Origin of the sequence: Tunturiibacter gelidiferens (assembly GCF_051013345.1) — a bacterium.
Lineage (GTDB): Bacteria > Acidobacteriota > Terriglobia > Terriglobales > Acidobacteriaceae > Edaphobacter > Edaphobacter gelidiferens_A.
This window is the reverse complement of the sequence record NZ_CP132939.1, coordinates 460,001-517,671: the sequence shown is the minus strand read 5'-3', so window position 1 is coordinate 517,671 and position 57,671 is coordinate 460,001. Positions and strand designations below refer to the sequence as shown.

Here is a 57,671-nt window from a genome sequence, read left to right as displayed (position 1 = left end):
GCTCGCACGATCTTCCAGTTGTCGATCACGAGTTTGTCGTCAACATACACGCGGTTGCCTGAACCCTCTCCGGAATCCTCCAACGCTAAGATGTATTTGGTGGATCTCGCGGCGTTATAAAAGCCAGTGATCCGATGCGATACCTCAGAGGGAGGAGAGTTGAAGAGCATCTCCATCACCGCGTCTACATTTTCGATAACGGCCTTGATAGTGAGTCCTTCCAGGACAGCGTGGCGTGTGACTGTCTTTGAAACCGGAGCTCCGGAGAGGTCAAGGTTATTGAAGCTCTCAAGCGTCATCCCGGCCTTACCGTTCTTGGCTTCAGTCGTAAACTCCGTAGCGGACGCCAGATGCGACAACGCCGGAACCCCCGGTCATACAGTACGGTCGTCGCTGCGCCCACCTCGTTGGAGATACCCTCCAGCGCACTCACCATATGGAACGGAACTACGCCAGCACTTCCCCCGCCCACCGGGACGCCCGGATAGGCGTCTGGCCCGACGATCAGAATCGTCTTGATTGCCGACTTATCCAATGGCAACAGATTGCCCGCGTTCTTCAGCAGCACCGCTCCCTCGCGAGCTGCATCGAGGGCCACCTCCTTGTTCTTCGTATCAACGAAAGAGATCGACGCGTCGTGCTGATCGCGATTCAGCCATCCGTAGGAAGCGGCTGTCTCGAGAATGCGCCGCACCTTCTCGTCGATCGTCGCCTCGGACACCTTCCCTGCCCGAATAGCGGGCCCTAGGTTTGCGTTGTTCATGAACTTCCCGCCCGGTTCCTCTATATCGAGCCCACCGTTGGCCGCGCCGATCGCATCGTAGGTCGCATCCCAGTCCGACATCAGCACACCCTTGAAGCCCCACTCCTTGCGCAGGATGTCGATATTGAAGTAACCGTTCTGGGTTGCATGTTGCCCGTTGATCAAATTGTAAGAGTCCATCACCGAGCTCACATGCCCCTGCTTTACTGCTACCTCGAAGGCAGGCATATAGATCTCGCGAAGTGTTCGCTCGTCGATCTCGGAGTCTGAGTCGTGCCGCAAAAATTCACTATTGTTGCCCAAATAATGCTTGACCGTGGCGCTGACACCCTGCTCTTGCATACCGGTGATGTAGCCCACCGCGATCTGCCCTGCAAGGAAAGGATCCTCGCCGAAGTATTCGAAGTTACGTCCATTTCGTGGCGACCGGTAGATATTGACCCCGGGCCCGAGCATGAAGTGGACTCCGCGTGCCCGGGCGTCGCGACCTATTCCGGCGCCCACCCGTGCCGCCAGTTCAGGATTCCATGAAGCTGCCATGTTAATCCCGGCTCCGTAGGTCGTCGAGGGAAACCCCGAGTTTGACCTCGTGCCGTAGGGACCATCCGACATATCGAGCGCAGGAATCCCAAGCGACGAAACGGCCCGCACACCAAAGCCTGTTCCTCCGATGTAGTCCAGCTTTTGCTGAAGCGTCATCTGCTTCACCAACGTGTCCACCTTCTGCTGTTCGGCAGCGTCCAGTGAATGTGGGGCTTGGGCAAACGCTGGCTTGGACGAGACTACAAAAGCCGCACTCACGGCCAATATGGTGAGGAGCGAAGATTTGAAGGGGAGGAAAAGCTTTGAATGCATGAAAGTGTGTCCCTCGTAGTGGACAAATTGTAAACGCACCGTCTCGCTCCTGTCGGCGATAACCATCTTTTCTCCCAACTAACCCGGCAACGGTGATTGTTTCCCAATTCTTGTAAACTTTCAGGGAATATCCACCTAGTCAAGAGAGCGGGGGCTGACGGTCACTCATTTCCTTGAAGCGGTTCAAAATGGAGCCTGGAGTGCTGGCAAAGAGGCGTTTCGGCGTCGGCGAAGATGATGAGTTTCTTTAAGAACATGAGAGGAAGATGATGAAAACTAAATTTGCATTGTGCACGATGATACTGTGTTCGGCTTCTGCGGTTGCCGTCGCACAAACCGTCTCAGTCAACTACAACCAGAAACAGAGTTTTTCGCAGTTTCATACATATGCGTGGGGTTCGGAGAACGCCAACAAAGTTCAGAATTCAATATTGGCGCAAGTGGCGGTACAAGACATCGACGCAGCCTTACAAGGCAAGGGTCTTCAAAAAGTGGAAGAGTCTCAGAAACCTGACCTCCTCGTCACTGCCAACGGCGGCATGAAGGAACAGACCAGTTATACCGCCATGGGTATGCGCGGATGGGGCGGCGGAATGGGCACCATCACACCGCAGCAAAATGTCATAGGAACGTTGATCGTAGATCTGTACGACGCGAAAGGCAAAAGTTTGGTCTGGCGGGGAATCGCGCAAAACACCCTGAACAACAATGGCAACAAGAACCAGCAGTTGATTCAGAAGGCCGTGACGAAGATGTTCAAACAGTGGCCAAAGAGCTAGTCAGCTCACGGAAAAGATAGCTTTAGGGTTGTGCCTATAGCATTTTTGGTAGTTCCCATTCTACGAAAACAAGCTGAGAATCAGCCATAGTCAAGTGTCTAGGCGGCAACTGTCTGGATGTGTGCGGCATGGCTCGGAGCCGTTTTGCCTCGCAGAGCGGGGCGTAGGTGCGCAGCCTTGTCGCTCCACAAAGACCGATCATTGGGATAGGTCACGAGGAGCTTGCCATGCACAAGTCGAACCAACATACCTTCAGGCACGCGCGGTCGGCTGTAATAGCCACAATAGTTTCCTTCTGTTCCGTCCCTCACATCTTCGCTCAGAAACCTGAGATGCAAGAGAAGCTGACCGAGATCAAACACTCTTCCGCTGCGAACAAACAAGCACTAGCGCGTTATAGCTGGATGGAAGAGCAGACGATCAGCCTGAAAGGTGAGGTTAAGAAGATGCAACAGTTTCAGGTGCGGATAGGTCCTGACGGCCAGCAGCAAAAGATCGAGCTGAATCCGCAGGCCGCGCCTCAGCCCAGCGGGGGACGGTTCAAGCAACGTGTCGTCGCGAAGAAGACTGAAGAGTTTCAGGTGTATGGGCAACAAATCGCCGCTCTCGGAAAGCAATACTCGCAGCTTGATCTGCAGGCGCTCGATCAGGCCTATCAACGAGGTGACATCTCGATGGAGTCCAAAGGCGCTAACGTCACGATAAGCCTGATCGTCAAAAATTACCTCAAACCCGGTGACTCCGTGACGGTGGTCTTCGACCAACAGCAGAAGGCGATTCGGGCGCTACAGGTCGCCAGTTATCTTGCTGCTCCGAGCGACGCCGTGAGCATTGCCGTTCAGTTTGCCAGATTGCCCGACGGCACCAACCACGTTTCGACAAATCAGATTAACGGAGTTAGCAAGCGGTTGGAAGTAACGATTCAGAACTCTTCTTATCAGCCCGTAGGTTGAACACGGCACAACGTAACACGCTCTGTGCTTCAGAAAGGTAGCCATGCATACCCTGGCCAAGCGATCATTGCTCCTGCTCAGCGCTCTGGCGGCTAGTATCGGCTGCTATTCTCAAGAGCTTCCTGGGCAAGATAAGACGATGCGTCCCAAGCTCGGCTTGGTCCTCGAAGGGGTGGTGCTCTAGGGCTAGCTCACATTGGCGTTATCACCTGGATGGAGGAGCACCGCATTCCCGTCAGTTATGTCGCAGGAACAAGCATGGGAGGCTTAGTGGGGGGAATTTATGCAACCGGACGCTCCCCAGCCGAGGTAAGAGAACTCATCAACGGCATCGATTGGGATCAAGTGCTAAGCGGAACCACCCCGTTTAGTGATCTGGCTTTCCGTCGCAAACAAGATGCTCACGAGGTGCCAGGTTCCCTTGAGTTTGGTTTGCGTAAGGGCTTGCAGTTTCCTGCAGGCTTCAACTCCGGTCAGGAGGTCGACCTGATTCTCGACCGGGTGGCTCTTCCTTATTCTCAACTCACAAGCTTTAATGACCTGCCAATTCCGTTCGCCTGCGTTGCAACGGACTTGGTCTCAGGTAAACCGCATGTCTTTCGCGACGGCCCGCTGTCGTTAGCGATGCGGGCAACGATGTCGCTGCCGGGAATCTTTTCCCCCGTTCGATCTGGAGATCATCTTTATGCCGACGGCGGGCTGCTCAACAATATCCCGATAAACGTCGCCAAAGAGATGGGTGCCGATGTCATCCTCGGGATCCACTTGGAGACAGAACCTCTTAGTCCGACAGCAACGCTGCCAAGCTATGGGGTTCTGGGTCAGTCCATCTCTGTAATGATTGCGGCCAATGAACTTCGTTCGATGGAGCAAGCTGACATACTCGTAACCGTTCCACTCCAGAAATACACCGCTCTCGAATACAACAAAGCCGATGCCATCATCAAAGCGGGATACGACGCGGCTGCGGCCAAGGCTTCGGTCTTAGCTGCATTTTCAGTAAGCCAGGCGGAGTGGGAACAATATATAGCGAATCGAAACGCCCGGCGCAAAAGTGTCCCGATCCCGACCTTTATTCAGGTCACTGGCACATCTTCTCCCGACATGGAGAAAGGTATGGAGAAGCAATTGTCCGGACTGGTGGGGACGCCGATCGACTCCAAAAAACTGGACCAGGACATGATGTCGATCGTGGGGAGGGGCGCTTCACAACCTCCACTTATTCGATGGTCGAGAAGGATGGTCAACACGGACTGCTGATCCAAACCGAGGAGAAGGCATACGGGCCGCCCATTGTCCGGCCTCTCATCCTGATCGACGGCTCAGACTACAACAACGTGCTGTTCAGCATGGGAGCCAGAATTACGTTTTTGGACTTTGGGGGCTATCGGTCCGAGCTGCGCAACGATGTCATTGTAGGTTCTCAGTATTTGGTGCAAAGTGAGTACTACCATCCTTATGCCCCGGCCAGCAATTGGTTCATAGCGCCCAGAGTGGGAGCGAACAGTCAGCAACTGAATGTCTACTCCGGCAATACATTGCAGGCAAGCTACCGTCTACGGGAGGTTCTCGGCGGTATCGATACCGGCTACTCCTTTGGGCGGACGGGTGAATTCCGACTGGGATATGAAGGGGGCTATCAGAAGATCCGTCCGGAGATCGGCCAGGTTACAACGTTACCTACGACCTCCGGAGCGACTGGAGACCTCAGGATTCAGTACCAGCTAACAACGTTGGATCAACCTGTTATTCCACGCTCGGGTGTCAGTCTTTGGGCCTATACAAAAGGGTATACGGTCAATCCTGCGGCGCCGGGACCCTTTCCCGTCACCGAGATCCAGGCCCAGGACTTCTTCCGGTTGAGTGCACCTTCCTCAATATTTGTCGGATTGTATGGCGGCAGCAGTTACGGCTATAAGACGGGGGTTCCGGCGTTCTCTCTGGGTGGGTCGCAGCGTCTCGTGGCCTGGAGCACCAATGAACTGCTCACGAACCAGTATTTCCTTGGGCAGCTAGGCTACATTCGCGAGTTGATCAAATTGCCACCTCTGTTAGGCAGCACAGTCGACTTCCTCGGAGTATTGGAACTAGGAAAGACTTACAAGCTTCCCAATGGACAAAGTCCACCGAACCTGCCCATGGATGTTGCGGGCGGAATCATCGTGAACACAATATTTGGGCCGGTCCTGGTCGCCGGTTCGGTTGGCGACTACGGTCACGCACGGTTCTACTTCCGAATAGGACGAATTTTCTGAGAGGTTCGGCAGCGGCGATGTGACTTATAGAAGACCGGCCGCACGCAACTTTGATGATGAATGGGAGGAATCAGGTGAGCATAAATGGTTAGTCTCTTGGAAGATCCTGGCGACAGTTGATAACTCCAACGCGCATAGTTGCCATTCTCTGCTGCGCACCGCGACGAAACTTACACCCGCAAGTCACCAGAAAGGAAGTTCAATTATGAAGACGAAATATCTGGCACTCCTCGGCATCTTAGCCGCCTCGCTAGTTCCGTTTAGCCAGGCACAAGTCCCCGTTTTCAAAGTCACGCCGCAACAGAGCACAGTCAAGTTCTATGTGAAGTCTTCGGTTGCTCTGGCAGGCGACTTCAAGAAATGGAATGCGGCTCTTACTTTTACATCGACCGATGTGACGTCCGGCTCCTTGGATATCGAGATTCAAGCCGCTTCCGTCGATAGCGGAAGTGGAATGAAGGACGACAAGCTCAAAAGCAAAGACTTCTTCGACGTCAATCAAAATCCTTTGATCACATTTAAATCAACCAAGATTGTTCAGACCGGTCCAACGACGTTCGACGTACCCGGAACCTTCACCATACGCGGTGTCTCCAAACCCGAAACCTTAAGCCTAACCGTCAGCGGCGTCGGGACAGGCTCCGGTAGTATCAAGGGAACGATGGCCTTCGACCGCAAGCAATATGGCATGAATAGCGGAATTCCATTCATCAAAATCGCTGATCGCGTCGAGGTCAATGTCGACATCTTCGCAAAGCGTGTTAGCGGCCCACCCGTTGCCTTGAAGAAGTTCTAGGTGCCCCTCATGCTGATCACATTAAGAGAAGGCGCGACGCTTTTCTCGGACGGAGAACAAAATGACTAACGCTTTCTTCAAACAGCTTCTGGCACTGACACTCTCTCTTCTGCTTATCTTCCCGGCGATACCGGGTGAGGCTGCAGGCCAGCAGCCGGCGCCGGCGGGATATTCGGGACAGGGCGCGCCTCTCTCTGCAGACGAGTTGCAACAGTTAGTTGCGCCCATCGCACTGTATCCGGACGCGCTGGTCGCCCAGATCATGGGGGCTGCCACATTTCCGGACCAGATCGCTGCCGCTGGCGGATGGCTTCAGCAAAATAAAAACCTCGTTGGCTCAGCTCTGGCAAAAGCGGTCGATGCGCAGCCCTGGGATCCCAGCGTGAAGGCACTCACCCAGTTCCCCTCGGTGCTCGACAATCTTGCGAAGAATCTCAGCTGGACCTCGTCGTTAGGAGAGGCCTACCATACACAGCCGACCGACGTCATGTCTGCAGTTCAAGTTCTACGCGCCAAAGCAAAGGCGGCCGGAAATTTGAAATCGGGGTCACAGATTACCGTGGTGCAACAATCGCCTCAAGTGATCGTGATTCAACCCACCAACCCGCAAGTGGTGTACGTGCCGACATATAACCCGACTGTGGTTTATGGCACGCCCTATGTGACGCCGGGATACAGTACCGCAGCGGTGGTGACTACCGCGGTGCTTGCATTTGGAATTGGGATAGCAGTCGGCGCAGCTATAAACAATAACAGTTGGGGCTACAGCTATTGGAACTGTAACTGGCACGGTGGCACGGTTGTTTATCACAGCAGTGGCTACTACGGAAACAGCGCATGGCATGGCGGCTACTACGGCTCCGGCGCGACGGCTTACGGACCAAACGGAGTCGCGAGAGCAGGCACTGCGTACAATCCTTCGACTGGCACCTATGCTCGAGGCGCCTCAACCACGACTGCTTACGGCACCCAGAAGGTCGGCCAGGCATACAACCCAAACACGGGAGCATACGCCGCAACCCATCAAGCGTCGAACGCTTACGGAAGCTACGGCAGCTCAGTCGTTTCCAAGAACGGCAATACCGCATACACGCAGCACCAAACCACGGCGACCGGTTCCGTGGGATCTGTACAGACTTCCGCCGGCGGCAGAGGTGTCGCCGCATCTGGCGCTTACGGCAACAATGTGGCTGCCGGACAAGCGGCAAATGGCAATAAGTACGCGGCGGCGAACGGGAACGTCTATAAAAACACGGGAAGCGGCTGGAATCAGACACAAGGCACCAGCCATAACACTTCGAGCTACTCAGGGGCCAACTCCGCTGCCTCTCGCGGCTACGGAGGACAGGAAAGGAGCGGCGGATCGTCCGCTTTTGGAGGAGGCGGTAGCGGATGGGAATCCCGACAGCAAAGCGCTCGCGGTTCAGCCAGCCGCGGCGGGGGTGGCGGATGGGGAGGTCGAAGGTGACATCAACAACGCGGCACGAAACGAACCCAATCCTGGAGGATGAAATGTCGCTCACACGCCACAGACTCCTGTTTACACTACAGCTTCTGCTTCTCGCCGTCCTCCTTCCCTTGGTCGCGTGCAAAGAAGCTGAGAAGCCTTCAACGAGTGTGTCTTCATTGAATGTCTTTGCTTCGCCGGACGACGCTGGCAACGCACTGCTGACTGCGGCGAAGTCCGGAGATCCAAACGTACTGATGACAATCTTCGGCCCGGACTCCAAAGAGTTGATCAACTCTGGAGACGCAGTGCAGGATAAACACACGGTCGACCAGTTCGTAGACGGATACGGGCAGATGCACCGCTGGCGCAGTATGCCAGACGGTTCGGAAATCCTGCTGGTGGGAGCCGACAACTTTCCATTCCCCATTCCGCTGAAGAAGAATACCGACGGGAAGTGGTTCTTCGATACCGCGGCAGGCAAGGAAGAGGTGCTGAACCGCCGCATCGGCAGGAATGAACTGGCAATCATTGATGTCTGTGAAGCGGCAGCGGATGCGCAAGCAGAGTACTTCGCTCATCCTCACGACGGAGAAAAGGCGAAGGAGTACGCGGCGAAGTTCATCAGTGATCCGAACAAGCAAAACGGCCTGTACTGGAAATCTGCAGATGGACAGCCCGCGAGCCCACTTGGACCCCTCGCGGCGGCCGCAGCCTCGGACGGGTATAGCGCGAATCCGCAGGGGCACACGGCGTTTCACGGATACTACTTCCGCATGCTGAAGGGCCAAACCGCAAATGCGCCAGGCGGAGCCAAGGAGTATGCGGTCGATGGGAAGATGACTGGTGGATTCGCATTCGTAGCCTACCCTGCGACTTATGGCAACTCCGGAGTGATGACTTTCATCATCAACCAGGATGGCGTTCTCCTTCAAAAGGATCTGGGAAAGACGACAACGGAGGCAGCGAGCGCTATGAGCGAGTTTGATCCCGACTCCAGTTGGACCATCGTAGAGCAATGAACGAAATCATTAGTTTTCTGTATAAGCGTTCTAGGTGAATCTCTAGGAATACCCGATCGGTCCATGCGAAATGCTAGAAAGGAGTTTCACGAGAAGAAGATGATCGACGCTTCTGCCATTCGAGATGGACGCCAGCGAATCAGATCGACTCCCTGAGGGCAACATCTTTTCCACGAACTCGCCATCCCGTCATCGCGAGTACATTGCCTAGATGGCCGCGCTCAGCGTCGCTGAGTAGCAAACTGGGAGCTGAATCGTTCGATGAATCGCTCGGGGGCTGATGAAAAGTCTCGAACCATTCGCCAAAATCATATTAGAGACGATGAAAGCGAAATTTTGGGCGCAGGGTTACTCTGCAAAGGTGTGTTGCGCAGGCAGGCCTTCCTGATGCCTCAACAGTTACTGCAGCCCAGCGATTAGATTGCGGGGCTGCACCAATATATAAAACAGGCCCCTCAAGATTCAGTAAACTTGCGGCGTATATTCATTGACACCTAGGGCGACCTCGAAGTTGATGCAAGCGTTGGAAGTTCGAATCTCGCATCATCGAATCCGGCGAGCATGGAGTGCAGAGGTGATTAAGCGAAAGTTTTTCAACACGCTGAACTTGAGTCTGGCTTTCTCGCTCTCGCTGCTTCTGACAGCATGTAACAAGTCAGCCCCATCGCAGGCTCACGCAAGTACAGCGGTTGAACAACCAGCGCCCGTACTGCTTCCGCAGTTCCATCCGTCGGTCGTCAACGGAACACCCGCTCCTCATCTCGCGCCCGTGGGCATGGCCTGGATTCCGGGAGGTGAGTTTTCGATGGGTGCGGCGGATGCGCCTGATAGGGATGAGGTAGGCATGCAGGCCACACGCGATTCACGGCCAATCCATCAGGTCTATGTGGACGGCTTCTACATCGACAAGACTGACGTCACGAACGCCGAGTTCGCAAAGTTCGTTCATGCCACCGGTTACGTGACTGTGGCAGAGCGCACGCCTCGCGCAGAGGACTTTCCCGGAGCTCCTCCGGAAAATTTAGTCGCGGGGTCTGTGGTCTTCTCCCCACCCGATCATCCCGTGCCGTTGAACGATCACTTCCAGTGGTGGAGTTTCGTACATGGAGCTGACTGGCGGCACCCGACTGGTCCGAAGAGCAATATTAAAGATAAGGACAACTATCCTGTAGTTCAGGTGGCCTACGAGGATGCGGAAGCCTATGCAAAATGGGCCGGACAGCGACTACCCACCGAGGCGGAATGGGAGTTTGCCGCTCGCGGTGGACTCGCGGGTAAGCCCTTTGTCTGGGGCGATGAGTTTCGTCCCAAAGGAAAGTGGATGGCAAACACCTACCAGGGACATTTTCCCATCTCGGACACCGGAGAGGATGGCCATGTCGGCCTCGCCCCCGTTGCCGCCTTTGCTCCGAACGGATATGGCCTCTATGACATGGCGGGGAACGTCTGGCAGTGGACCAGTGACTGGTATAGCCCGGATTACTATCGCCAGTTGGCTGCATCCGGTAAGGTCACGCGCAATCCGCAAGGCCCTGATCGCTCTTTCGATCCAGCTGAACCCGGCGAACCCAAGAAGGTCCATCGAGGAGGTTCGTTTCTTTGCACAGATCAATATTGCTCGCGCTATATGGTCGGGACACGAGGCAAAGGCGAAGTTAGTACCGGGACAAACCATCTCGGATTTCGTTGTGTCAAAAATGGTGTATAGCTGTCGATAGCGATGACGAGGACGCACTTTCAAAATCAAAAAATGCCGGTGCAGATCCCTATTCGATGACGAAGTATTCGTGACTTCTAGGGGCCATCAAGATCAAGTGTATAAAGATTACCCGTACGAATTCTTGATCGCACGATCGGCACGCTCTCCAGTGTCAAGCCGCAGAAGAAATAATCTTCCGTATCTCCTCCGTGGAAGTTCGATAGATTGGCAATCTGCTCGAGTCGACCATTCGGAATCGACGCACGGTAGATCGGCTGCATCTCGGCCGATGATGCATGAAAGAAGATCGCTTTACTATCTGACGACCAAACTGGGTCCGCGACTGTAGTCTCGGCGATCGTCCGCCAGGTCTGCAGCACGGTATCAAAGAGCGAAAGCTTACGTTGATCCAGCGAGACTGCGGCAATATAACGTCCGTCTGGCGACCATCGAGGACTGAACCATCCCTCGGATCCAGGAACCGTCGACAACGTGTGAGTACGCAGATCGAATATCTGAATCGCCCGTGGGCCATCCTCTTTTCCCATAATATCGGTGACGCGCCCAAAGGCGATCTGTTGCCCATCCGCAGACCAGGATGGGTCCGCCGCATTACGGTTCTCTCGAAGTAGTCTTTCGGGAGACCCACCATCCGCAGGCACCAAATAGATCTGCCATGCTTTACCGGACTCCTTCGCCATGAGCGCGAGTCTTTTCCCATCGGGCGACCAATGCGCGAGAAAGACCTGCAAAGAGTCTGGCGTTATCTGAATCAACTCCGATCCATCTGCCTTCGCCCTCCATAGCCTCCCGGATGCATCGGTCCAGATGACCCACTGCCGATCGCGCGAATACTCAACCCTGTTTGCTTCCGCGAGGAATCCCGGCATTGCTATAAATTCGTGCCGGCTGGCGTCGTAACGCTGAAGAAGGGACTCGGTCTCGAGCCCCAGAAAGAAGATCCGATGCCCGATCCGCGAGGTCACAGGCCCAACAAAACTCATCGGCCCATTCGTCACTCGTTTCGGTTCGCCAATACTCTTTCCATCAAGTCGCCAAAGATCGCTGCTTCCACCACGATCCGATTGAAAGACAAAGTACTTCCCATCGCCGGTCCATATTCCGCAGCATTCCGACGAAGGCCTGGTCCAATTGCCAAGAATTGGACGAACCGACTTACCATCGCTCGACGCCTCCCAAAGACCCAACGTGTGTTTTATTGGATCGAGGAGCGTGAATCTCAGAAGTTTCCCGTCAGGGGACCAGCGCAACCAGAATGCGCGTTCAGGCAGTTTAGCGAACAGGGAAGAGGTGCCATCTTGCGGCCTGCTGATCAACAACTGGTTTCCTGTGGCGTAGAGTATGCTCTTGCCGTCAGGCATCCATGTGGCATCGTGAGCCAAGACATTCGCGACCCGCAGCGCACTGCCTCCACCAACCGGCACCGTCCATAAGGACTGCTCCGACTCCGGCGACAGATGATTTCTGAGCAGTAGCATGGAGCCATCGGGAGACAGATCTCCGAGCGTAGCGGAAGAAATCTCGCTTGGCAGCGGAAGGTTCTCAACCGCCCCGGTGCGCACATCAACCTGCGCCAGGACGGACCTGCCTCCTGAAATCACCGGTATATAGATGCGTAGCCCATCCGTCGCCGAGGCCGGAAGACTCTCCATGGCCTGCACTCCGGGCGCAATCCGTCCGGTCCGCGTCAGGCGCTCGATACGCGGCAGAGGTCCCGAGCTTCGAGAGCCATAATTAAACCCAGCCAAACCCGCCAGGACTCCCGCCGGGAGAAATACTGCAATCCATAGCCCAAATCCAAACGCCCTGCGACGCCGGCGCATTAGATCAAGTTCGTTGGGAAGGGACGAGATTTCAATTTGAGAAGAAGTCCCGGTCTGCCCTTCCAACACTACTTGGGCCGAGCCCGACTCCGAACTGAACTCACGGTTCATCGACTCAGTCGCTTTGATCGTCGAAGCCAGAACCCGGACAGGCGCGATGAACCGGTAACCCCGCTTTGCCAGCGTTTCCACAAATCGCGGGTTGTCTGCTGTATCTCCTAACGCGTCCCGGATCTTGTTAATCGCAGTGCCAAGAGAGTGATCAAAGTCGACCACTATGTTCTTGCCCCACACCCGAATCTGCAACTCTTCCCGGGTGACAACTTCGCCAGCCCTCTCTAGCAGTGCGGCCAGAACCTTGAAAGGCTGGCTTTGAAGCTTGATCTTTCGACCCGCCTTCCATAACTCGCCGGTCTGAAGATCAGCCTCATAAACTCCGAATCCGAACCTGGAGGCGATTTCAGGGTGAGACAGCATAACCAAATACCTTGTAGTGAAACTTTATCACGCTGAAATCGACCTCGTCGGCTCGCCTTACCTGTTGATAGCACCGCGGGAAGTCTCAAAAGATGAACACCTTAACAGGTGATCAAAGTTTTATCGAAAATGGATGAGCAGGCGATGGCGAGGAACACAAATAAATTGCGATTGTTTTCCCGCAACCCTGAATAGCCATGCGATTCACCATTCAGGGTTGCACCTTTGGAGGCTTCACCATGCACACTGATCTCAACCGACATCGGCAGACACTCGCCGGCAAACTATTGCCCCTACTCCTCTGCATGCTCTTCATCCCAGTCCTAAGCCTGCGAGCTCAGACAGACACCGGTCGAGTCACTGGTATTGTCACTGACCCCTCCGGTGCCGTTATCCCGGGGACCACGCTCAAACTCATTAATACTGATACAGGCATCACTCTCGCCGTCACCGCCGGGAACGACGGAAATTTCACCTTCTCCGCCGTCCCTCGCGGCAACTACCGCGTCGAAGCTAGCCACGCCGGATTCCAGAGCGTCAATCAGTCCTTCGCTCTTCAGGTCTCCCAGGTCCAGACCATCGAGTTCAAACTGACGGTCGGCTCCTCTAACGAAACAGTTGAGGTAACCGATGCCGCTCCAGTCGTCGATGTCTCCACCTCGTCCACCGGGGCTGTCATTGAGGGCAAGCAGGTCACCGATCTTCCCCTCAACGGCCGCAACTTTACCAGTCTCGCCAATCTGATCCCAGGCGTAACCCGCGGAGCCTTCAACTCCGACGCCAGCGGGCGCAACGGCAACGTCGAAACCTTCCGCTATTCAGACTCCGGTGGTGGCGCCCTCGCGGTCAATGGACTCCGTCAGCAGTCCAACAACTTCATCCTCGACGGAGTCGACAACAACGAATCTCTCGTAAATTCCATCGTCTTCTTCACTCCGCCCGAAGCCATCCAGGAGTTCCGCGTCACCACATCCGTCGCCCCAGCAGAATTTGGCCGCGCCGGCGGTGCCATCCTCCAGAACTCCGTCAAATCCGGAACCAACAGTATCCACGGCTCGGCCTTCGGCTACTTCCGCGATCAGATCTTCGATGCCAACCCCTCTACTTCAATCCAGGCAATCCAGCGCCAGCCTTTCAGCGCAAACAGTTCGGCGTCGCCGCTGGTGGTCCCCTCTGGAAGGACAAGATCTTCATCTTCGGCGACTACCAGGCGCTTCGTCAGAAACAGCCAAAGGATACCGGCTTCTACACCGTACCCACTCCACTGATGCGTCAAGGTAATTTCTCCGAGCTGCTCGGTCAAAACGTCACCAGCAATCCCGGGACCTTCTCCCCGGCAACCGGTTGCCCCGCGCCAGCCAAAAACGCGACGCTTGTAGTCGGAGCCATCTACGATCCAACAACGTGCCAGCCCTTCGCCGGAAATATCATCCCGCAAAATCGCATCAACTCCGCTGGTCTCAAATACCTGAACGCCTTCGACGCGCCAACGCGGGGCGGCATCCTGAATAACTACTTCGCAGTGCGTAAAGCGATTCAAAACTTCAACGACTTCGACGTGCGTCTCGACTATCACATCTCTCAGAAGGATTCCGTCTTCGTCCGTTACAGCTACGGCCAGGACAACTTGAACGTCAACAGCCTCTTTACCAACCTTCCTGCGGGCTTTGCCTCCGGCGCCAACGTAAACCACCCACGCGGCGGAGCGGCCGGATATACCCGCATCTTTACCTCAAATCTCGTCAACGAATTCCGCTTCGGCTACATCCGTCCGGAGTTCGCGTACATCAACCCGGACCAGGGCACACCCATCTCCGCCAATCTCGGCATCGTCAATGCAAACCGTAACCCGCTTCTGGGAGGCGGCGCTCTTATCGGCGGCAGCAACACGCAGATCGAGTACACCGGCGACGGCGGTCCTTACTCCGTCCCCGAGAAGACCTTCCAATTTCTCGACAGCGTCACCTACACCCGCGGCAAACACACTATGAAAGCCGGCGCCAATATCCTGCGCCGCGAGGTTGACTTCTTCCAGGAAATGACTCCAAGGGCTACTTCGTCCTGGGCGGCGTGAACTTCCCCGGAACCGGACGCTTCACCGGATACGAAACCTCCGAGATCCTCGCTGGCTTCTCCGACTATGAGATCGGTGCAGCCAGCACCTTCTTCAAAACCTTCAACTACGAGACCGGCTACTTCGTTCAGGACGACTGGAAGGCGACTCGCAGGCTTACTCTCAACCTCGGCATTCGCTACGATCTCTACACCTACCCTTACGAGCAGAACAACAACCAGGCGAACTATGACTTTGCCACTGCATCCCTTCAGGTTGCAGGCGTCAACGGAAACTCACGCTCGCTTATTAATACAGACAAGAACAACTTCGCACCGCGCATCGGCTTTGCCTACGATCTCTACGGCAACGGCAAGACCTCTCTCCGAGGCGGCTACGGAATCTTCTACTACCTCGACCGTGGCGGCGTCGGCAACCAGCTCTCCAATCAGCCCGGTTTCAACGGAGTCAATCAGTACACCGCGACCAACGGCTATCGCATCACCTTCACAGGTCAAAGTCCAACCACTCCGAACGACGCATCCACCGCAACCGCAGCTCTTCCCATCCCTGCCTTCGGACCAGGCGCAATCAACTCCATCAACCTGTCGAACGCCACCGTCATTGCAGTGCCAAAGAACAATCAGAACGGTTCGGTGACGCAATACAACCTGCAAGTCCAGCAGCAACTCGATCACGCGACCTCGCTCAACATTGCGTACGTCGGCAACAAATCCGATCACCTCATGACTTGGTACAACGCTAATTCGCCTGTCCTCGACGGCACCTCGAAGGGCCTCTTCCCCAACCGAGGCACCATCACCGAGGGTCTGGCCGGCGGTTCCTCGAAGTATGACGGCTTACAGATCTACCTTGACCGCCACGTTGGCTCCAGCTTCCTCGCAACGGTCGCCTACACCTGGTCTCACTCCCGCGACAACTCAAACGGCGCCTTCAGTTCAGGCGCTGGCGCAAGTTCCAGCGGACGCATCTTCATCACCCAGCAGGGAGTCGATCTGCCTGCCAACTACGGCAACTCCGACCAGGATCAGCGTAACGTCTTCGTCGCCAGCGCCGTCTACTCGCTACCCGTCGGCCGAGGCAAGACGTTCGGCTCAAACCTGAGTCACGCGCTCGACGAGGTCGCTGGCGGATGGCAACTCAACACCATCGTCACCCTCGACACCGGCACTCCGATTGACTTCAGCACCAACGGCGTCCCGGGCACCGTCATCGACAACCGGCCGGACCTCATTAGCTTTAGCAAGGTGTCGCGACAGGTCGTAGGCAGTACCACCAACTCCAACAACCGTACCTTTTTCACTGGTGTCTTTGGACTCCCGCCGGTTAACTCTTCCAGCGTCTTCACCCGGCCTGGAAACCTGCAGCGAAATGCCTTCTCAGGTCCCGCATACAAGACCTTAGATCTCGGTCTCTTCAAGGGCTTCCGCATCACCGAACGGGTCAACGCCGAGTTCCGCGCTCAGGCCTACAACCTCTTCAATACGCCGCAGTTCAATAACCCCGACACCAACATCAACGATGGTGCCCCCGTAGGCAATTCCACCACTCTCTTCACCACCGGCGCAAACTCCACCGGCGCAAATAACGGCTTTGGCAGCATCAACAGCATTCGCCTCAACACCGAACGCCAGCTTGAGCTCGCCGCTCACATCAACTTCTAACCCGTAGCAACTTCGGGCGGCATCATCGAGCCAGTCTCATGGTGCCGCTGCTCTTCACGGCAGACACAGCCGCCATCACTCTTGCCTCTTGAGATCTCGACCATGCGACGAATTCTTATAGCTCTTCTACTCACAGTGTCGGCGTTCGCCCAATCTCCTCGCATCGAGAAGATCGATCCCCCAACTGGTGGGCCACCATGCCTGCGCCCATGCTTCTCGTCAAAGGCGAAAACCTCACCGCCGCGCAGTTCACCCTGAGCGACCCAGCGCTGCACATCAACAAAGTCGTCATCTCAGCCAACGGCCACTACGCGCAACTCTGGCTCTCTGCCTCACCTGCGCACTCTCAAACAATCCAGATCAACGTCCGCACACCAAACGGTCAAACCTCGAGCGGTTATTCCTTCTCACCTCGCCACAACTCCTCCGACAGCGTTGCCGGTTTCTCCTCCAAAGATGTCATGTACCTCATCATGATCGACCGCTTTGCCGACGGAGATCCCACCAACGACGGCCCCGACCACGCCGCCGAACTCGCCAAACCCCGCGGCTGGCATGGCGGAGATCTTCGCGGCGTCACCCAGCATCTCGACTACCTTCAGCAGCTCGGCATCACTACAGTCTGGATCACTCCCGTCTACCAGAATCACGATAGCCAGAGCTATCACGGCTACGGCGCCACGGACATGTACGCCGTCGACGATCACTTCGGCACCCTCGACGATCTCAAAGATCTCGCCTCCGCTCTCCATGCACGCCACATGAAGCTCGTCTTCGACACCGTTCCCAACCACATCGGCCCCAACCACCCCTGGGTTCGCGACAGCCCCGACACTACCTGGTTCCACGGCACTCTCGAGCATCACACCATCGCCCAGGGCGACTTCGCACCCCTCACCAACCCCCACGCTCCCTGGCGCGACCAGCACAACGTCACCGAAGGCTGGTTCGCCAACACGCTTCCTGACCTCAATCAGGAGGACCCCGCTGTAGCCCGCTACCTCATCCAGAACTCCATCTGGTGGATCGAGCAGGCCGGCCTCGACGGTCTCCGTATCGACACCTTTCCCTACGTCGCTCGTCCCTTCTGGCAAAGCTTCCACGCCCAGCTTCATGCGCTCTATCCGCACCTCACTACCGTCGGCGAAGTCTTCAACAGCGATCCCACAATCACCTCCACCTTCGCCGGCGGCGTCACCCGCGCCGGCATCGATACCGGTCTCGACACACCCTTCGACTTCCCCTCCTACTCCGCTCTACGCGACGTCTTTCTTAAAGACGCACCCATGACGAAGCTGGCCGACGTCCTTCGTCTCGACAATCTTTATCCTCACCCCGAGCGCCTCGTCCCTTTCGTGGGCAATCACGATACCGCTCGCTTCCTCAGCGACCCCGCGACAACGCCGCACACTCTCGAGCTCGCCTTCGCCATCCTCACCACCATGCGCGGCATGCCCGAGATTTACTCCGGCGACGAGATCGCCATGCGCGGCGGCGAAGATCCCGATAACCGCCGCGACTTCCCCGGCGGCTTCACCCCGACTCAGAACGATGCGTTCACCACAGCCTCCCGCACTCCCGAGCAGCAACAATCCTTCACCACACTTCAGACTCTACTCGCCCTCCGCCACTCTCATCCCGCCCTACAGACAGGAGACGAACAACTCCTCCACGCCGACCAGAACGTTCTCGTCTACGTCCGCACCCTTCACACCCCCACTCAGCCCGACCAGCGCATTCTCGTCGCCGTAAACAAAGCCGCCCAGCCCTCCGACACCATCGTCAACATAGACGACACCGCACTCGAAGGCGCTCAACACGCCAACATCCTCTACGGATCCTCCGAAGCAACACTGACCCCAACCACCCTCACCCTTCACCTCCCTCCACAAACAGCCGCCATCTTCGACCTCAAATAGAAACCCCTCCATTGAGGGAGCCTCACACTCAGCGGGTGCCCCATCCTTCGCGTTTTTTGTGAAGGGTGGGATGTAAACTGCCAGCACCCCATGCCCACTCGGCACAAGACGCCGCAGCAAACCAAACCAACTTCATCTCCCGACCTTCAGTTGTTATAAGCATCAACCTTCCCTCAGGCTCCAACCTCACAACACACCGTTCAGCAAACTCTCGAACAAATTCGCCGACAGAGGCCTCCATACCCCTGCCAACTCTTCCCCTCCGAGGCAGGGTCTATAATCTCCGCTACCACAAACTTTGGAGGTCTCTCGTGAAAAAGCTTGTAGCTCTCACCACCCTCGCACTCGCCTTTACCACCGCAGGCGCATACGCCGAGTCCTTCAAGGGCTTTGTCTCCGACACCATGTGCGCCAACAAAGGCACCAGGAACAGCGCCGAATGCGCCGCCAAGTGCATCAAGGGAGGCTCCGCCCCCGTCCTCGTCGTCGGCGACAAGGTCTACAAGATCACCAACCCCGACACCCTCGTCCCCCATGCCGGACACGACGTCACAGTCGAAGGCACCGCCAAGGAGACTCCCTCACCGTCGAATCCGTCAAGATGTAACCACGCGGCCATCGGGCTGCTGATCCCAATTCATGAGGATCAAACTCTGAATCAGATCAAGTAACCCGACACGGTTACGAACAACGTACCCGTCAACCCACTCGGGCTGTATCCCGTGACGACTATAGACGTTCCCGGGTCAGCGTAAAAACGCACCGCCTGCAGAGCATCATAAAAATCGTAGCCATTAGAGCTCTGAACATAGGCAAAGGTCAGCGGAACAAACAAACTAACGTTATACCCCCACAGGTATAGTTCACGAAAGCCTCGAGCTGACTCCCCGGCGGAGTCACATCCAACTGCAGACTCAAGGTCTCTACCACCAGGTGTCTCCCGGCTGGCACCGCGATAGACGGCGACCCGGTCGCTCCGAAAGGACTGGCCGGCAGCCCCGGCACGGATGTAACCGCATTAGTCACATCAACCTTCTTCATCAACGCCTCCACAGACAGGAACTGTGCTCGGAGCCCGGTCGCATCACCATACCAAAACGCGTCTACCCTCTCCAACACGGGAAGCCCCAAAGATAAACCCCAGATCCCTGTCACATCGTTCGTCCCTCAAAAAGTGACTGTCAAAACACCACATCCACCACGCAAACCACCACAACTTCACCACCAAAACACCACGTCAAAACACCCAATTTCCGTAAAACCCCCAGCGAAAACGCACAAACCCCTCCATCAAAAAAGTATCCCAGTCTTGCCGCTCCACCAGCCAACAGCATGGTCTCCCGGCTCGACACTGGTTCAATAATCCCCGCAACCAGACTGTAAACTGTCTGAGGACAATACAAATGACAGCAACTCCAATGATCGGTAAACCGGTGGCGGACGCCATCGTAACAAAGGTAGTAGCGGATGTTGCGTATCTGAAAGAAAACTACGACGTTGTCCCGCAATTGAGGGTCATCCAGGTCGGAACAGATGCTTCCTCCGAAGTCTATTTGCAAAACAAAATAAAGAGCTTCTCCAAGATTGGCATCGATGTACGGCCCCACACCTTTGAGTCATCCGTCACTGTGGCGGAGGTAGAAGACCTGGTGAGTGTTTTAGGCGAGGACAAGTCGGTTCATGGAATCATGATTGGCTTACCGCTTCCAACTCACATCGAAAGCGCCACCGGTGCCGCAAGAGGCAAATTCGATATCTTCGACCGCATACATCAATTTAAAGACGTCGATGGTGTGTCTCGCCATTCGACAGCAGAGCTCTATCGAGGGCAGCTTGAGCGCCTGACGTTCCTACCTTCTACAGCCCTCGCTGTGAGTCGAATACTAACGTTCTACGGGGTCGAAACGATCGGCAAGCGGGTCGTCGTCGTGGGCAGGAATGACATCACCGGTAAGCCGATCCACCACATGTTGGGAGGACGCATGGGAAACGCAACGGTCTCATGGTGCCACCGTTTCACTCCAAAGGAGACGCATGACGACCTGACGAGAGCGGCAGATATCGTCATTACCTGTGTCGGCAGCTCTCGATATCAATTGAAAGCAGATGTTCTTCGCAATGGTTCCACAGTGATCGATGTAGGCACCCGAGTCGACAAGAACGGCAATCTGATCGGAGATGTCGATTTCGACGACGTCAAACATGTGGCAGCTTTTTTAACGCCTGTGCCCAGAGGAGTCGGACCCGTTACCGTCGCATGTCTGATGGAAAACGTAGTTAGGGCTACCAGGTTTTGCGTTGGAGAAGATGTGCGCGGATACCGACTCTAGGCCAATCCTATGTGCGTCACAATATAATGGCGACTCATGCGTTCCATTCTGGTTGCTCTCGTCGTGCTTTTCGTATCTTCCTTGCTCTGCGCCCAGGAGCTGGCTACTCGACATTGGGGTGGGACGCTACAGAATCAAAACGGTGCCTCGATGAAGGACGCAACTATCCGCCTCGTCGCTAAAGAAGGCGAATTCAAGTCCAATACCTTGGCAGACGGCAGTTTTCAGTTTCCCAATTTATCCCCAAACGACTATAAGCTCGATGTAACCGTTGACGGAGTCGTTCATCACTCTGTGGAGTCACTCAGCCTCAAAGCGGATTCGCCCCGAGCTGTCTTAACCCTCGCCGCTGATGGCACCGTCGCGGTTGCATTTCGTTCGGAGCAAGCTGCAAAGACTGGTGGAGAGAAGCTATCTAGTCAAACCGTCAGTGCAATTCCATTGAACAAACGCGACTTCAGCCAGTTACTGCTCCTCGCGGCTGGCACCATGACTGACGCCAATGGCCAGACGAACTTCACCCAGCAGTTCGCCATCAACGGACAACGTGGCGTCGAGGCAGTCTTCGCCATGGACGGCGCAGACACCAGCGACCCGGAGATGGGTGGCGCAACCTTCAGTAACTTCAACGTGGATGCCGTCCAGGAGATCCAATCTACCTCAGGCTGGATGCCCGCCGAGATCGGCCGAGGAGCCGCTGGCTTCACCAACATCACGACACGTTCCGGAAGCAGTGGCTTTCACGGTTCAATCTTCGAGTTCCTCCGCAACTCTGCGCTCGATGCCCGCAACTACTTCGATCATCCCTCGATCGCCGAACCCGGTCGAATTCCACCGTTCCGACGCAATGAATTTGGCTTCACAAATGGCGGCCCGGTCATCCTGCCTCACCTCTACGATGGGAGCGGAAAGACGTTTTACTTCGGGCAATATCAAGGCTTCCGCCAGGTACTCGGAACAACACAAGTCCTTCCGGTACCGACTGCTTCGGAGCGCATGGGCGTCGACACCACGGCCTTTCCAGGCGATACGCTCGTTATCACGCCAACCCCTGCGATTGCGAAGATCCTCTCTCGCTATCCATTGCCGAATAATCCTACGGGCTCTTACGGTGCCAACACCTACGCGGCGTCTTCAAAAGTAGTCACAAACGCAAACCAGTTCTCGGCCCGCATTGACCAGGTACTCTCTCCCAGCAAACACCTCACTGCAAGATTCAACTTCAACAATCTCTTCGGCCCCACCACCAACCCCGACCAGACCGCCATCGATCCCAGCTTCGGTGTTGTCTACGTCGATCACCAGCGCAACGGAGTCATTACCTACAACCAGACAGTCTCCCCGCGCTTCTCCTTCGAGAGCTCCCTTAGCGCAACTCGAACGACACCCCAATTTCCCACGCCAAACCATGTCGATCCTGCGGTCAAGTTCAACGACGGCCTCTTCGAAGCTTTCAACTCGGCTGCCGGCTCAATTATGTCCGCCTATGGAAATCTCTTCGAAGCAAGGCAGAACTTCGTCATCACCATTGGTCGCCACCTCATCAAGGCCGGTGGAGAATTCCGCGCCAATCGCGATACCACCTACTTCGGCATCAGCCCCAACGGCGAGTACGACTTCGGCGGAGGAACAGCCTACTCCCCGGTAAACATCACCTCGCAGAGCGGCGCCCATAACATTCGTATCGGCGACCCACTGCCAGATACCCTCAGCGCGTTGCTCGCGGGAAGCGCTTTTGTCTACACGACAGCGGTCGCACCACCCTACGTCTCCGGCGGAGCTCACATCGGTCCTGCAGCAATCTCGCGCAACGGCGGAGCGATCTATGCCCAGGACACCTTCAAGATCTCCGACCGGATTGTCCTCGATTACGGAGTTCGCTACGAGATCTACTCGCCCATCACCGAGCGTGCCCACCGCACTTCGGGCTTTCTCATGAACGGGGCGCAGCAGCAATATGTTGTCAACCCGCAGCCCGGATATCGGTTCGACTGGGGCGGTATTGCACCACGGGTTCAAGTTGACTGGAAGGTCACAAACACTCTTCACCTCCACGCCGGTGGCGGCATCACAACAATTGCGCCCAACATCTGGCAAGACAATTTTCTCACCGGCGCAGTCCCCTTCGTGATTTATCCCCACGTCACTGCCGCTGTAGGAGCGCCAATTCTTTATGGCTTCCAGATCACTTCGGCGCAGCTGCCCACCTTCTACACTCCCGCGGGGCAGAACGTCTTCGCCAGCGGCAACACAAAAAGTGTCCCATCGAACACTGTTCTCGACATCGAGCGTTACCAGAGAGATCTCGGCGCGCTCTCGCCAGGCGCTCAGTTCACGCCTTTAAACCTGACAGGAATCGACCGCCGCTTTGGTAATGGTTATCTACAAACCTGGACCCTCGGCGCCGAACGTCAGTTCGGCAAGCTTACTGCTGATGCGGCCTATGTCGGCACCGCGTCGGTCAAGCTGCCACGCATCAGCTTTCCCAACAGCTACTCCGGCGCCAGTCCGGGCTTCGCCCCTTTCACCCAGTTTGACAGTTCAGGTAACGCGATCGGCGGCTTCGGCACAGAACAGCTCATCACCAACAACGCACACTCCAGCTATCATTCGTTGCAAACATCGCTTACAGGTACCGCCTTTCAAGGGGGACCCGGCATTCAGCTAAGCTACACATGGGCAAAGTCCATCGATGACACGAGCGGTGTCGGGGCGAACGGAAACACTACCGGTGCCGTATCCATCCCGTACCCACAAAATCCATTTAATACCCACGCGGAAAAGGGTCCGTCGAGCTTCGACGTTACCCATGGATTCACCATGAGTCTCGCGCAGGATCTGCAGTTGGAAAAGATTGAGCTGCTGCAACCGATCAACCGAAAAGTTACAGCCGGGTGGGAGTTATTGAGCATCTCCACGATCAGCAGCGGCCTGCCCTTCACCATTTACTCCGGCGTACAGCAGACAGGCGCAGGTTCGAACGGAGTCGATCGACCAAACCAGATTGGCAAGCCGCAACTTTCTACTGCCAGAAAGGTTCGCGAAGATTACTTTGGCCAGGGGACAAACAACGCAAATTTCTTTTCAATTCCAATCAATGAACCAGGCGGCACCGGGCCGAATCAAGGATTCTTCGGATCTCTCGGCAGAAATACTTTTCGCGGACCCGCCTATTATGACTTCGATTTCTCGCTTATCAAAGACACCCCGGTCGGAAGGCGTACGGGCGGGTCCGAGCTATTCGACGTGGAGTTTCGGTCAGAGTTCTTTAACCTGTTCAACATTGTGGACATGGGCTTGCCAGCCAACACCATCAAAGGCTCGGGCTTCGGCGTAATCAGTAAAACCCCCGGAACCTCAAGACAAATTCAATTTTCCGTGAAGGTTCTATTTTGAACCGCGCCGTTTGGTTGCTTCACACGAGGCTCCCTTGGTCGATGTAAATAAACCCACGTCAGCGATTCAACCTCGATGGTTAGACTTCGAAAGGGGATGGGTGGCCTTGTTCCTCTCCTGTATGGCGCCTGGATCCATTAACCCTATGAAGGCGATCGTTTCGACAAGGCGGAACTGCCAAATGTTCGGTCCACCCCATCCAGACCATCGATGACTTACCTGGAAAATCTGCAGCACTCTGGCTTCCCCTCCTTTCTCATCGATTGTCCTTGCCGCCCGTGTCCAACGAAGCGCTCCGCTCGGTCAGCGAAACCCTTGATCCATCAAGCAGGAGTTCGGAAATAGGGGCGTTATACTTGTGCGACGATTCCGCAAACGATAGAGGCGAGGCAAGCTGATGGCGCAATGGCACTCTCCTTCGCATAAATTTCTGCCGGTCATCCAGCGCTACGGCTTTGCGGCGGTTTCCGTTATCCTCGCCCTCCTGCCCGGCCTTCTACTCCAACACTATAAGTTTCACGACGTGGAACTTCCGCTTTTCTCTTCGCGATCGCTCTCACCGCATGGTATCGAGGGATAGGACCATCTGTGCTGTCGATCGTCCTCTCGAGCATCTGTTTCGATTACTTCTTCGCTCCGCCTCTTTATGCTTTTTCCATAACTCCCGCTGACATTCCGGCAATATTAATTCTGATCTCCTTTGCCGTGTTGATTATCCGTTTCAGTGCCGTAAGACATCGAATTGAGGATCAGCTCCTTCAAACTCGTGACAAACTTCAGGCGGAAGTAATTGAGCGAACCCAACAGGCCAGCCTGCTGAATCTCACCCATGACACGATCTTCGTCCGCGACATGAGCGATGTCATCACGTACTGGAACCGGGGAGCCGAAGAACTGTATGGCTGGGCGCCTTACGAGGCGATTGGAAAACGTTCGAACGATCTCCTGCATACCGTCTTCACGACACCAGGCGACGAGATCGGTGCGGAGCTGCTGGAAACAGGGCGCTGGGAAGGCGAACTCAGACACTTAAAATCCGATGGAACCCAGGTTGTGGTGGCGAGCCGTTGGTCGTTGCGGCGCAATGTGAACGATCAACCTGTAGCCATTCTGGAAACGAATAACGACATCACAGACCGTAAACGTCGAGAAGAAGAGATTCGTAGCCTCAATGCGGAACTCGAAAAGCGATCTACGGCTCTGCAAACCAGCAACAGGGAATTGGAGGCCTTTGCCTACTCTGTCTCGCACGATCTGCGGGCACCTCTCCGCCATATGGTCGGATATGCGGAGTTACTTCATAAAAACTCATCTGCCTCGTTGGACGACAAGGGGCTTCGGTACATGCGGATGATTCTGGAGGCCGCAAAGCGAATGGGTAACCTCATCGACGATTTGTTGTCGTTTTCGCGAATAGGCCGCGTCGAAACCCAAAAAACCCAGGTAAATTTGGAGCAATTGGTGAAGGAAGCTCTCAGTGAGATACGGCCGGAGGCCAATGGTCGCAATATCGTCTGGAGAATCGATACACTCCCAATCTGTCAGGGAGACAGTTCCATGCTCAGGCTTGTTCTCATTAACCTCCTTTCCAACGCGGTGAAGTTCACGCGCGCTCAACCGAAGGCCGAGATCGAGATCGGATGTGCCGATGAAAACAAAGATGAGGTAGTGATATTCGTCAAAGACAACGGTGCGGGTTTTGATATGAAATATGTGGACAAACTTTTTGGAGTCTTCCAACGTCTCCATCATGCCGACGCGTTCGAAGGGACTGGTATAGGACTCGCTACCGTTCAGCGCATCATCCATCGCCATGGAGGCAAGGTGCGGGCCGAGGGCGTCGTCGATCAAGGCGCAACCTTCTATTTTTCAGTTCCCAAAATCTAATATCAGGACATAGCTATGGAAAGACTCGGACGCATTTTGATGGTGGAGGACGACTCCAACGACGTCGAGTTGACGTTGACCGCACTCGAAGACTACAACCTCGCCAATGAAGTCGTTGTCGCTCGAGACGGCGAAGAAGCCCTGGACTACCTTTATTGCCGTGGCAAATTCACAACACGTTCCTCCGATAACCCCGCCGTCATACTGCTGGATCTGAAACTGCCCAAAATCGATGGATTAGAGGTGTTGAAGCAAATCAAATCTGATGAGAACTTAAAGTTTATTCCTGTCGTCGTGCTCACCTCCTCGAAGGAGGAAAAGGATCTGGTGACAAGCTACAAACTAGGAGTGAACGCCTACGTCGTAAAGCCAGTCGATTTTCATCAGTTCGTCAACGCCATCAAAGAACTCGGTGCCTTCTGGGCGGTCATCAATGTTCCCCGCCAGCGAGCGTGAATAAGTGAACACGAGCCACCGCCTGCGGATTCTCTCCCTTGAGGACGATCCTAACGACACCGAACTGATTCAGGCCGCACTCGAGACAGAAGGCATCGACTGCGTAGTCACACGGGTCGACACTCAAACTACGTTTCGCAGCTCGCTGGAGCAAGACGCGGTTGATCTAATTCTGGCGGACTACAAGCTCCCGTCCTTTGACGGCCTTTCAGCCTTAAAGCTCGCAACGAGCATCTGCCCGGAGGTGCCATTCCTCTTTGTCTCTGGAATGCTCGGGGAAGAGGTGGCCATTGAAGCGCTGAAGATCGGCGCCACAGACTATATTCTCAAGACCAGGCTGTCGAGGTTGGCGCCGTCCGTGCTTCGCGCCCTCCGTGAAGCCGACGGGAGAGCCGAACGCAAGCGGACCGAGAAAGCTCTAAGTCGCAGCGAGACATTTTTGGCCCAGGCGCAACGCTTAAGCCGCACGGGCAGTTTCGGATGGAACGTGTTCACCAGAGAAGTCTTTTGGTCCGCGGAGACATACCGGATCTTTGAATGCGAACCTGGGACAACCCCATCGGTCGATCTGGTGATTCAGCGAACCCACCCGGAGGACCGCGAACGTCTTCAACACGTCTTCGAACAAGCCTCTGACGTGGGCGACTTCGATATCGAGCATCGGTTGATTTCCAACGACGGCTCGATAAAATACGTTCGCGTAGTCGCGCGTGTAAGAGGCGACGAACCGGAGGGTTTGCAAATCGTCGGGGCTGTCACCGACGTCACGGAGGCCAGGCGAGCACAGGACGCCCTGCGACGAAGTGAAGGTTACTTAGCCGACGCGCAGAGATTAACCCGGACGGGAAGTTGGGCCTATGACGTAGCCACAAGACGCGGTATTCACTGGTCGCAAGAGAACTTTCGGTTGATGGGCTTTGATCCAACAGAAGGCGTTCCCCCGCACCACAAGTTCTTTCAGCGCATCCATCCAGACGACCAGGAAAATTACAGCCAAGCCTTCGAAAGCGCAATCACTCATCAACAGCCGGATCTCGACCTCGAGTACCGAGTCGTTCTTCCCGACGGAGAAACGAGGTACGTCCACTCTGTAGGCCATCCTGTCTTCGACAAATCCGGCAACTTCTCCGAGTACGTCGGCACGGCGATGGATGTAACCGAACAGCACAAGGCGAGAGCCGCCCTGGAGACGGCCTTTCGAGAGATACAAACGCTCAAGGATCAGCTCTACAAAGAGAACATCGCCCTGCGCGAAGAGATCGTTCAAACCTCAATGTTTGAAGAGATCGTGGGCGAGTCACCTGCTTTGCGCGCCGTCCTGGCCCGCGCCATCAAAGTCGCTCCAACTGACTCCACCGTGTTGATCACCGGCGAAACAGGAACCGGCAAGGAGTTGATCGCCCGTGCGATTCATAAGCGATCCCAGCGCGCTGCCCGCGCCTTCGTCAGTGTCAACTGTGCCGCCATCCCTACCTCGCTGATCTCGTCGGAACTGTTCGGCCATGAGAAGGGCGCGTTCACCGGCGCCATGGAACGCCGACTCGGGCGCTTCGAGTTAGCGGACGGAGGTACGCTCTTTCTCGACGAAATTGGAGAGCTTCCGCCCGAGACCCAGATCGCCTTGCTGCGTGTTCTGCAGGAACGCGAGTTTGAGCGAGTCGGGGGATCCAAGGTGATTCGTGCGAACGTGCGCGTGATTGCTGCGACCAATCGCGACCTCCAGGCGTCGATTGACGCTGGAACATTCCGCGGCGATCTCTACTATCGCTTCAACGTATTTCCCATCGACATGCCATCTCTTCGACAGCGAAGAGAAGACATCCCTCTCCTGGTCGAATATTTCATTGATCGCTACTCGGCCAAGACAGGCAAGAAGATTCGAAGGATCGAGAAATCGACGCTCGATCGGCTTCGGCAGTACTCCTGGCCAGGCAACATTCGCGAGCTTCAAAATGTAGTTGAGCGATCCGTGATTCTTGGTGAATCCGAAATCTTCACCGTAGATGAAAGTTGGCTCTCCGGAGGAGTTGAGCAACCGGATCGAACGGGCCCCACTCTTCTCAAAATCGCGCCTTCCGAGGAGAAGAAGGCAATCGAAGCCGCGCTCGCCGAAGCGCAGGGCCGTGTGTCGGGCCCGTCAGGCGCAGCAGCCAGACTTGGCGTTCCTCCATCAACCCTCGAGTCCAAGATTAAGACGCTTAGCATAAACAAACACCGCTTCAAGTCGAACTAGTGCGGGTCTCCCACAAAATTCGCGAAATTAGCGGATTCACGAAATCCGTGAATCCAGACCTCATCCATTCCTCTTACTATCAGTAACTTGGAAATGGCCCTGCAGTTGCACTTCCACCCGCCAAATGTTCAAGATTCGAAGATTCGACGGCAAGGGATTTGTGACCTTCGCTCTCAGTGGCCGAATCGAGGAAGGGCATCTACCTGAGTTGCAAAAACTCCTCGAAGTCGAGACTCAAGCCAAATCAGCAGCCATAGCGCTTGATCTAGTAGACGTGAGGCTGGTGGACCGGGAAGCCATCCACTTCCTGACCACAAGTGAGGCTCAAGGGATCATGCTGAAAAATTGCCCATCGTACGTCCGGGAGTGGATTGAAACTGGCAAGGGGTATAAGCAATGAGCCAAAGCATTGAGCAAACCATCACCGGGATCACCACCGAAGCCGTCTCCTCCCGAAGCATGAACTCGCCCTTGAAAAAGATGCGCGCCGATTTGCCCGGCCGTTCGCTCGGCGGAGTTCTACGTCTGGCTCAGCGGATTCTTGACGAAGGCCGCACCATCTTGCCGAAGCTTCGCAATCCGGGGTCCACCTCTCCAACTATCGAACAATCTCTCTCCGGATTCCTCGACAACTTCTCAACCGCTGGGGCACGCTGTCAGATCTGGGTCACCGGAAAGCCGCAGTCTTTAGAACCAGCGATCCTCGAGCAGGTCACTTTGATTGGGAGAGAGGCACTGGCTAACGCGTTGCAACACTCTCAAGCGACACGCATAGAAGCCGAGGTGGAGTACTCGCCCCGCGGATTGCGCCTCATTGTCCGCGACAACGGGCGCGGAATGGATCGACTCGCGGTGCGCTCGGTAAAAGACTCCCAATGGGGACTGTCGGGGATGCGGGTGCGAGCCAGAAGGATCGGCGCACAACTCAGCATATGGAGCAGGTACGGAGCCGGCACGGAGGTGGAGATCTCTATTCCAAACCACATCGTAGCCAGCGCCTGCGCCTGAGGGCTCGACGTTGTAAAACGTAGCCGGCGGTAGTTTTCAATAGACATCTTCCACGGGACAAGGCTGTCGCCAGGATCCTCTTCGTCTTCGTCGCCTGAAGTTTGTACCTCCCATCGAGCTATCACTCGCGCCAACCCTAATTTGGCTTCCGCATTTGATCGTTCCAAGAAAAATGAAGTGAGAGAATTTCAAACTTTGCGGGCAGGGTGGGCAATCCTTCATCGCATAAGGCACCAGGAAGAATAATCGGTCGCTGCGCGGTTTTAGCCTGCTCGATGTATTCCAGTGGATGGAGGCCCCCATACCGCCGCCAACTTCGGATCTGCATCGAATATACTAAGGGCTGGCATGAGCGAAGAAGATCTGAAACAACGGCTTGCGTACTTTCAGCAAAGGCTCGAAGAGGCCAAGCGAAGACACTCCGCGAAAGAGCCGCACCCCGAACCTTCGATGCTGGTTACACCACCGATACCTTCAAGACCTGGGCCGAGTCAATCGCCGTTATAAACGAACGCCTTGCCACCATCAACGATCAGCTGAAGGCGGAGGCCCAAAAGTCCAATCCAGCTCAAAAAGAGCGCTGAAACAAAATTGCATTCTTTGAGGAAACAGCTGCAAGTCGACTCTGGCCGTGAGTTCCAAGTGGGCCGGGCAACTCATCTCGGAATTTACTCATCTGACAACCAAATACCAGAAACCTTCTTGTAAGGGAGATCATCATGGCCGACCAAGCCTCTGCTACACATCCCCATCGCCCGAAGATGGATGGATCATCTGATTCGATTTGTTTGAACTGCTTAGCGACAGTCGCCGCAAAACACGAAGCCGATCCGCCCGACCTTCCTTTGCACCATGTCTGCAGTCCTTACTTCACAGCAAGGCGGACCTCCGTCCTGCAGCAATCGGCCTGAATCGGAGGGGCGCGGTTCTCGCTCACCAGGTGCACCGCCGCCTCAAAGAACTCAACCCGCTGGGATGCAGGCACTATCCCAGCCCAGACTCGTTTTTCGGCCGATTGCCATAAACGTAACGGATCGAAAATAAATATTGAAACGGTGGCGCATTTTTCTAAGCCTGAAAAGTGTCAGTCAGATGACCATCTTTACCACGCTATCCACCACGAAATAACCATCAACACACCACGGTCTACAGCTCATTTCCCGCGAAATCGGCTCAAAAACACACGTAACGCCCTCTAAGAAATTATCTCAAAGCAGCGGTAGCCGATCTGGTCGCATTCGAGGGTAAATGGTCCGCCGTGCCCATCGGATGGCCCGTGACAAAGCTTCTGCCCCGCTTTTCCGGACCAAACCAGAAGATCAGAAGCAGAGAAACGATCACCAGCGTCTCAAAAGAACATAACGCCCACGGATAGCCAAATCTGCTCCGCAGCAAGTTCTGCAGCGGCAACACCGGCGAAGCAAACAGCACGCCGAGTTGATACACAAACCCAGGAAATAGCCCGCGAATCGCATCCGGCGCCAACTCGTTCAGATGTGCCGGAATCACGCCAAACGCCCCCTGTACGCCGCTCTGCATCAGATACGATCCAATCACAATCGCCAACACCGAACCGCCGAAGGCCCACATCGGCATCGCCAGCAGACACACCCCAAGCGCAGCCATCACGGCATATCGCCGTCCTATTCGCTCCGACATCGCTCCCACCGCAACCGCTCCGATGATCGCCCCAACGTTGTAAATCACAGGAATTCCAAGCGTGGCTTTCATCCCCAGCACAGTCGCACTATTCATCCACGGAAGCGTCTTAAGGAAATCCGGATAAAGATCCTGAGTGCCATGAGAGAGGCATGTAATAGCAGTCATCAGCAATAAAAGGTATCCAAAGACACCTAAGTGTTGAAACAGCGTTCCGAATATCTTTCCTAGCGATGGCGTCCGATGCATCCGCCACGCAGCCGATTCAGGCGCAACCGCAGCCAGCGCCACTATGACAAGTGTGACCCCGACGCCAACGAAGAACATCGTCTGCCAGCCGAACGCAGGCGCAATCGTCTGCATTCCGATCGCCGCCATCAGATACCCAAAGGGATAACCGCCCTGCATCAAGCCAGAGAGAACGCCGCGTCTGTGCCGAGGTGCGCTCTCCATCGCATACGAAGCACCAATGCCCCAATACCCGCCCATGCCGAGACCATACAAAAGCCTCATCGCGAGGAAGATCCAATAGGTCGGCGCGAGCCCGCTCAGTACAGTCACCGTCGAGAAGTACAGAACGCATGCAATCAACGGCTTCTTGCGGCCAAACCTGTCCGCCAAGGCTCCGAAGAATAACGCTCCAATCGGACGCATGGCCAGCGTAAGTGTCATGCTCCACACAATCGCGGCCTTCCCCACGTGAAATTTGCCCATCAGCTCCGATATGAGAAAGACGACGACAAAAAAATCGAATGCGTCGAGAATCCAACCCAGGATGCCGGCTGCTACGGCAAACCTCCATCCCGGAGCTCCAGCCTCCGAAGTTGCTGCAGCTGCTTCGGTCTCTTCAAAATGCATAAAGACGGTCTCTCTTCCGGCGAAGCTAGGGGATGGACGATTGGCAGTGTCTAGGGAACAGATCTTCGAACCACACCTGACAGCGTTTTGATCCTTGCAGAAATACTATCGCGTCACGGTGAGTGTCGAGTCCAGGTTTGTTTCATCCGATAAGATTTCTCTCGTCAATAAAGCAAGAATCTTCCATTGGCAGGTTTAACTTCCCTATCAAAGCATCTTGCTCTGGGCTCACAGGATGAAACGCCTATTTCTCTGCCTTCACTATTTCTGCAATGAAACAAGCTACTCGGAAGGACTTTGGTAGCTTTCTGAATGGCGGAGTGGGTCCACAAGGAACAACAACCCGATTCGTCAGAAGCGGCCGACGGTGATACCTGGGATATTTGCAACAAAGATCCTGACAGTGATCGTCGGAAGGAGGCTAAAATCTTGAATCAAGATCAATGAGCGCTCCGAGGATCCATGCGACGCGGCCAAAGACATGCGCGCACTCCCGGGTCGGCGAACTCTAGGTGTCTGTCTGCTTTCGGTGGCTAGTCAAGAACCCGCTCTTTGTTAGATCGATCCAGTTGCCCTAATTGCGAAGACCTCGTCATTCCATTACTACCTGGGCCCGTACATGAAATTGACTGACTCGTATCGTGCCCAACTAGTTGGGTCTCGCGTCCTCATTCAACGAGAGTGAATCCAAGGAAGGCAACATGAACAAAGGACGAAGCGTCATCGTCGGCACAGCCGTACTTGCTGGTGCGATGCTCTACGCCGGAGTCACCTTTCCCAACGTATCTGCGATTGCAAGACCGTCCGCGACAAGTGAAGCGACACTTGGACCAGTAACGGGAGAAGGTCCTTGGCGGGCCTCCTGTAAATACTGGACTGCCGCGCGCTTAATCAAGCCGCTGGGCCAGGAGAAGACTAGCCAGCCGAAGATTGCACACGGAGAGAGTGAAACCAGCGTGGTTTCTCAACTAGTCGCATCCACCAACGGCCCGAAGGCCGACTGTGAAAGTGACGATGACTGGGGGATTCCTGAACTCCGGTCCGATCACATCGACGCAGCCACGACAACCTCGACGGAAGATCTCCACCAGCCAGAGATCCGCGTCATCCTTGCGTCCGTCCCCGACCCTATTCACAGTCACCTGGCGCTCGAGTTCGATAGAACCGTCGATTCATTCATGCAGGCAGCAGCCGACCGCCGGTATCTTAGCAGCAACTACTGGTTTCCCTGGAAGATTCAGCATGGCTCCGATGCCGTGAATGAATCATCCATCAATGCAACAAACACCGAGGAAGATCGCCACCGGGAGCAACAACCGGGGCTCATCATTCTCAAATACAGTCCCCAGCGAGACGAAAAGAGTTTTTCCTGGCTTAGCTACCATCGCGTCATCTATCTTTTTTGGTGAGCGAGTCGCCCGCTCTGGGCATGAACGGCATCCAGCTTCGCAACGCGCTCCGTTACGAAGCCATGCTCCGAAGCCGATACGGCGCCAAGCTTTCTATGAGCGATGATGACTCTCAACTTGCCGTCATTGGTCCCGGCTCCTCAGGTTCCGCCGCCTCTCTTCGCGAAGGAATTGTGAATGCTACATTTGCCGATGAGGCAAATCCAGGTGAAGAAAGGAGTCGGGGAAGACCTAATACCAAGTACAAAACCGGAGATGGTTTCGAAGATGCGAATCAGGCCAGACCAAAAGATATAACCAACGTCATCGTAGCGGGTACCACCTCGACACTCATCGCCGACGCCGAACTGAATTCACCGTCTTCAACCAGATTCATCTCTTACTACTCCTTTGGAGAAGACACCGTCTCTGAAGAGCATCGAATTCTCGATTCGTTTCGAGGCGCTCATTCAGATGAGCAACATATTGCTATCCTCAGCGAAGACGACACCGTATTTGGGGAAGCCAGCAGTCGCCCCAGTGTGCCCGATACGTCAGGGGGCTAAACGCGACCGGTTGGCCGTACCGACCAGTCATGCCGGATGAGTCCGCCGCGGCCTATCATCCAATCTATATTCGCTTTCCACGAGAGATATCGCTCCTGCGAAATGCTCAGGGCGAGAAGCCTGGAAAGAATTCTTCTTCAGAGATCCCCACTCCCTATTTGAATCTGACGCTCAAGGACTCGAGTGCAGATGACACTATGCCTCGGTTTTCTACGACTCAGACGCCGTTATCGCAAGAGGCACAGTTGATGGCCATCGCTCATCAGCTTCAGCGAGCCCGTGTCGAATATATACTCATCACCGCATCAAACATCCTGGACGAACTCTTTCTCGCTCAGTTTCTGCATCGCGCCTGTCCAGATGCAAGGATCGTCTTCTACAACGGCGGCGATCTTCTGGTCGAGCGAGACGTTGATAACGCCCGCTATATCGGTTCCCTCACGATCTCCCCTATAATCTCACGACGTTGAGCAGGCCATCTTATGCGGGCCGCGCCTTCTCGGACTCGCAGGCCGAAGCTATCTATAACGCCGCCAGTTACATTTTGTGGAAGGGATCCACGGACCCGAAGACGCAGCCGTTAAATCTCTCCGGTTATCTGCGCGGGGAGGGCAAGATGCAAGCCCCTCTCTGGGCAACGGCCGTCGGTAGTGACGGGTATTACCCTCTTGGAATCGTCAATGGATGTGCCAGCGAGTGGCCCCGGATTCTACCGAGTTTTCATGGTGCGGAACCTGTGCCGTGTTCGGAGAGGGAGATATCCTCCATGCAACTGCTTCCCCTTCCATCTCCGAATGCAGCTCCATCGTTGGCGTGGTCTATCCTCTGCGTCTTCATTACTGTGCTCTGCATCGGTCACGCCGCCATCATGCTTTCAGCAGAGTATTGGTCCCCTTTCACCCGTGATCTGGCGATCGATCAGAACGATCAGCCTCGTCGCAGATCGGTCTACATTAATATCGGAACTTCCGTCCTTTTCTGCATGTCCTTCGTTCTAGCCTCACCGATGTTCCTTATCGTACGCGTATACCGATGGGAAAGAAGCAATCTCGTTGTCGCCTCCTTGACCCTGTTTGTCGCAGTCGTAGCCGTGCTCGCCACTCTTTACAAGACGTGGCCTTATCTCAAATACGAGCCTCAAAGAAATTCGAAGTACCCCACAGGTCTCTACTTCTTATTCAACCTGCTCGCGCTCGCCGCGCTCATTGTGGTTCCACTGTTCTGGCTTCGGATCTGCCTGCAGAATGCTGCGAACGGTGTGCCTACTTATGTAGGCCTCTTTTTTACTTATCGTTCGCTTCACCCTGGCAGCGGTGTCTCCCCTGTCGTTCCCGTTCTTCTGCTGCTCTTTGGCTGGTACCTTTGGGCCGTCTTTCAGACGGCGCGTCTCCGCTTTTCCACCATGAACCGCCCCAGGCTTCCCGATCAAGTAACAATTACATCCTCCTATCCCCTCTACGTTCCCGACCGCCAGCTAAGCGCATGTAGAAATCCCACTAACGTCTGTCTCTTCGAAAACATCAGTTGTCTTCTCATCACCCGCGAAATCTTGCGCCGGTTTACTCGTTGGCCTCACAGAAAACTGAATGTGATCTTCCTCATTATCTATCTCGGCTTGTTTCTGCTTTGCGTTTTCTGCGGCCGCATTCAAAGCCTCGAGCGGTTCCTCTTGCATCCAGTTCACGGGCCTACGCCTTACGAGTTCCTCATTGCCGCGCTCTTCTTTCCTCTTATTATGGTCGTCCTCACAGGATGGTTGCGCATGATCTTCGTTTGGGGATCCCTCAGTCGCGGCCTCCTCGAGCCACTGGAGCGAATGCCCGTTCGCGCTGCCTTCAGCCGCCTCAAGGAGGTTGGCTGGATGACCATGCTTAGCCAGAGCAGCCTCCACATCCGTTGGCGCGACATGGCGCGTTCGAATGAGTCCGTCCGCCAGCTAGTCAACAACGAAGAGCTTCGTAAGGCGATCGACGATGATGCGAAATGGACTGTTCTGAAGAGCGCTCATGAGGACCTCACTCTGAAACTAAAGCAGCTGCGGGAGCACATTCAGGTTCGAAAACGAGATAGGGAGAGTCTGCACAAGTTCTGCATCGCTTGCCTGATTGATTAATCTGATAGCTGCGAGGAGATTGCGATGAAGCAGCAGAGTCTGTCGAGTCAGGGTGTGTTTGAGAAGTACGGGCGGAAGAGTCGGCGGGAGTTGTTTCTGGACGAGATGGAGCAGGTGGTTCCATGGTCTGCGCTGGAAGCCCTGGTACGACCGCACTATGCGAAGGCGGGCAAGGGACGGCAGCCGGTAGGGTTGGCGATCATGCTGCGGACTTACTTTGTGCAGCAGTGGTTCAATCTGTCGGACCCTGGGGTGGAAGAGGCGTTGTACGAGTCTGCGGCGCTGCGGCGGTTCGTTGGCGTGGACCTTGGGATTGCGCCTGCGCCGGATGAGACGACCATCCTGCGGTTCCGTCATCTGCTGGAGAGGCACGAGCTGGGCGGGTTGATGCTGGATGCGGTGAACGTGCATCTGGATGCCAGGGGCATCCGGATCGCGACGGGCACGATTGTCGATGCGACCATCCTGCATGCGCCTTCGTCGACCCAGAACGCGAGTGGCGAGCGCGACCCGGCGATGCACCAGACCAGGAAGGGCAACCAGTGGTACTTCGGCCTGAAGGCGCATATCGGCGTGGACGCGAGGGAGGGCATCGTCCACTCTGTGGCGACGAGCGCAGCCAGCGTGGCGGACTGCCACATGTTACCGGAACTGCTGCACGGCCAAGAGCGTAAGGTGTGGGGCGACGGCGGCTATCAGGGCCAGACCGACGCCATCCAAGAGGCCGCTCCGAAGGCACAGGACATGACCTGCAAGCGGACGAAGTTCAAAAACTATGTCGACGAGTTACAGAAAAAGAAGAACCGGAGTAAGTCGAGGGTGCGGGCCAAGGTAGAACATCCGTTCCGGATCCTGAAGCGCATCTTCGGCTTCGACAAAGTGAGATACAGAGGCATCGCGAAGAACCATCACCGCCTGTGCGCGAACTTCGCGCTGGTGAACCTGTACCTGCACCGCAAACGTCTGGCAGTCCTTGGGCAGTAGTGCGCCTGGAAGCCCCGGAAAACGGGCGGATGCGCGTTCCAATTAGCCCTCCAACAGCATCAAACCAACCAAAACCCGCGCATCTTCCATGCCCACTCCCTGACCCCAGAAAGTCAGACGCCTACGCAGAGGTTCCATAGGAGGTTTCCCACTCCTCCAATGGAATATCCACGGAACGACTTCGACCTCCCGCCTGAGGAACATCGCCAGGACCTAAGCTTTATCTATGCCATTGAGAAACGATATGCGGCTTTCTGTGAACTAATCTTGTCGGATCTGTTGATCCCTTATTGGGATAACCAACGTGTCGGCTTCGTCGAAGACGATGGGGATGATCTCGGGGTAGACCGAGCCAAACCGGAAACCGCGACGCAGGATCCGCTTCCAATTCTTCTGGCGGAAGAGCTACTCGTTATCCGCTACGTCGCGCTCATCCGTTCTGTGCTCGTAAATATTCGCTACCTCATGCTCTTCACCTGCGCGGCCTTCGTGCTCTCCATCGTTGCATGGAACTCTTATCCCTTTCAGCCCCATCAACTCATCGACTGGTGTTTCACTCTCCTACTTGTCTTCCTCGGTACTGGAGTCGTCTGGGTATTTGCTCAAATGCATCGCAATTCCATCCTTAGTCGCATTACAGATACAACGCCCAACAAACTCGGTCTCGACTTCTACATACGGATCGTCACCTTCGGTGCAGCTCCGGTTCTCACCTGGTTGGCTTACCAGTTCCCAGACGCGGGTGGCAGTCTTCTCAGAATCCTTCAACCCGGTCTTCAAGTGGTCAAGTAATTTTTTCACGCACGTTTTCTTCAAAGCCGGCCTGAATCTATAGGTCGTGAATACATAAATCATGAGTGCTAGTTCAACTGTGGAGAGTGACGCCGATTACTCGGCACGATGACATTCAGAGGTCATATTGCCACCGATAGAATCCGACGAAAAGGTAACCCCTCGGCCTCCCGCATCCCACCAGATGAACCCTGCGGCCGCGTAACGCGCGCCAGAACCCGAAATTACATTTGCAAAAATAAGCGAATGCCCGGAGACGGGAACAATCGCAAGGCTGTTACCCGCTCCGTTCAGATATTCAACCGAAAAAACTCCCACAGGCAGCCCCATCTTACTTCCCTGGGCATCACAGCGGTACTTCATCATATGCCGCGAGATCGGTTCCGAACCACTTAGGGAACCTCTGCGTAGGCGTCTGACTTTCTGGGGTCAGGGAGTGGGCATGGAAGATGCGCGGGTTTTGGTTGGTTTGATGCTGTTGGAGGGCTAATTGGAACGCGCATCCGCCCGTTTTCCGGGGCTTCCAGGCGCACTACTGCCCAAGGACTGCCAGACGTTTGCGGTGCAGGTACAGGTTCACCAGCGCGAAGTTCGCGCACAGGCGGTGATGGTTCTTCGCGATGCCTCTGTATCTCACTTTGTCGAAGCCGAAGATGCGCTTCAGGATCCGGAACGGATGTTCTACCTTGGCCCGCACCCTCGACTTACTCCGGTTCTTCTTTTTCTGTAACTCGTCGACATAGTTTTTGAACTTCGTCCGCTTGCAGGTCATGTCCTGTGCCTTCGGAGCGGCCTCTTGGATGGCGTCGGTCTGGCCCTGATAGCCGCCGTCGCCCCACACCTTACGCTCTTGGCCGTGCAGCAGTTCCGGTAACATGTGGCAGTCCGCCACGCTGGCTGCGCTCGTCGCCACAGAGTGGACGATGCCCTCCCTCGCGTCCACGCCGATATGCGCCTTCAGGCCGAAGTACCACTGGTTGCCCTTCCTGGTCTGGTGCATCGCCGGGTCGCGCTCGCCACTCGCGTTCTGGGTCGACGAAGGCGCATGCAGGATGGTCGCATCGACAATCGTGCCCGTCGCGATCCGGATGCCCCTGGCATCCAGATGCACGTTCACCGCATCCAGCATCAACCCGCCCAGCTCGTGCCTCTCCAGCAGATGACGGAACCGCAGGATGGTCGTCTCATCCGGCGCAGGCGCAATCCCAAGGTCCACGCCAACGAACCGCCGCAGCGCCGCAGACTCGTACAACGCCTCTTCCACCCCAGGGTCCGACAGATTGAACCACTGCTGCACAAAGTAAGTCCGCAGCATGATCGCCAACCCTACCGGCTGCCCTCCCTTGCCCGCCTTCGCATAGTGCGGTCGTACCAGGGCTTCCAGCGCAGACCATGGAACCACCTGCTCCATCTCGTCCAGAAACAACTCCCGCCGACTCTTCCGCCCGTACTTCTCAAACACACCCTGACTCGACAGACTCTGCTGCTTCATCGCAATCTCCTCGCAGCTATCAGATTAATCAATCAGGCAAGCGATGCAGAACTTGTGCAGACTCTCCTTAGGTGGATCGATAAGTCAGTCGCTCTCGCAAAGGCGGAAAAGGTGAGGACAGCCACACCGACCAGAATCTTTTTGAATGGGACACTCATAAGATCACCTCTTCGTTCGTGATTGAACCTCGAAAGTGAAAACATCATATCCCCAAAGGCATGGCTCTCGATAACTACGCATGGATCTTCCCTAATGAACCTGACCTGATACCTGTTGTAAGTCATTCAAGAAGACGCTTGAGCGCAGAGAAGCTGATCTCAATGATTGAAAGACAGAAACCTGCGGAGGTGATGTCTCCCGTCACCTCTCGCAGGCATCACCAGCCCGAACAACTCAACTTGGCTGGAACCTGAAATCAATTTGTCTGGACAGCCCTGGAGGCAGCCATCAGCTGCTGATGCAGATCCGTGAGATTCTCGGTGTAGACGAGGATCAGATCGATCATTGCGGCGAAGTAGATTCGCTCTGCCCCGGTCGTCCAGCCGGGACGACGAATGACCGCCAGCAACTCTTCGTAATAATTTTCACGGGGAAGCCTGCAGACAGCGTGTTTCGCTTCGTAGAGCTTCTCTTCAACCCGAAGGTGATTTATCGATGCCTGGGAGGTTACTTGTTTCAGCGAAGCCATCAGTTCTCCTGTCAAGTACGTGTCTGCGCGAGCACACTCTGTAGTGACGGCCGTGCCAAATTCGTTTCAACTCTGCCTGAACTATTTGAAAAATGACTAAATCACAAAGTCTCTGGGTTCGAGCTTTCTGAAGATTAGATCTGTTTTTTTACGAACCAGCATAGAGCTGAAACGCCGCCCAATACATGGGCTTGCGCGTGACACCCTCAGAACGCATCATCTCCAGCTTAGCCGCTCGAAGTGCCTCGTCCGGTTTGCTTCCGTTTTCGAGGCCTCCATATAGCCGGTCCATGAGTTGCGGTGTCGAAGCGTCGTTTACCTCCCACAACGCTCCGATTACGTCATGCGCTCCCGCCCGCAAAAATGCCCACGACAAACCCACCAGCTCCTCGCCCGCGTAAGCGCGTAACCCTGATCCATAGCAGGATGAGATGGTCACAAGTCTGGCGTGCAACGGATGGTGGACGATCTCCCGCGCATATAACTTATAGTCCTCGGGGTGAGCCGCTGATGCCGAAAGCACAACCGCCGAATCCAGCGGGCTAAGTCGGCTCGCCGTCCCGTGGGCGACGAAGTGGATGTACTCAAAACGATCCGGCCTAACCGTTTCATACGCCGAAGGCACCGCCTCTGCCTGCGTGAGCACTGTCTCGCGATCCGCCTGAAAATGCCTCTTGACCTCATCCACTTCAGCCGGCGCGTTTCGCAGACTTTCATACTCTGAGCCCGAAGAGACTGGATTGCCGATCAACAGTAAATTGTTTGCCTCACTCGAAGAAGAAACAGAATCGAGTCGCGACAGAAGCCGAATCGAGTTCGCGTTCGTCAGCGTCACATCTTCAATCCAGTAATGAAGCTTTTCGACCCCGGGCTTAAGCAGCGTCTCGAAGTTCAATCCATTAAGGCCGCCGTCAGGAATAACAAACACCTTTGCCCCATCCGGGATCATAGAGGCTGCTGGAGCGACGATCGTGTCATACAGATATCTACCGTCAACGTTCGCCTCCCGCAGCGCATCACTCGATCGCAAAATCGCTTTCTGGTAGGTCTGGACATGAGATTCGATCTCTTGTTCTTTTGGAAGCACGAAGACACTCGTACGAGTGGCTGTGACTGCCCACAAGTAAGACTTTTCTGGTCCAAGCGAATAGAAGAGAATTACAGCGTTGAGCTTACGCGCGATCGCCTGCGGATTCAGCACCTCACGTAGCGTCGGAGAATTCTTTCTCGTCCCGAGCCCCTCGGCCAGAGTGCGCGCCCTCCCAAGGTCGAGAAGTTTCAACGCTTCTTCTTCCCGATGCGAAGAGATTAGAAAACTAGCGTAATCTCGGTAAAGATCATTTCCGTTCGCAAAAAGGGTAGCTTCAGCTCTACATTTTTGACCTCGCTCCTCTTATCTTCGAAGGTCTGGATAGATCTGCGGTACCAAACTTCGGCTTGCCTGGGGTCTGCCTTAACGTTGAAGTACTTTGCCAGGGCACCTTCAATCTGCCATCGCACATAAGGGTCTCCCACCGCGCTGTCATACACCTCCATTAACATTTGTTCTGCATCCTGCCCGTTCGGTTCATGTATTGCTAGAAGTGCCTGAACGAACTTAGCGTCGATCTCTGCTCCCTGGTCGCCGGATGATTTCGCTGCACGAACTGCCTCTTCGCTTTGAATCTTCGCAGAATCGTATTGCCCCTCTTGGAGCAACAACAATGCCAGTTGTGTCTCTATGTCAGAGATCTGATCTGTAGCATTGATGGCAGTGGCGGACTTTAGTGCTCGTTCGTAGCAGGTCTTCGCTTCCTTGAGATCCCCGAGTTTGTAATAAGACGAACCGGCCTGCCATAACCAAACCACCTGCGCGCTCGTGGTTCCTATCTCCCTGGCTTCTCTTTCAGCAGCCTGAAAATTTGACAGAGCCTTCTCGAAATCTCCGAGACGATAGAACGCATCACCCGTATTTCCCATAGCCGCTTCAGTCACCAGCCGTGCCTGAACAGATCTGGCAAAATTGGCCGCATCCTGCAACAGCGCTACCGCCTCGTCGTAGTGCTCCATCTGAAGAGCCACAAAACCAAGATTCAAAAGATCGCTGGCTTCGAGGAAAGCATCTGCGTGCCTGCGGGCAGCCTGCAGACTCTTTTTATATAAGTCTGAAGCAGCAGCTAGATTATTACGATTCAGCTGTATCTTCGCTTCGGCACGAAGAACCTCACCGTCTAACTGCGAATTGCTTGAATCGCATAAGACGCGCGCCTTGTGTAACTCTTGATCTGATTGTCTGGATTGGCCCAATCCCGCATGCGCCAAGCCGCAAAGCAAGTTCTTTTTGATAGCAGCATCGCCAGTGTCGGGATACAAGACCGTCTTATCGTCGAGCAAGTTAAGGACATCCGTCCGACGTCCCTGATAGGTCAGGATGTCGCCTTCCAGGAGACGAAACTTCATAGACCAGTTCGAGTCTCTGCTGGAGAAGCGCCTGCGTGCCTGATCCGCTTCCGCTTGTGCGACGTCCAGGCTGCCATGCAGAAAGTCGCTGTGGATGTGCTCGAAAGTCGCGGCTGGATCTTCGCTCCCCGTCGAGGAACGGCATCCCAGACAGCTAATGGCAAGCAGCGAAGCAGTCACCAGGACTATGGCGGAACAGTATGCCCGCCAGTGGTCAACATAGATATGTTGAGGTTTCCTTCTACGCTGCAGCCCAGTTCCGCCCGAATCATGGATAGCCGAACCGACCGTTGACCCGGAAAAAACTCCCCTAGAAAAATCCTTCCAAACTCCGGAATCTCCAGAACGTGGCCGAAAGATCTGCCTGGAACCGCTTGATCCACACCATCCACCAAGGAACACAAAACACATCGATCTTCTCCCGGCTTTGGAACGGAATCCATCCAACCAAATCTGTCGCTCACCCATCCGGCTTTCTTTGCGTTAGCGCTCTTGACTATTTTGCGACCCTGATCGCGGCTGGCCTGCTGAAAGTGTTTGTGTGACAGAGACTCGTCAGTTTCGCCCCGTAAAGTCATGAATTTTTCGTTCATCACAGGTGCAACGTCGTGGCCAGCTACTCGAAGCTGGTCGAACCGCGAACCAGCAAACGAGATTCGAGGGTATTTGCCATCTTTCGAGTATTCGATAGACACCTGAGCCACAATCCGCTCAGCCGTTAATACCTCCAAAATGTTTAGTCCCTCGACGACAGAAGTGGTCACCATAGACCAGGGGCCATCCGTCTGTTGTTCTCTACCCGAAACACGAGTATAAGCCGCCCGGCACGAGACGATCGAATCATGATTAAACGATCCGGTCGATGTCGTCACATGGCCGCCAACGGCGGGCAGCAAGGAGTGTGCCTGTGACGGGATTATTTTTTGGGAAGGATGTTTGACGAATCCGCCCAGCGAGTGCGCGTCGGATTGAAAGTAGAATGTCTTCGTGGAAACGGGTCGCATATCAGCCCTTCAGTTTCAGTAGTCTAATCCTGAACGTTCAAAGTAAAGCGATAATGAGCTAGTTCAACAGCGGGCCCGATCGAAGCTCGATCCATATCTCCCCGTATAACCAAGGTGTAACTGCCCGCCACCTTGTCGACTCCGGGGACTCGTATCGAAACAGTATCCTTCGCTTCCTGCGCAGAGACCTGGATGTGCCAGGCGAGCGAGCCGGAAGGTGAATACAGAGAGCAAGTGTAGCTCATAAAGCGATCTTGTGTGGGAACATCGACGAGTAAAAGAAAGGGCTTAGCCTTCGACACTGTGATCGCCGCCGCGTCGCCGCCGCGGCTATTTCCATTTACCAAAGAGAGAGAAGGCAGAATCTCCGGAGCCTTTAACTGAGCAATCTCGTTAGTCAAATGGGGATACACCACGATATTTTGATAAGCGGTTACTAGCAGCGACGCCGCCAGTGCCGCCCAGGCAAATACCGGCTTCCAATGCAGAAAAGAGCGGGATCTCTTCGCGGCCTCCGACGCCGGCTTCGAACGGGGAAAAGATTTGAGTTCCTGCTTAGCTGTATCAAGGAAGGCAGCCGTCGCACGAAGATCGGCGGCGCACTCCGGACAGTCAAAGAAGTGCTCTTCGAACTCGTCACGCTCTTGAGGGAACATCTCTCCCAACAAATACTTCTCTACCGCTTTGCTCTGTATGGCCTCGAAATGGTCCATTGGGAAAAATGCCTCAACTCTATAGTGTTTCCGGCCGCAAAATCGTGTCACGAACTTCTTTAGTTCATCCTGCTATTGCCTAAGTGGCTTATATAGAAAGACTTGAAAGACTGCTTCGCGCGATGTACCAACACCCTCAGATATTCCCGGGTTATGCCAAGCTCGGCGCAGATCTCATCCTTGTCGCGCTCATCCAGCAACACGGACTGCAGCAACCGCCGATCCCGGTCGGTCAATTCCGTCAAAATCTGATGAACGATTCGCTGCGCATCCTTCGTCTCAAGAAGACTGAGAGCACTCGGTTCATGATTCACCAGGGAGGCTTCCGTATCGCTGTCGAGGAACGAATCGGTCTTATTCTTGGAACGATAATGCTCCAGCAACACATGGTTACAAACCGAATTGACAAACGCCCCCAGACGATCAGGCTCCCTCAGGCCATGTGCCGAGCGCACCAGCACCAACACCCGCACAAAGGTCTCCTGTCTCACGTCTTCGATTGCTTCCCTGGAGTTTAATCGCGAACGCAGCTTAAGCTGGATCAGTTCTCCGAAGTAGCTGACAAAATGCTCTTCGGTGCGGGCGTCTCCGGATCGGAGTCTCTCAAGATACGCCGCGTCGAACGCAAAAAATTGCAAGTTCTCTATCCCCCAGGCGGCTTACTTGCGCCCAAGTTTACACTGTGGGACGAACTTGTCACGAACCCCTCAGTAATCGTGGGTTCTGATCTTTCGGCATCCTGATGCCGTTCAAATCGATCATCTCGACTTGGTGCGGACTGTGTTCACCAAGAGTGAATCAAGGCAGAGAAGCGCTACAGATGGGAAAACAAGATTTCGCCCCTGAAGGCGCGACATCCGGATAGTGATCACCAGGCGACAACCGTTTCAAAAGTTACAAGAAAAATGACATCAAACCGAACAATCCCACCTCCGTCGAAAGTTCGCACTGGCTACGTCGTATCGAACAGGAGGATTCCGAGTTCTCTCATCCGACTGGTAGGATAGTGCTCTCAAGAGGAGGCCCGCCTATGTCCGCCACATCCACACTGACCCCACCCAAAGTCACTGATCGCCAATCGAGAGAGGTCCATCACTGGGTTAATGGCGAGATTATGATCGGCGGTTCCGGACGCTTCGGGGATGTCTATAACCCCGCTACCGGGAAGATACAGGCAAAGGTCGCTCTCGCTACCAGCGGCGAGGTGGACATGGCCGTAGCCGCCGCCGCCGCCGCATTTCCCAAATGGTCAGCACAGCCGGCCCTCCGCAGAGCCCGCGTACTCTTTCGGTTTCGTGAAATCTTCGAGCGTCGTCTCGACGAAGTGGCGACGCTACTTACCAGTGAGCACGGCAAGGTCTTCTCGGATGCGAAAGGCGAGGCGACTCGCGGCCTCGAAGTCGTCGAGTTTGCGACCGGCATCCCACAGTTGCTCAAAGGAGAATTCACCGAGCAGGTAGGCTCCGATATTGACAGCTGGTCCATGCGGCAACCTCTCGGCGTCGTAGCGGGGATCACGCCATTCAACTTCCCGGCGATGGTGCCCATGTGGATGTTCCCAATCGCCCTGGCATGCGGCAATACCTTCGTTCTCAAGCCGAGCGAACGCGACCCCAGCGCTTCGCTGCTCCTGGCCGAGATGCTTAAAGAAGCTGGCCTGCCCGACGGTGTCTTCAACGTTGTCCACGGCGACAAGACCGCCGTCGACGCGCTCCTCGCCCACCCAACGGTGCAGGCGATAAGCTTCGTAGGCTCCACGCCAGTCGCCGAGTACGTCTACCGCGAAGGCACCAGGCATGGCAAGCGCGTACAAGCTCTTGGCGGCGCCAAAAATCACATGATCGTCATGCCCGACGCGGACCTCGATCAGGCTGCTGACGCGCTCGTCGGCGCAGCCTACGGATCGGCAGGCGAGCGCTGCATGGCAATCTCGGTAGCCGTAACGGTAGGCAATGCCACCGCCGAAAAGCTGATAGGCAAAATTGAGCATCGCATCGAAGGTCTGCAGATGGGCGATGGAATGAAAGAAGGCGCAGAACTTGGCCCATTAGTTACAAAAGCCCATCTGGAACGAGTCACCAGCTACCTGCAACACGGCGAGTCCGAGGGCGCAGAATTGGTTGTTGATGGACGCAAGAATGCGCTCACAAAAGGGGAAGGCTTCTTCCTTGGTGCTTGCCTCTTTGATCACGTCAAGCCGGAGATGAAGATCTATCGCGAGGAGATCTTCGGTCCAGTGTTGGGTATCGTACGAGCCAGCGACTTTGAAACAGCGCTGCAACTGGTTAATGATCACGAATACGGCAACGGCACCTCCATCTACACCCGCGATGGCGACACAGCACGCGACTTCGCGCACAGAGTTCAGGCCGGAATGGTCGGCATCAACGTCCCCATTCCTGTGCCGATGGCGTTCCATAGTTTCGGCGGATGGAAGCGTTCTCTATTCGGGGATCACGCGATGTATGGCCCCGAGGGCATCCGCTTCTACACCAGACTAAAAACAATCACGTCTCGCTGGCCAACGGGCATACGCAAAGGCGTAGACACCTCAATGCCGACTCTTGGCTAGGAGCCGCTATCCGACCAGCGGGAGGAACGGTACACCTGTCACGAAGTGACCGCCCCACGCGGAGTGGGCCCGTCCGGCAGGACGTACTCAGACTCCGACAGCAGCATCGGCAATAGCAAGATGCTTATCCAGAACCGAGATCCCAAGATCGATCTGCTCTTTCGTAACAATCAATGGCGGAGCAATCACAAAGTGCGACACCCACGCCTGGATCGTGACTCCATCTGCCAATATCTTCGCCGCGATCTGATCCACCAGCAACGGCTTTCCAGAAACTTTATCGGAATAAGTGTTGAAAGGCTCCTTAGTCTTCTGATCCTTCACCAGGTCAACCGCCCAGAAGAGCCCCTTCCCCGCACATCCCCGATGCTCGGATGTTTACTCTTCAACTCCGTGAGTTTGCCTTCAACATAAGGAGCAAGCTCACGCGCGCGCTCCACAAGACCAAGCCGCTGCATCTCATGGATCGTAGCAACCGCAGGAGCAAGCGTAAGCGGATGGGCCTCATACGTATGGCCATGAGCGAAATAATGATCCTGAAAGAACTCGGCGATCTTCTCACTCGTCGCGCAAAGTCCCAGCGGAACGTAAGCGGAAGTTATCCCCTTCGCCGTAACGAGAATGTCCGGAACGACTCCCCAATGGTTCATAGCGAACCACTCGCCGGTGCGCCCCCAACCCGTCATCACTTCGTCCGCAATCAACAGAACGCCATATTCATCGCAGATCCGGCGAAGCTTTGGCATGTACTCCTCTGGAGGAACGATGACGCCGTTCGTTCCGACGATAGGCTCCACCAGAACAGCAGCCACATCCGATTCATTGCGGATCATATGCTCGATGTAGTCCGCGCAAGCAATCCCGCAACCAGGGTACGTATGTTTGATCGGACATTTGTAACAATGAACCTCCGGAGCAAAGAGGATGCCCGGCCCTTTGCCGCCTGGCTCCATAGCCCACCGCCGCGGGTCTCCAGTAGCAGCGATTGAGCCAGCAGTCGAGCCATGGTAAGAGCGGTAGCGCGCAATGATCTTTGTCTTTCCGGTATACATGCGCGCAATCTTGAAGGCCGCTTCGTTAGCCTCTGTTCCGGAGGTCGTAAAGAAAAACTTACTGATGCCCTTGGGCAAAACTTCAACTAGAAGCTGAGACAGCTCCGCTCGCGCCGTAGTGGCGTAGCCCGGCATAGCGTAGCTCAGCTCTTGTGCCTGCCGCGCAATCGCATCAACAACAGCCTGATTCTTGTGGCCGAGATTCGAGCACATCAACTGCGACGAAAAGTCCAGATACCGCTTGCCCGATCCGTCGACGATATAGCAACCGTCCGCGTCGACGATGTGCATCGGATTCCAACCCTTTTGAAATCGCCAAGTGCCGTAGTTATGCTGCCGCGTAAGATCGACAACCTGCTGACTGGTGAGAGATGCTGACTTATTGGAGCTCTTAGACTCGGCGACATCAATGGGACTCATGAGTGCATCCTATTCCTGAGACGTTGACTGTGTCACGACTCTCCCATGCGAAGGGGCCGCACGATATCCCAACATGAGCAGATAGTAGCTCGCCGCCGCGACGAAAAAACCAACGAACCACGCGTAATCGTAGAGGAACCGCAAAGAGGGAACAGCAAGACCAACTAGAGCGACAATCACACCGGCGCCCAGCGCAATAATCGCTCTGGGATTGATCCCACGAGTGTACTCGTAGGGCCCTCCGCGGCGATACAGAGACACCGTATCCAGCCGCGTCCCCCGGATCAGGAAATAATCTGCGACCATAATGCCTGCAACCGGCCCCAGCAATCCCGAGTAACCGATGAGCCAACCGAAGATGTAGTTGCCGAAGCTGCTCATCAGCTTCCACGGCATCATCGCAAGTCCGAGTAAGCCGGTAATCAATCCACCGGTGCGAAAACTGATCAAACCCGGAGCTAGATTGGAGAAATCGTTTGACGGCGAAACCACATTCGCGCCAATGTTCACATTGAGTGTCGCAATCAAAAGAGCAACCAACGCCAGCAAAGCCGCAAATGGCTGATGAAATCGTCCCAGCAAAGTGATCGGCGACCAAACCGGCTCTCCAAAGATGGTCACAGATGCCGAAGTGCATGCGATCCCTATGAAGGAATAAAGCACCATCGCAACCGGAAGACCGAATGCCTGCCCGACGATCTGCGAATCCTGAGACTTCGCATAACGAGTGAAGTCCGGGATATTCAGCGACAGCGTCGCCCAATAACCCACCATCGCGGTCAGCGACGGAAAAAGAACCGAAGAAAGCTACCGGTCGTCTGAAAGCGGCTGGGTGCCGAAAGCATCGGCCCAAAGCCGCCTGCTTTATGCAGCATCCAGAAGAGAAGCGTAAGCGACATGACGAGCATGAAGGGTGCAGAAAAACTCTGAAGAAATCGGATCGACTCGACGCCTCGCCACACGACATACATATTCAGCAGCCAGAATCCAAGGAAGCTGGCCCACAATACGAAAGGCAAGTGTACGGTCTGAGGCCACAGCACACCGATCATCGCTGCAATAGCCTGCCCTCCCAGCCACGACTGAATCCCAAACCATCCGCACGCAACAATCGCCCGCAGCATCGCCGGAAGATTAGCTCCCCGCGTCCCAAAGCTCGCGCGAACAAATACAGGGAAGGGAATACCATACTTCGCGCCCGCGTGCGCATTCAGAAGCATCGGCACAAGCACGATCAGGTTTCCCAAAAGGATCGTCAGAATCGCCTGCTTCCAGTTCATGCCGCCCGCGATCAGCGAAGACGCAAGCATATACGTCGTCACCTCCATCGACATCGAGAACCACAACGCGATGTAGTTATAAGTCCCCCACGTACGCTGCGCAGTGACGGTAGGCGCAAGATCATCGTTATAGAGACGTGAGTCATGTTGCGCTGCGAGATTCGCAGTGGACTGATCAAGAACTCGCGTCGAAATCGAACTCACTGCCATGCGCCTCCTCTCGCCTCCCTCCGCAGATACTGCCCCCGGCCAGTTGCAGCGACATAGCGTCCCCCGTCCGCAATAAGCTCTCCACGCGAGTAGACCTGCCGCGCATTTCCCTTCACCTGCCATCCTTCAAACATAGAAAAATCGCAGCGCATGCTGTGCGTCGCCGCGGAGATAACGTATTCAGCCTCAGGATCCCAAAGCACGATATCCGCATCCGACCCAGCAGCAATCGTCCCCTTCTTCGGATACATCCCAAAGATGCGTGCAGGCGCGGTGGACGTAATCTCGACGAACCGCTGCAGCGAAATCTTTTCAGCATTCACGCCGAAGTGATACAGCAACTGCATTCGATTCTCGACGCCTGGTCCGCCATTGGGGATTTTGCTGAAGTCATCCTTCCCTAGCTGCTTCTGATCCGCGAAGCAGAACGGGCAGTGATCGGTCGAAACCACCTGCAAATTATCGGCCGCCAGCCCGTCCCAAAGCTTCGGTTGATTCCTCTTTTCACGCAGCGGAGGAGTGAAGACATACTTCGCCTCCTCAAAACTCTTCCCGGGCATCTGGTCTTCGATCGACAACAGCAGATACTGCGGACAAGTCTCCGCAAACGCCGGAACTCCGCGATCACGCGCCTCGCGAACCTGGTTCAGCGCATCTTCGCTCGAGAGATGAACGATGTACACCGGCACTCCAGCCATCTCGGCCAGAGCGATCGAGCGATTCACCGCCTCCGCCTCTGCCTTCGTCGGCCGCGTCAGAGCATGATAGACCGGCGCAGTCTTCCCCTCCGCAAGCGCCTGTTGCACGATCACATCGATCGCACTTCCATTCTCGGCATGCATACAAACCAGCGCACCATTCTTCGCAGTCTGTTGCAGCGCTTTGAAGATCGTGCCGTCGTCTACCATCAGCACATTCGGGTAAGCCATAAAGAGTTTGAAGCTGGCTACACCTTCCCGCACCATGTCGTCCATATCGTGCAATCCCTGCTTGCCGCTGTCGGAGCCAAGATCGGTCACGATCATATGCAGCCCGTAGTCAATGCAGGCCTTGCCGTCAGCCTTCGCCATCCAGATATCGAGCGCGTCCCGCATCCGCGTTCCCTTCGCCTGAATCGCAAAATCGACGATGGTAGTCGTCCCGCCGATCGCCGCTGCACGCGTGCCGGTCAGGAAATCATCTGCAGATACCGTCCCCCCAAACGGCATATCCATATGAGTATGCGCGTCGATGCCGCCCGGCAAAACAAAGAGCCCGCCAGCGTCCACGACCGTATGCCCCGCAGGATCGATGTTGGCCCGCACCTCCAATATCGAGCTACCATCAATCAACACGTCAGCTTTTTCGGAGCGGTCGGCCGTGACAACAGTGCCATTCTGAATAAGAATTCCCATACTTCGCTCCTGACTATTTGAGCGCTGCTGTTCACGGCGCAAGATGGTGCTCCATCTCCAAAGCACGTCGCATCAAGTATTCGTACTCATCACTTCACCCGTTCCCGCCGCCACCAGGCCTTTGGCAACACGCTCCTCCCAACTCTCGAACGGAAGGTCGTTGTCGACACGCTCCATCGTGATGCAGTTCTCAATCGGGCAAACCAGCGAACAAAGATTGCAGCCCACGCAATGGTGTTCGTCTACCCGCGGAATGCGCTCAAGCGGTGTAATCGCGTTCGTCCTGCCCGAAGTTCCCGCGTCAAGCTTCGGAATCGGCGTAGTCGAAATTCGTCGAGCAGATTCAGCCTCAACCATCCCCGGCGTTCGTGTCGTATCAGGCGCAGCGGCGGTGCGATCAAGATGGATGCACTGATGCGCGCCGTCCCAACACGCCGTATAGCAAAGCTGGCATCCGATGCATAAATCAGCATGGATCCGAGCAACGATCTGGTAGTTCAGATTGAGCTCCTTCCATTCGAGAACGTTCGGAAGCGACAACCCGCGAAAGTCTTCAATCGTAGCGAACCCCTTTTCAGCCATCCAGTTCAACAGCCCGTCCTGCATATCCTCGACGATCCTGTAGCCATAGTGCATCGCAGCCGTACACACCTGCACCGTGCTGCAGCCCAACAAAATAAACTCCGCCGCATCGCGCCAACCTCCGATGCCTCCAATCCCTGAAAGCGGAAGCGCGCTCGCAGCATCAGCCTGTATCTGCTGAACCATATTGAGCGCAATCGGCTTCACCGCAGGCCCACAGTACCCACCATGCGAACTCTTGCCATCCACATTCGGATTGGGCTGAAACGTATCAAGATCGATGCCCGTAATCGAGTTGATGGTATTTATGGCGGAGAGCGCGTCAGCCCCGCCCCGTTTTGCAGCTCGCGCAGAAATGCGTATGTCCGAGATATTCGGTGTCAGCTTAACGATCACGGGCGTGTGAGCTTTCTCCTTTACCCATCCTGTAATTTGTTCGCAGTACTCCGGCACCTGTCCCACGGCGGACCCCATCCCGCGTTCGCTCATTCCATGCGGACATCCAAAGTTAAGCTCAAGGCCGTCCGCACCCGTATCCTCCGCGCGTTGTACGATCTCGTGCCAACTCTCACGCTTGCTCTCCACCATCAGCGAAGCGATCACAACATGCTTCGGATACCGCCGCTTCACCTCCGCGATCTCCTGCAGGTTCACCTCGATCGGGCGATCCGAGATGAGCTCGATATTATTGAAGCCCATCATTCGCCGCCCCTCCCAATCGATCGACGAGTACCGCGAACTCACATTCGTAATCGGCTCTCCGATCGTCTTCCAGACGGCCCCTCCCCAACCTGCATCGAAGGCGCGCATGACCTGCTCACCGCAGTTCGTGGGCGGAGCAGACGCCAGCCAGAACGGATTGATGCACTCAATTCCGCAGAAATTGCTTGCAAGCGTCGGCTTAGGTCTGGACATGTTGCACCTCCAACCATCTGGCGATTCCAATTCCAGCGCGCTTTCCATCCGCAACAGCATCTACCACCTCGCGCCCGCCGTTGGTGCAGTCTCCACCAGCAAAAAACTTCGGGTAAGAGGTTTGTCCGGTCGCGCGGTCAATCACGATTCGGCCGCGCTCAAGCTGAATCGTCCCGGACTTACCCGGATATTCAGAGAGAAAATCCGCGTGTGTAGCCTGTCCGATAGATAAGACGATCAGATCAGCCTCGAGAACAAACTCCGAACCCTTCTGTAGCACAATCGAACCATCCTCGGTCCATTCAAGTTTCGTCAGCTCGAGTCCATTCACAGCCTTATCCCCGCGAATGCCAGTCGGCTGAACGTGCCAGAGGAACTTCACCCCTCGTTCTTCGCGTGCTCGTATTCAAACGTGAACGCCGACATCTGCTCCTGCCCTCGCCTATAAAGAATATGGACCTCGGTCGCACCAAGCCGCACCGAAGCGATTGCCGCATCGATAGCAGTATTCCCTGCTCCCACCACCACCACGCGCTCCGGCACCGTCGTCAGCGCACCGGACTTATACCCGGCGATGAGATCCAGAGCATTCGTCACACCCGCAAGTTCCTCTCCAGCAACTCCGAGCTGATGAATAGCTCCCAGACCAATCCCGAGAAACACCGCATCATGCGTCCGTTCCAGCTCCGCAAGCCCCGCCGCGTCAACCTTCGTCTCAAAGTGAAACTCCACTCCCAGCTGCGAAAGCATCTCAATCTCCCGCAGACTCTCCGCCAGCGGAAGCTTGTACTCAGCAACCCCAAAGGTGTTCAAACCTCCGGGCAACCGTCGCGCATCATAGAGATGTGCACGAATGCCACGCCTTCGCAGCTCGGCGGCGCAAGCAAGTGAAGCAGGTCCCGCGCCGATCAGGGCGACCGACAGTCCCGTCTCAGCTCCAGGCTCAAACGGCAGCGGGCCTCCGCTTTCGTACAACGCATCCATCGCGAAACGCTGAAGTTGCGCAATCCGGATCGGCTGTTTGTTGTAGCGATGCATCACGCAGGCCCCTTCGCAAAGCACCTCGACCGGACACGCACGGGAGCAGCTCGCTCCGAGAATATTCGCATCCAGTATCGTTCGCGCAGAGCCTGAAAGATTCCCACTGGCAATCTTCTTAATGAAGCTCGGCACGTCGATATGTGTCGGGCAGGCGATCGTACATGGCGCATCAAAGCAATAGAGACAGCGATTAGCTTCAGGCACTGCAGCTTGTTTATCGAATGGTGGATGCAAATCGCCAAAACGTTCTGCCACCTCTGGCGCAGTTACGATCTGCTGAGGAAAGGGAACACGCTCGCTCATCAGAATCCGGTCGCCTCATCGGCCTCGTTGCGGTCGCGCCGCTCGAGGAAGACATTCCAATCGTCCCGCACAACGAGGTCTGCGGAGTCACCAAAACGCCCTTCAAATGGAAGCAGTTGCATCATCGACAACATGACCCTCCTTGCGCCGTATATCTTCTGTCAGGAGTGACTATTATGCACTATCTCAACGAACTCCCTCGCCATCAAGAGAGAACTCCAACCCGATCACAACTTCTGGCCGCTGCTCTCCCCTTCGCCCAACCACTTCATCGTCTTCCTCGCAAGCCGGTCAAAGGCCTGCACGGCCAACGTCAAATCTTCAACCCTCGTATCTTCCGCCTTGTTATGGCTCAGCCCGGCAAGCGATTGCGTAAACATCATGACCGTCGGAATCCCTGCGCGCGCGACCTCCGCAGCATCATGCAACGGACCTGACGGCAGCCGATGAGACCGGCCAGCGGTTTCCAGGATCGCCTCCTCGCAAAATTCAATGAGTCGCCGATCAAACGGTATCGGCTCGATACTCCAAATCCTCGACCAATCGACCGAGCAGCCTTCTTCCTTCGCGAAGCGTTCACTCGCAGCACGAGCTTCAGCCAGCATAGAAGCAAGTATCTCCGTGTCGAGATCGCGCATATCAAGCGTCGCCTCGCAGCGTCCAACCACGGCCGTCACAATTCCCGGAAAAGTCTTCACACTTCCCATCGTCGCAACGGCGTCCGGATGCCTTCGTGCAATCGGGCGAATCTCAAGCGCCAGCTTCGCCGCAGCAGCCAGTGCATCCCGCCGCGCACCCATCGGAGTAGACCCAGAATGAGCCTCCTGTCCGTGGAATGTAATCGCGTGTCGCTCAACACCCTTAGTGCCAAGCACAACTCCCAGCGGCAGCCCCATCCCCTCCAGCACCGGTCCCTGCTCGATATGCAACTCCAGATAAGCCGCCGCGTCTCCCCGTTCTTTTGCAGAGTCTCCAATCTGTTCCACATTGACCTGACAGCTCCGAAGAGCGTCCTCGAGACGAACTCCATCGCGATCCGTACGTCCGCGATCAGCCTCAACCGTATTGTTTCCCGCAAACGCCGAAGATCCGAACAGGCTCCGTCCAAAACGCGCGCCCTCTTCATCGGCCCAGTCGACCAGCCGAATTGTGATCGGCGGCCTGCCGTCAAAATCCTCTACCAGGCCACGCAGCACCTCTAAGCCAGCGAGGACCCCAAGGCACCCATCAAGCCATCCGCCGTTAGGCACCGAGTCAAGGTGACTCCCAAGAATGAGAGCGCCATCCGAATCTCCGCGAAGCGTAGTCCACGAGTTTCCAGCGGCATCGTAATGGTGCTCTACCGGCAAACCCTTCAGCTTGTTCTGGAACCACGAACGCGCATCCAGCCAAACCGAAGTCCAAGCCACCCGCTGGGCGCCATTCTCATCAGCCGTCAGGGCACGAAGTTCCTTAAGATCAGAGACTACTCGCAGTGAATCAACGGGCACGCATCTTCTCCTGAACAACTAAGGTTATACCCGCCAACCCGATATAGAGAGAGATGAATTCGATCCACGAGACTGTCAGTTCGACATCTCATCCTCAAAACCTGCATTTCTGCCATTCCGCGGCGGTGCCTACTCAGCCGGGGCAGCTCCTAATCTCTCATCAGCAAAGGAGAGGTACACTACTCCCACCGCGACTAATGTATTCGTCTCGTTCAGACGGAGTGCACCTATCCCCTGCCGGAGGCCAAGCTGTTTGATCTGCTGCCGACGTTGTCTGAACCTCGTTCTCTCCCTGACGCTCTTATCCTCCACGCTCTACGCAGCCGAAATCCGCGACTCGGCGCGTTGGAAGAATGAATCAGCCAACGTCACCATCACTCGCGACGACTGGGGTATCGCACACATCCACGGCAAGACGGACGCCGATGCCGTCTTCGGAATGGAGTACGCCCAGGCCGAAGACGACTTCAACCGCATCGAGACCAACTACATCAACGCCCTCGGCCGCCTCGCCGAAGCTGAAGGCGAATCCCGCATCTATCAAGACCTGCGCATGAAGCTCTTCATTGACCCCGCGGCATTGAAGAAACAATACGCAGACAGCCCAGCATGGCTCCGCGCCCTCATGGACGCCTTCGCCGACGGCCTCAACTTCTACCTCTACAAACATCCCGAGGTGAAACCGCGAGTCATCCAACACTTCGAGCCATGGATGGCCCTATCCTTCACAGAAGGCAGCGTAAGCGGCGACATCGAACGCATCAGCCTGGCCCAGCTCGAGGCCTTCTACTCGCATCCCGCCGCAATCCATACCTCCAGCGTTGCCTCCCCCGCGACGAAGTAGCCTACGTCCACGACAGCGATCCCCCGAGCCCACAGGCTCCAACGGCATAGCCATCGCGCCTTCGAACACCGTCGACCATCACGCCCTCCTGCTCATAAACCCTCACACCTCCTTCTTCTTCCGCTCCGAACTTCAAATGTCCAGCGACGAACACCTCAATGCCTACGGAGCCGTCACCTGGGGCCAGTTCTTCGTCTACCAGGGCTTCAACGAGCGAGCCGGCTGGATGCACACCTCCAGCGGAGTCGACGCAGTCGACGAGTATCTCGAAACCGTCGAGAAGAAGGGCGGCCACTTCACTTACAACTACGGCAATCAGCAGCGGCCCATCACCGTCAAGCAAATCACCGTTCCCTACAAAACCGACCACGGCATGGCCGAAAAGAAGTTCATCATCTACTGCACTCACCACGGCCCCATCATCCGCGAAGAGCCCGCCCGCGACGAATCCAGCCGCGAAGGGAATGCCAGGTGGATCAGCATCCACCTCATGCAGGAGCCCATCAAAGCGCTCACGCAGTCCTACCTCCGCACTAAAGCCACCGACTACAAATCCTTCCGCCAGACGCTCGAACTCAAAGCCAACTCCTCCAACAACACCATCTTCGCCGACGCCGACGGCGACATCGCCTACTTCCACGGCAACTTCATCCCGCGCCGCGACACCACCTTCGACTTCACCAAACCCGTCGACGGCAGCAATCCCGCCACAGACTGGAAGGGCCTCCTCACCGTCGACGAGCTTCCCCAGCTCTTCAACCCCACCAGCGGCTGGCTCTACAACAGCAACAACTCGCCCTGGTCAGGAGCAGGCGCCAGCAGCTTACGCAAGCAGGACTATCCCGCCTACGTCGAAACCGGCACCGAAACCGCACGCGGCCTCCACGCCATCCGAGTCCTGCAAAACAAAAAAGACTTCACCCTCGACTCCCTCATCACCGCTGCCTACGATAGCTACCTTCCCTGGTTCGACAAACCAATCCCAGCGCTCCTCAAAGCCTGGGACGAAGCCCCG

General features: G+C 55.5%; 54 protein-coding genes (2 of these 54 running past the window's edge). 30 read left to right on the top strand and 24 right to left on the bottom strand.

Annotated features, from left to right (window positions below; genetic code table 11):
- Nucleotides 1-299, bottom strand: partial view of a PA14 domain-containing protein gene (locus RBB80_RS02540; protein WP_433966770.1) — the 5' portion only. 124 nt of this gene lie to the left of the window's left edge; only the first 299 of its 423 coding nucleotides appear in the window; the start codon lies at nt 297-299; its stop codon lies off the left edge, out of view.
- Complete coding sequence (locus RBB80_RS02535; RefSeq protein ID WP_433966769.1) at nt 296-1,657, bottom strand: glycoside hydrolase family 3 protein; 1,362 nt, start codon at nt 1,655-1,657, stop codon at nt 296-298. Before RBB80_RS02535 ends, RBB80_RS02540 begins: the two co-directional genes overlap by 4 nt.
- Nucleotides 1,658-1,884: 227 nt before the next feature.
- Between RBB80_RS02535 and RBB80_RS02530 the strand changes: the two genes are divergently transcribed.
- The 8 genes from RBB80_RS02530 (at nt 1,885) to RBB80_RS02495 (ending at nt 10,578) form a co-directional block, all read left to right on the top strand.
- On the top strand, nt 1,885-2,397 hold the full coding sequence (locus tag RBB80_RS02530) for a DUF4136 domain-containing protein (protein WP_433966768.1): 513 nt from the start codon (nt 1,885-1,887) through the stop codon (nt 2,395-2,397).
- A gap of 227 nt (nt 2,398-2,624) precedes the next feature.
- Nucleotides 2,625-3,350: a hypothetical protein gene (locus RBB80_RS02525; RefSeq protein ID WP_433966767.1), complete on the top strand. Its 726-nt coding sequence runs from the start codon at nt 2,625-2,627 to the stop codon at nt 3,348-3,350.
- A gap of 213 nt (nt 3,351-3,563) precedes the next feature.
- Nucleotides 3,564-4,610 carry a patatin-like phospholipase family protein gene (locus RBB80_RS02520; protein WP_433966766.1) on the top strand — a complete coding sequence of 349 codons (1,047 nt, stop codon included), beginning with the start codon at nt 3,564-3,566 and terminating at the stop codon, nt 4,608-4,610.
- Complete coding sequence (locus tag RBB80_RS02515; protein ID WP_433966765.1) at nt 4,577-5,605, top strand: hypothetical protein; 1,029 nt, start codon at nt 4,577-4,579, stop codon at nt 5,603-5,605. The genes RBB80_RS02520 and RBB80_RS02515 overlap by 34 nt, the downstream gene beginning before the upstream one ends.
- Before the next feature lie 205 nt (nt 5,606-5,810).
- On the top strand, nt 5,811-6,401 hold the full coding sequence (locus RBB80_RS02510) for a YceI family protein (protein WP_433966764.1): 591 nt from the start codon (nt 5,811-5,813) through the stop codon (nt 6,399-6,401).
- 61 nt (nt 6,402-6,462) lie between these two features.
- On the top strand, nt 6,463-7,869 hold the full coding sequence (locus RBB80_RS02505; protein ID WP_433966763.1) for a DUF3300 domain-containing protein: 1,407 nt from the start codon (nt 6,463-6,465) through the stop codon (nt 7,867-7,869).
- Between the two features lie 44 nt (nt 7,870-7,913).
- Complete coding sequence (locus RBB80_RS02500; RefSeq protein WP_433966762.1) at nt 7,914-8,870, top strand: DUF2950 domain-containing protein; 957 nt, start codon at nt 7,914-7,916, stop codon at nt 8,868-8,870.
- Nucleotides 8,871-9,444: 574 nt separating this feature from the next.
- Entirely contained in the window at nt 9,445-10,578 is a 1,134-nt protein-coding gene (locus RBB80_RS02495) for a formylglycine-generating enzyme family protein (RefSeq protein WP_433966761.1), read from the top strand.
- Nucleotides 10,579-10,664: 86 nt separating this feature from the next.
- Here the strand turns inward: RBB80_RS02495 and RBB80_RS02490 are convergent, their stop codons facing one another.
- Nucleotides 10,665-12,890 carry a winged helix-turn-helix domain-containing protein gene (locus tag RBB80_RS02490; protein WP_433966760.1) on the bottom strand — a complete coding sequence of 742 codons (2,226 nt, stop codon included), beginning with the start codon at nt 12,888-12,890 and terminating at the stop codon, nt 10,665-10,667.
- 239 nt (nt 12,891-13,129) lie between these two features.
- Between RBB80_RS02490 and RBB80_RS02485 the strand changes: the two genes are divergently transcribed.
- The 5 genes from RBB80_RS02485 to RBB80_RS02465 all read left to right on the top strand — a co-directional run bounded on the left by RBB80_RS02485 (nt 13,130) and on the right by RBB80_RS02465 (nt 19,218).
- Entirely contained in the window at nt 13,130-14,158 is a 1,029-nt protein-coding gene (locus RBB80_RS02485) for a carboxypeptidase regulatory-like domain-containing protein (RefSeq protein ID WP_433966759.1), read from the top strand.
- A complete protein-coding gene (locus RBB80_RS02480) occupies nt 14,158-14,964 on the top strand; it encodes a hypothetical protein (protein ID WP_433966758.1) in 807 nt (268 codons plus the stop codon). The genes RBB80_RS02485 and RBB80_RS02480 overlap by 1 nt, the downstream gene beginning before the upstream one ends.
- Nucleotides 14,961-16,628, top strand: coding sequence for a hypothetical protein (locus RBB80_RS02475; protein ID WP_433966757.1), 1,668 nt, complete (start codon nt 14,961-14,963; stop codon nt 16,626-16,628). The genes RBB80_RS02480 and RBB80_RS02475 overlap by 4 nt, the downstream gene beginning before the upstream one ends.
- A 197-nt stretch (nt 16,629-16,825) precedes the next feature.
- Nucleotides 16,826-18,547, top strand: coding sequence for an alpha-amylase family glycosyl hydrolase (locus RBB80_RS02470; RefSeq protein ID WP_433966756.1), 1,722 nt, complete (start codon nt 16,826-16,828; stop codon nt 18,545-18,547).
- A gap of 311 nt (nt 18,548-18,858) precedes the next feature.
- Nucleotides 18,859-19,218: a hypothetical protein gene (locus RBB80_RS02465; protein WP_433966755.1), complete on the top strand. Its 360-nt coding sequence runs from the start codon at nt 18,859-18,861 to the stop codon at nt 19,216-19,218.
- Between the two features lie 148 nt (nt 19,219-19,366).
- Here the strand turns inward: RBB80_RS02465 and RBB80_RS02460 are convergent, their stop codons facing one another.
- A complete protein-coding gene (locus RBB80_RS02460; protein ID WP_433966754.1) occupies nt 19,367-19,588 on the bottom strand; it encodes a hypothetical protein in 222 nt (73 codons plus the stop codon).
- A 140-nt stretch (nt 19,589-19,728) separates the two neighbouring features.
- Complete coding sequence (locus RBB80_RS02455) at nt 19,729-19,881, bottom strand: hypothetical protein (RefSeq protein ID WP_433966753.1); 153 nt, start codon at nt 19,879-19,881, stop codon at nt 19,729-19,731.
- A 69-nt stretch (nt 19,882-19,950) separates the two neighbouring features.
- Here RBB80_RS02455 and RBB80_RS02450 point away from each other — a divergent pair, with 69 nt between their 5' ends.
- From RBB80_RS02450 to RBB80_RS02415, 8 genes are all read left to right on the top strand, one after another.
- Entirely contained in the window at nt 19,951-20,877 is a 927-nt protein-coding gene (locus tag RBB80_RS02450; protein ID WP_433966752.1) for a bifunctional 5,10-methylenetetrahydrofolate dehydrogenase/5,10-methenyltetrahydrofolate cyclohydrolase, read from the top strand.
- Nucleotides 20,878-20,913: 36 nt separating this feature from the next.
- A complete protein-coding gene (locus RBB80_RS02445) occupies nt 20,914-24,273 on the top strand; it encodes a hypothetical protein (protein ID WP_433966751.1) in 3,360 nt (1,119 codons plus the stop codon).
- Between the two features lie 397 nt (nt 24,274-24,670).
- Entirely contained in the window at nt 24,671-24,853 is a 183-nt protein-coding gene (locus tag RBB80_RS02440; RefSeq protein ID WP_433966750.1) for a hypothetical protein, read from the top strand.
- Between the two features lie 8 nt (nt 24,854-24,861).
- Nucleotides 24,862-26,160 (top strand): ATP-binding protein, encoded by a 1,299-nt coding sequence (locus tag RBB80_RS02435; RefSeq protein WP_433966749.1) that lies wholly within the window; start codon nt 24,862-24,864, stop codon nt 26,158-26,160.
- 15 nt (nt 26,161-26,175) lie between these two features.
- Nucleotides 26,176-26,616 carry a response regulator gene (locus RBB80_RS02430; RefSeq protein WP_433966748.1) on the top strand — a complete coding sequence of 147 codons (441 nt, stop codon included), beginning with the start codon at nt 26,176-26,178 and terminating at the stop codon, nt 26,614-26,616.
- 4 nt (nt 26,617-26,620) lie between these two features.
- Complete coding sequence (locus RBB80_RS02425; RefSeq protein WP_433966747.1) at nt 26,621-28,849, top strand: sigma 54-interacting transcriptional regulator; 2,229 nt, start codon at nt 26,621-26,623, stop codon at nt 28,847-28,849.
- Between the two features lie 160 nt (nt 28,850-29,009).
- Nucleotides 29,010-29,249, top strand: a complete 240-nt coding sequence (locus RBB80_RS02420) for a hypothetical protein (RefSeq protein ID WP_433966746.1) — start codon at nt 29,010-29,012, stop codon at nt 29,247-29,249.
- A complete protein-coding gene (locus RBB80_RS02415) occupies nt 29,246-29,857 on the top strand; it encodes a sensor histidine kinase (RefSeq protein ID WP_433966745.1) in 612 nt (203 codons plus the stop codon). The genes RBB80_RS02420 and RBB80_RS02415 overlap by 4 nt, the downstream gene beginning before the upstream one ends.
- A gap of 1,203 nt (nt 29,858-31,060) precedes the next feature.
- Here RBB80_RS02415 and RBB80_RS02410 read toward each other — a convergent pair.
- Entirely contained in the window at nt 31,061-32,374 is a 1,314-nt protein-coding gene (locus tag RBB80_RS02410; RefSeq protein WP_433966744.1) for an MFS transporter, read from the bottom strand.
- A 701-nt stretch (nt 32,375-33,075) separates the two neighbouring features.
- Between RBB80_RS02410 and RBB80_RS02405 the strand changes: the two genes are divergently transcribed.
- The 6 genes from RBB80_RS02405 (at nt 33,076) to RBB80_RS02380 (ending at nt 38,217) form a co-directional block, all read left to right on the top strand.
- Nucleotides 33,076-33,783, top strand: coding sequence for a hypothetical protein (locus RBB80_RS02405; RefSeq protein ID WP_433966743.1), 708 nt, complete (start codon nt 33,076-33,078; stop codon nt 33,781-33,783).
- A 20-nt stretch (nt 33,784-33,803) separates the two neighbouring features.
- Nucleotides 33,804-34,328, top strand: coding sequence for a hypothetical protein (locus RBB80_RS02400; protein WP_433966742.1), 525 nt, complete (start codon nt 33,804-33,806; stop codon nt 34,326-34,328).
- A 29-nt stretch (nt 34,329-34,357) separates the two neighbouring features.
- Complete coding sequence (locus RBB80_RS02395) at nt 34,358-34,798, top strand: hypothetical protein (protein WP_433966741.1); 441 nt, start codon at nt 34,358-34,360, stop codon at nt 34,796-34,798.
- A gap of 296 nt (nt 34,799-35,094) precedes the next feature.
- Nucleotides 35,095-36,441 (top strand): hypothetical protein, encoded by a 1,347-nt coding sequence (locus RBB80_RS02390; protein WP_433966740.1) that lies wholly within the window; start codon nt 35,095-35,097, stop codon nt 36,439-36,441.
- Between the two features lie 24 nt (nt 36,442-36,465).
- Nucleotides 36,466-37,425 carry an IS5 family transposase gene (locus tag RBB80_RS02385; RefSeq protein WP_433964127.1) on the top strand — a complete coding sequence of 320 codons (960 nt, stop codon included), beginning with the start codon at nt 36,466-36,468 and terminating at the stop codon, nt 37,423-37,425.
- Nucleotides 37,426-37,584: 159 nt separating this feature from the next.
- Nucleotides 37,585-38,217 carry a hypothetical protein gene (locus tag RBB80_RS02380; RefSeq protein WP_433966739.1) on the top strand — a complete coding sequence of 211 codons (633 nt, stop codon included), beginning with the start codon at nt 37,585-37,587 and terminating at the stop codon, nt 38,215-38,217.
- A 96-nt stretch (nt 38,218-38,313) separates the two neighbouring features.
- Here RBB80_RS02380 and RBB80_RS02375 read toward each other — a convergent pair whose 3' ends face one another.
- The 8 genes from RBB80_RS02375 to RBB80_RS02340 all read right to left on the bottom strand — a co-directional run bounded on the left by RBB80_RS02375 (nt 38,314) and on the right by RBB80_RS02340 (nt 45,191).
- A complete protein-coding gene (locus RBB80_RS02375; RefSeq protein ID WP_433966738.1) occupies nt 38,314-38,547 on the bottom strand; it encodes an MliC family protein in 234 nt (77 codons plus the stop codon).
- Nucleotides 38,548-38,749: 202 nt separating this feature from the next.
- Entirely contained in the window at nt 38,750-39,709 is a 960-nt protein-coding gene (locus tag RBB80_RS02370; protein ID WP_433963888.1) for an IS5 family transposase, read from the bottom strand.
- A gap of 415 nt (nt 39,710-40,124) precedes the next feature.
- A complete protein-coding gene (locus tag RBB80_RS02365; RefSeq protein ID WP_433966737.1) occupies nt 40,125-40,397 on the bottom strand; it encodes a hypothetical protein in 273 nt (90 codons plus the stop codon).
- 148 nt (nt 40,398-40,545) lie between these two features.
- Nucleotides 40,546-41,679 (bottom strand): CHAT domain-containing protein, encoded by a 1,134-nt coding sequence (locus RBB80_RS02360; RefSeq protein ID WP_433966736.1) that lies wholly within the window; start codon nt 41,677-41,679, stop codon nt 40,546-40,548.
- A 26-nt stretch (nt 41,680-41,705) separates the two neighbouring features.
- Nucleotides 41,706-42,836, bottom strand: a complete 1,131-nt coding sequence (locus RBB80_RS02355; RefSeq protein WP_433966735.1) for a tetratricopeptide repeat protein — start codon at nt 42,834-42,836, stop codon at nt 41,706-41,708.
- Nucleotides 42,837-43,021: 185 nt separating this feature from the next.
- Complete coding sequence (locus RBB80_RS02350) at nt 43,022-43,840, bottom strand: hypothetical protein (RefSeq protein WP_433966734.1); 819 nt, start codon at nt 43,838-43,840, stop codon at nt 43,022-43,024.
- 23 nt (nt 43,841-43,863) lie between these two features.
- Complete coding sequence (locus RBB80_RS02345; RefSeq protein WP_433966733.1) at nt 43,864-44,553, bottom strand: anti-sigma factor family protein; 690 nt, start codon at nt 44,551-44,553, stop codon at nt 43,864-43,866.
- A gap of 59 nt (nt 44,554-44,612) precedes the next feature.
- Entirely contained in the window at nt 44,613-45,191 is a 579-nt protein-coding gene (locus tag RBB80_RS02340) for an RNA polymerase sigma factor (protein WP_433966732.1), read from the bottom strand.
- Nucleotides 45,192-45,583: 392 nt separating this feature from the next.
- Here RBB80_RS02340 and RBB80_RS02335 point away from each other — a divergent pair, with 392 nt between their 5' ends.
- On the top strand, nt 45,584-47,125 hold the full coding sequence (locus RBB80_RS02335) for a CoA-acylating methylmalonate-semialdehyde dehydrogenase (RefSeq protein ID WP_433966731.1): 1,542 nt from the start codon (nt 45,584-45,586) through the stop codon (nt 47,123-47,125).
- Nucleotides 47,126-47,212: 87 nt separating this feature from the next.
- Here the strand turns inward: RBB80_RS02335 and RBB80_RS02330 are convergent, their stop codons facing one another.
- The 10 genes from RBB80_RS02330 to RBB80_RS02285 all read right to left on the bottom strand — a co-directional run bounded on the left by RBB80_RS02330 (nt 47,213) and on the right by RBB80_RS02285 (nt 55,812).
- A complete protein-coding gene (locus RBB80_RS02330; protein ID WP_433966730.1) occupies nt 47,213-47,449 on the bottom strand; it encodes a hypothetical protein in 237 nt (78 codons plus the stop codon).
- Nucleotides 47,446-48,597 carry an aspartate aminotransferase family protein gene (locus tag RBB80_RS02325; protein WP_433966729.1) on the bottom strand — a complete coding sequence of 384 codons (1,152 nt, stop codon included), beginning with the start codon at nt 48,595-48,597 and terminating at the stop codon, nt 47,446-47,448. Before RBB80_RS02325 ends, RBB80_RS02330 begins: the two co-directional genes overlap by 4 nt.
- 9 nt (nt 48,598-48,606) lie before the next feature.
- Complete coding sequence (locus tag RBB80_RS02320; protein WP_433966728.1) at nt 48,607-49,371, bottom strand: cytosine permease; 765 nt, start codon at nt 49,369-49,371, stop codon at nt 48,607-48,609.
- Between the two features lie 5 nt (nt 49,372-49,376).
- Nucleotides 49,377-50,087, bottom strand: coding sequence for a cytosine permease (locus RBB80_RS02315; RefSeq protein ID WP_433966727.1), 711 nt, complete (start codon nt 50,085-50,087; stop codon nt 49,377-49,379).
- On the bottom strand, nt 50,078-51,481 hold the full coding sequence (hydA, locus tag RBB80_RS02310) for a dihydropyrimidinase (RefSeq protein WP_433966726.1): 1,404 nt from the start codon (nt 51,479-51,481) through the stop codon (nt 50,078-50,080). Before hydA ends, RBB80_RS02315 begins: the two co-directional genes overlap by 10 nt.
- A gap of 72 nt (nt 51,482-51,553) precedes the next feature.
- A complete protein-coding gene (gene preA / locus RBB80_RS02305; RefSeq protein WP_433966725.1) occupies nt 51,554-52,978 on the bottom strand; it encodes an NAD-dependent dihydropyrimidine dehydrogenase subunit PreA in 1,425 nt (474 codons plus the stop codon).
- Nucleotides 52,965-53,360, bottom strand: a complete 396-nt coding sequence (locus tag RBB80_RS02300) for an FAD-dependent oxidoreductase (RefSeq protein WP_433966724.1) — start codon at nt 53,358-53,360, stop codon at nt 52,965-52,967. The genes preA and RBB80_RS02300 overlap by 14 nt, the downstream gene beginning before the upstream one ends.
- Nucleotides 53,357-54,322, bottom strand: a complete 966-nt coding sequence (locus RBB80_RS02295; RefSeq protein ID WP_433966723.1) for an FAD-dependent oxidoreductase — start codon at nt 54,320-54,322, stop codon at nt 53,357-53,359. Before RBB80_RS02295 ends, RBB80_RS02300 begins: the two co-directional genes overlap by 4 nt.
- On the bottom strand, nt 54,322-54,447 hold the full coding sequence (locus RBB80_RS02290; protein WP_433966722.1) for a hypothetical protein: 126 nt from the start codon (nt 54,445-54,447) through the stop codon (nt 54,322-54,324). Before RBB80_RS02290 ends, RBB80_RS02295 begins: the two co-directional genes overlap by 1 nt.
- A gap of 102 nt (nt 54,448-54,549) precedes the next feature.
- Nucleotides 54,550-55,812, bottom strand: a complete 1,263-nt coding sequence (locus tag RBB80_RS02285) for a Zn-dependent hydrolase (protein ID WP_433966721.1) — start codon at nt 55,810-55,812, stop codon at nt 54,550-54,552.
- Between the two features lie 253 nt (nt 55,813-56,065).
- Here RBB80_RS02285 and RBB80_RS02280 point away from each other — a divergent pair, with 253 nt between their 5' ends.
- Both RBB80_RS02280 and RBB80_RS02275 read left to right on the top strand, forming a co-directional pair.
- Complete coding sequence (locus RBB80_RS02280) at nt 56,066-56,656, top strand: penicillin acylase family protein (protein ID WP_433966720.1); 591 nt, start codon at nt 56,066-56,068, stop codon at nt 56,654-56,656.
- Nucleotides 56,634-57,671, top strand: partial view of a penicillin acylase family protein gene (locus tag RBB80_RS02275; protein ID WP_433966719.1) — the 5' portion only. 654 nt of this gene lie beyond the right edge of the window; only the first 1,038 of its 1,692 coding nucleotides appear in the window; its start codon is at nt 56,634-56,636; the stop codon falls past the right edge of the window. Before RBB80_RS02280 ends, RBB80_RS02275 begins: the two co-directional genes overlap by 23 nt.

What these genes read in the sequence shown, in the direction of transcription:
- RBB80_RS02530 (WP_433966768.1), top strand. Translation starts at nt 1,885, where the DNA reads ATGATGAAAACTAAATTTGCATTGTGCACGATGATACTGTGTTCGGCT.
- RBB80_RS02525 (WP_433966767.1), top strand. Translation starts at nt 2,625, where the DNA reads ATGCACAAGTCGAACCAACATACCTTCAGGCACGCGCGGTCGGCTGTA.
- RBB80_RS02520 (WP_433966766.1), top strand. Translation starts at nt 3,564, where the DNA reads ATGGAGGAGCACCGCATTCCCGTCAGTTATGTCGCAGGAACAAGCATG.
- RBB80_RS02515 (WP_433966765.1), top strand. Translation starts at nt 4,577, where the DNA reads ATGGTCGAGAAGGATGGTCAACACGGACTGCTGATCCAAACCGAGGAG.
- RBB80_RS02510 (WP_433966764.1), top strand. Translation starts at nt 5,811, where the DNA reads ATGAAGACGAAATATCTGGCACTCCTCGGCATCTTAGCCGCCTCGCTA.
- RBB80_RS02505 (WP_433966763.1), top strand. Translation starts at nt 6,463, where the DNA reads ATGACTAACGCTTTCTTCAAACAGCTTCTGGCACTGACACTCTCTCTT.
- RBB80_RS02500 (WP_433966762.1), top strand. Translation starts at nt 7,914, where the DNA reads ATGTCGCTCACACGCCACAGACTCCTGTTTACACTACAGCTTCTGCTT.
- RBB80_RS02490 (WP_433966760.1), bottom strand. Translation starts at nt 12,890, where the DNA reads ATGCTGTCTCACCCTGAAATCGCCTCCAGGTTCGGATTCGGAGTTTAT.
- RBB80_RS02485 (WP_433966759.1), top strand. Translation starts at nt 13,130, where the DNA reads ATGCACACTGATCTCAACCGACATCGGCAGACACTCGCCGGCAAACTA.
- RBB80_RS02480 (WP_433966758.1), top strand. Translation starts at nt 14,158, where the DNA reads ATGCGTCAAGGTAATTTCTCCGAGCTGCTCGGTCAAAACGTCACCAGC.
- RBB80_RS02470 (WP_433966756.1), top strand. Translation starts at nt 16,826, where the DNA reads ATGCCTGCGCCCATGCTTCTCGTCAAAGGCGAAAACCTCACCGCCGCG.
- RBB80_RS02460 (WP_433966754.1), bottom strand. Translation starts at nt 19,588, where the DNA reads ATGAAGAAGGTTGATGTGACTAATGCGGTTACATCCGTGCCGGGGCTG.
- RBB80_RS02455 (WP_433966753.1), bottom strand. Translation starts at nt 19,881, where the DNA reads ATGCTGTTGGCTGGTGGAGCGGCAAGACTGGGATACTTTTTTGATGGA.
- RBB80_RS02450 (WP_433966752.1), top strand. Translation starts at nt 19,951, where the DNA reads ATGACAGCAACTCCAATGATCGGTAAACCGGTGGCGGACGCCATCGTA.
- RBB80_RS02445 (WP_433966751.1), top strand. Translation starts at nt 20,914, where the DNA reads ATGCGTTCCATTCTGGTTGCTCTCGTCGTGCTTTTCGTATCTTCCTTG.
- RBB80_RS02440 (WP_433966750.1), top strand. Translation starts at nt 24,671, where the DNA reads ATGGCGCAATGGCACTCTCCTTCGCATAAATTTCTGCCGGTCATCCAG.
- RBB80_RS02430 (WP_433966748.1), top strand. Translation starts at nt 26,176, where the DNA reads ATGGAAAGACTCGGACGCATTTTGATGGTGGAGGACGACTCCAACGAC.
- RBB80_RS02415 (WP_433966745.1), top strand. Translation starts at nt 29,246, where the DNA reads ATGAGCCAAAGCATTGAGCAAACCATCACCGGGATCACCACCGAAGCC.
- RBB80_RS02410 (WP_433966744.1), bottom strand. Translation starts at nt 32,374, where the DNA reads ATGCATTTTGAAGAGACCGAAGCAGCTGCAGCAACTTCGGAGGCTGGA.
- RBB80_RS02405 (WP_433966743.1), top strand. Translation starts at nt 33,076, where the DNA reads ATGAACAAAGGACGAAGCGTCATCGTCGGCACAGCCGTACTTGCTGGT.
- RBB80_RS02400 (WP_433966742.1), top strand. Translation starts at nt 33,804, where the DNA reads ATGAACGGCATCCAGCTTCGCAACGCGCTCCGTTACGAAGCCATGCTC.
- RBB80_RS02395 (WP_433966741.1), top strand. Translation starts at nt 34,358, where the DNA reads ATGCCGGATGAGTCCGCCGCGGCCTATCATCCAATCTATATTCGCTTT.
- RBB80_RS02390 (WP_433966740.1), top strand. Translation starts at nt 35,095, where the DNA reads ATGCAACTGCTTCCCCTTCCATCTCCGAATGCAGCTCCATCGTTGGCG.
- RBB80_RS02385 (WP_433964127.1), top strand. Translation starts at nt 36,466, where the DNA reads ATGAAGCAGCAGAGTCTGTCGAGTCAGGGTGTGTTTGAGAAGTACGGG.
- RBB80_RS02380 (WP_433966739.1), top strand. Translation starts at nt 37,585, where the DNA reads ATGGAATATCCACGGAACGACTTCGACCTCCCGCCTGAGGAACATCGC.
- RBB80_RS02375 (WP_433966738.1), bottom strand. Translation starts at nt 38,547, where the DNA reads ATGGGGCTGCCTGTGGGAGTTTTTTCGGTTGAATATCTGAACGGAGCG.
- RBB80_RS02370 (WP_433963888.1), bottom strand. Translation starts at nt 39,709, where the DNA reads ATGAAGCAGCAGAGTCTGTCGAGTCAGGGTGTGTTTGAGAAGTACGGG.
- RBB80_RS02365 (WP_433966737.1), bottom strand. Translation starts at nt 40,397, where the DNA reads ATGGCTTCGCTGAAACAAGTAACCTCCCAGGCATCGATAAATCACCTT.
- RBB80_RS02355 (WP_433966735.1), bottom strand. Translation starts at nt 42,836, where the DNA reads ATGAAGTTTCGTCTCCTGGAAGGCGACATCCTGACCTATCAGGGACGT.
- RBB80_RS02350 (WP_433966734.1), bottom strand. Translation starts at nt 43,840, where the DNA reads ATGCGACCCGTTTCCACGAAGACATTCTACTTTCAATCCGACGCGCAC.
- RBB80_RS02345 (WP_433966733.1), bottom strand. Translation starts at nt 44,553, where the DNA reads ATGGACCATTTCGAGGCCATACAGAGCAAAGCGGTAGAGAAGTATTTG.
- RBB80_RS02335 (WP_433966731.1), top strand. Translation starts at nt 45,584, where the DNA reads ATGTCCGCCACATCCACACTGACCCCACCCAAAGTCACTGATCGCCAA.
- RBB80_RS02325 (WP_433966729.1), bottom strand. Translation starts at nt 48,597, where the DNA reads ATGAGTCCCATTGATGTCGCCGAGTCTAAGAGCTCCAATAAGTCAGCA.
- RBB80_RS02320 (WP_433966728.1), bottom strand. Translation starts at nt 49,371, where the DNA reads ATGGTGGGTTATTGGGCGACGCTGTCGCTGAATATCCCGGACTTCACT.
- RBB80_RS02315 (WP_433966727.1), bottom strand. Translation starts at nt 50,087, where the DNA reads ATGGCAGTGAGTTCGATTTCGACGCGAGTTCTTGATCAGTCCACTGCG.
- hydA (WP_433966726.1), bottom strand. Translation starts at nt 51,481, where the DNA reads ATGGGAATTCTTATTCAGAATGGCACTGTTGTCACGGCCGACCGCTCC.
- preA (WP_433966725.1), bottom strand. Translation starts at nt 52,978, where the DNA reads ATGTCCAGACCTAAGCCGACGCTTGCAAGCAATTTCTGCGGAATTGAG.
- RBB80_RS02295 (WP_433966723.1), bottom strand. Translation starts at nt 54,322, where the DNA reads ATGAGCGAGCGTGTTCCCTTTCCTCAGCAGATCGTAACTGCGCCAGAG.
- RBB80_RS02290 (WP_433966722.1), bottom strand. Translation starts at nt 54,447, where the DNA reads ATGATGCAACTGCTTCCATTTGAAGGGCGTTTTGGTGACTCCGCAGAC.